This is a genomic window from Bifidobacterium pluvialisilvae, assembly GCF_019331695.1.
GTDB classification, from domain to species: domain Bacteria; phylum Actinomycetota; class Actinomycetes; order Actinomycetales; family Bifidobacteriaceae; genus Galliscardovia; species Galliscardovia pluvialisilvae.
Genome location: NZ_JAHBBI010000012.1, coordinates 1 through 57,671, shown reverse-complemented (window position 1 = coordinate 57,671; position 57,671 = coordinate 1). Strand labels below are relative to the sequence as shown.

Annotated in this window: 32 protein-coding genes and 3 tRNA genes; 7 read left to right on the top strand and 28 right to left on the bottom strand. The window is 63.4% G+C overall.

Annotation, left to right across the window (positions count from 1 at the left end):
* Positions 1–232: 232 nt before the first annotated feature.
* From KIH77_RS09360 to KIH77_RS09325, 8 genes are all read right to left on the bottom strand, one after another.
* The gene (locus tag KIH77_RS09360) at positions 233–889 is read right to left on the bottom strand and encodes a GntR family transcriptional regulator (protein WP_219101249.1); all 657 of its coding nucleotides are present in this window, start codon (positions 887–889) and stop codon (positions 233–235) included.
* Between the two features lie 511 nt (positions 890–1,400).
* A complete protein-coding gene (locus KIH77_RS09355; protein WP_219101248.1) occupies positions 1,401–2,870 on the bottom strand; it encodes an MFS transporter in 1,470 nt (489 codons plus the stop codon).
* A gap of 305 nt (positions 2,871–3,175) precedes the next feature.
* Positions 3,176–4,198 carry a zinc-binding alcohol dehydrogenase family protein gene (locus KIH77_RS09350; RefSeq protein ID WP_219101247.1) on the bottom strand — a complete coding sequence of 341 codons (1,023 nt, stop codon included), beginning with the start codon at positions 4,196–4,198 and terminating at the stop codon, positions 3,176–3,178.
* Between the two features lie 729 nt (positions 4,199–4,927).
* Positions 4,928–6,211 carry an enolase C-terminal domain-like protein gene (locus KIH77_RS09345; protein ID WP_219101246.1) on the bottom strand — a complete coding sequence of 428 codons (1,284 nt, stop codon included), beginning with the start codon at positions 6,209–6,211 and terminating at the stop codon, positions 4,928–4,930.
* A 64-nt stretch (positions 6,212–6,275) separates the two neighbouring features.
* Positions 6,276–6,938, bottom strand: a complete 663-nt coding sequence (locus KIH77_RS09340; protein WP_219101245.1) for a GntR family transcriptional regulator — start codon at positions 6,936–6,938, stop codon at positions 6,276–6,278.
* Between the two features lie 231 nt (positions 6,939–7,169).
* Positions 7,170–8,048: an SMP-30/gluconolactonase/LRE family protein gene (locus KIH77_RS09335; RefSeq protein ID WP_219101244.1), complete on the bottom strand. Its 879-nt coding sequence runs from the start codon at positions 8,046–8,048 to the stop codon at positions 7,170–7,172.
* A gap of 112 nt (positions 8,049–8,160) precedes the next feature.
* The gene (locus KIH77_RS09330; protein WP_219101243.1) at positions 8,161–9,477 is read right to left on the bottom strand and encodes an MFS transporter; all 1,317 of its coding nucleotides are present in this window, start codon (positions 9,475–9,477) and stop codon (positions 8,161–8,163) included.
* Between the two features lie 181 nt (positions 9,478–9,658).
* Positions 9,659–10,681 (bottom strand): zinc-binding alcohol dehydrogenase family protein, encoded by a 1,023-nt coding sequence (locus KIH77_RS09325; RefSeq protein WP_219101242.1) that lies wholly within the window; start codon positions 10,679–10,681, stop codon positions 9,659–9,661.
* A 534-nt stretch (positions 10,682–11,215) separates the two neighbouring features.
* Here KIH77_RS09325 and KIH77_RS09320 point away from each other — a divergent pair.
* Positions 11,216–12,124 carry a dihydrodipicolinate synthase family protein gene (locus KIH77_RS09320; RefSeq protein ID WP_219101240.1) on the top strand — a complete coding sequence of 303 codons (909 nt, stop codon included), beginning with the start codon at positions 11,216–11,218 and terminating at the stop codon, positions 12,122–12,124.
* A 901-nt stretch (positions 12,125–13,025) separates the two neighbouring features.
* On the opposite strand, the gene KIH77_RS09315 is transcribed toward KIH77_RS09320, so the two are convergent.
* The 6 genes from KIH77_RS09315 to KIH77_RS09290 form a co-directional block, all read right to left on the bottom strand.
* Positions 13,026–13,484, bottom strand: a complete 459-nt coding sequence (locus tag KIH77_RS09315) for a NanQ anomerase/TabA/YiaL family protein (RefSeq protein ID WP_219101238.1) — start codon at positions 13,482–13,484, stop codon at positions 13,026–13,028.
* A 107-nt stretch (positions 13,485–13,591) separates the two neighbouring features.
* Entirely contained in the window at positions 13,592–14,641 is a 1,050-nt protein-coding gene (yiaK, locus tag KIH77_RS09310; RefSeq protein WP_219101236.1) for a 3-dehydro-L-gulonate 2-dehydrogenase, read from the bottom strand.
* 699 nt (positions 14,642–15,340) lie between these two features.
* Positions 15,341–18,049, bottom strand: coding sequence for a polyribonucleotide nucleotidyltransferase (locus KIH77_RS09305; protein WP_219101234.1), 2,709 nt, complete (start codon positions 18,047–18,049; stop codon positions 15,341–15,343).
* A 291-nt stretch (positions 18,050–18,340) separates the two neighbouring features.
* Positions 18,341–18,610, bottom strand: a complete 270-nt coding sequence (rpsO, locus tag KIH77_RS09300; protein WP_219101232.1) for a 30S ribosomal protein S15 — start codon at positions 18,608–18,610, stop codon at positions 18,341–18,343.
* Between the two features lie 171 nt (positions 18,611–18,781).
* A complete protein-coding gene (locus tag KIH77_RS09295; RefSeq protein WP_219101230.1) occupies positions 18,782–19,423 on the bottom strand; it encodes a hypothetical protein in 642 nt (213 codons plus the stop codon).
* A gap of 131 nt (positions 19,424–19,554) precedes the next feature.
* A tRNA-Gly gene (locus KIH77_RS09290) sits at positions 19,555–19,628 on the bottom strand.
* 181 nt (positions 19,629–19,809) lie between these two features.
* On the opposite strand from KIH77_RS09290, the gene KIH77_RS09285 reads away from it, so the two are divergent.
* Positions 19,810–21,021, top strand: a complete 1,212-nt coding sequence (locus KIH77_RS09285) for a MalY/PatB family protein (RefSeq protein WP_219101229.1) — start codon at positions 19,810–19,812, stop codon at positions 21,019–21,021.
* Positions 21,022–21,111: 90 nt separating this feature from the next.
* Here KIH77_RS09285 and KIH77_RS09280 read toward each other — a convergent pair whose 3' ends face one another.
* The 6 genes from KIH77_RS09280 to KIH77_RS09255 all read right to left on the bottom strand — a co-directional run bounded on the left by KIH77_RS09280 (position 21,112) and on the right by KIH77_RS09255 (position 32,179).
* Positions 21,112–21,810, bottom strand: a complete 699-nt coding sequence (locus tag KIH77_RS09280) for an HdeD family acid-resistance protein (protein ID WP_219101227.1) — start codon at positions 21,808–21,810, stop codon at positions 21,112–21,114.
* Positions 21,811–22,074: 264 nt separating this feature from the next.
* Positions 22,075–22,425 (bottom strand): hypothetical protein, encoded by a 351-nt coding sequence (locus KIH77_RS09275; RefSeq protein WP_219101225.1) that lies wholly within the window; start codon positions 22,423–22,425, stop codon positions 22,075–22,077.
* A gap of 36 nt (positions 22,426–22,461) precedes the next feature.
* Positions 22,462–24,126 carry a sodium:solute symporter family protein gene (locus KIH77_RS09270; RefSeq protein ID WP_236024609.1) on the bottom strand — a complete coding sequence of 555 codons (1,665 nt, stop codon included), beginning with the start codon at positions 24,124–24,126 and terminating at the stop codon, positions 22,462–22,464.
* 558 nt (positions 24,127–24,684) lie between these two features.
* Entirely contained in the window at positions 24,685–25,131 is a 447-nt protein-coding gene (locus tag KIH77_RS09265) for a holo-ACP synthase (RefSeq protein WP_219101221.1), read from the bottom strand.
* A 982-nt stretch (positions 25,132–26,113) separates the two neighbouring features.
* Positions 26,114–28,018: an alpha-amylase family protein gene (locus tag KIH77_RS09260; RefSeq protein ID WP_236024608.1), complete on the bottom strand. Its 1,905-nt coding sequence runs from the start codon at positions 28,016–28,018 to the stop codon at positions 26,114–26,116.
* A gap of 351 nt (positions 28,019–28,369) precedes the next feature.
* Entirely contained in the window at positions 28,370–32,179 is a 3,810-nt protein-coding gene (locus KIH77_RS09255) for a DEAD/DEAH box helicase family protein (protein ID WP_219101217.1), read from the bottom strand.
* Between the two features lie 276 nt (positions 32,180–32,455).
* Between KIH77_RS09255 and KIH77_RS09250 the strand changes: the two genes are divergently transcribed.
* On the top strand, positions 32,456–33,619 hold the full coding sequence (locus tag KIH77_RS09250; RefSeq protein WP_236024607.1) for a DUF8462 domain-containing protein: 1,164 nt from the start codon (positions 32,456–32,458) through the stop codon (positions 33,617–33,619).
* 541 nt (positions 33,620–34,160) lie between these two features.
* Here the strand turns inward: KIH77_RS09250 and KIH77_RS09245 are convergent.
* Entirely contained in the window at positions 34,161–35,420 is a 1,260-nt protein-coding gene (locus tag KIH77_RS09245) for a restriction endonuclease subunit S (RefSeq protein WP_219101215.1), read from the bottom strand.
* Positions 35,421–35,719: 299 nt separating this feature from the next.
* Here KIH77_RS09245 and KIH77_RS09240 point away from each other — a divergent pair, with 299 nt between their 5' ends.
* Positions 35,720–37,144, top strand: a complete 1,425-nt coding sequence (locus KIH77_RS09240; protein WP_219101213.1) for an ATP-binding protein — start codon at positions 35,720–35,722, stop codon at positions 37,142–37,144.
* 64 nt (positions 37,145–37,208) lie between these two features.
* On the opposite strand, the gene KIH77_RS09235 is transcribed toward KIH77_RS09240, so the two are convergent.
* The 7 genes from KIH77_RS09235 to KIH77_RS09205 all read right to left on the bottom strand — a co-directional run bounded on the left by KIH77_RS09235 (position 37,209) and on the right by KIH77_RS09205 (position 53,690).
* A complete protein-coding gene (locus KIH77_RS09235; RefSeq protein WP_219101211.1) occupies positions 37,209–38,672 on the bottom strand; it encodes a type I restriction-modification system subunit M in 1,464 nt (487 codons plus the stop codon).
* A 305-nt stretch (positions 38,673–38,977) separates the two neighbouring features.
* A tRNA-Thr gene (locus KIH77_RS09230) sits at positions 38,978–39,049 on the bottom strand.
* A gap of 1 nt (position 39,050) precedes the next feature.
* Positions 39,051–39,132, bottom strand: a tRNA-Tyr gene (locus tag KIH77_RS09225).
* A 355-nt stretch (positions 39,133–39,487) separates the two neighbouring features.
* On the bottom strand, positions 39,488–48,964 hold the full coding sequence (locus KIH77_RS09220; protein WP_219101209.1) for a type I polyketide synthase: 9,477 nt from the start codon (positions 48,962–48,964) through the stop codon (positions 39,488–39,490).
* Positions 48,965–49,166: 202 nt separating this feature from the next.
* Positions 49,167–50,765 (bottom strand): acyl-CoA carboxylase subunit beta, encoded by a 1,599-nt coding sequence (locus KIH77_RS09215; protein WP_219101207.1) that lies wholly within the window; start codon positions 50,763–50,765, stop codon positions 49,167–49,169.
* A 1-nt stretch (position 50,766) separates the two neighbouring features.
* Positions 50,767–52,659, bottom strand: a complete 1,893-nt coding sequence (locus KIH77_RS09210) for an ATP-binding protein (RefSeq protein WP_219101205.1) — start codon at positions 52,657–52,659, stop codon at positions 50,767–50,769.
* 62 nt (positions 52,660–52,721) lie between these two features.
* Positions 52,722–53,690: a biotin--[acetyl-CoA-carboxylase] ligase gene (locus tag KIH77_RS09205; RefSeq protein WP_219101203.1), complete on the bottom strand. Its 969-nt coding sequence runs from the start codon at positions 53,688–53,690 to the stop codon at positions 52,722–52,724.
* A 233-nt stretch (positions 53,691–53,923) separates the two neighbouring features.
* Here KIH77_RS09205 and KIH77_RS09200 point away from each other — a divergent pair, with 233 nt between their 5' ends.
* From KIH77_RS09200 to KIH77_RS09190, 3 genes are all read left to right on the top strand, one after another.
* The gene (locus tag KIH77_RS09200; RefSeq protein WP_219101201.1) at positions 53,924–54,538 is read left to right on the top strand and encodes a biotin transporter BioY; all 615 of its coding nucleotides are present in this window, start codon (positions 53,924–53,926) and stop codon (positions 54,536–54,538) included.
* 124 nt (positions 54,539–54,662) lie between these two features.
* Entirely contained in the window at positions 54,663–56,672 is a 2,010-nt protein-coding gene (locus KIH77_RS09195; RefSeq protein WP_219101199.1) for a DUF6020 family protein, read from the top strand.
* Positions 56,673–57,348: 676 nt separating this feature from the next.
* Positions 57,349–57,671 (top strand): hypothetical protein (locus KIH77_RS09190; protein WP_219101197.1); only part of this gene is annotated, 323 nt, incomplete at its 3' end.

The following is a 57,671-nucleotide window of genomic DNA, read 5'->3' as shown; positions in this document are numbered from 1 at the left end:
CGCGACCGGACGGACCCACAAAACCAACTCCGACGATCGTATGGACCCACAAAACCAACGCGGCAGACCCACAAAGCCAATAACGCCATGCCATATACCCGGCACTATCCTGACGCAATGCCATATACCTGGCGCCATGCCATACACCTGACGCCAACCTGACGCCAACCTGACGCCAACCTGACGCCAACCTGACGCCATGCCATATACCCGACGCCATGTGATGCGCCGTCTACATGAAGAACGCCTGCCGGCTGCGGTAATGCTGCTGGAAGTCCTCGAGGGCGCTGCGCTGATGCGCACGCATTGCCTCGACCGCGGCGTCCACGTCGCCGTCAAGGATGGCGTTGAGAATCACCAGATGCTCCCTGCACGCGTCGCGCACGCGTTCGGCGCGGATCGACGCCATGACCGACCGTACGCGCTGGTTCTGCGTCATCAGCATCTTCATGATGTCGACGAGGCAGGAGTTGCCGGTCCGCTCCGCGAAATACATATGGAGTTCGAAATCGAAGTCCTGACTGACCTCCTCGGTGGTGTCGTCGGATTCGATCTTGGCGACCACATAGTCGCGGTATTTGACCACCGACGTCCTGTCGAGGTTCGGAAACGCCTTGCGCAGCATTTCCGGTTCGATCATCAGTCTGGCTTCAAGCATGTCGAAGGCGTCTTTGACGGACAACTGGCTGACGATCACGCCCTTGCGTGGCATAAGCTGCAGCAGCTTCTCCTCCGCGAGCCGGTTGACGGCCTCGCGGACGGGGGTACGACTGATGCCCAGTGCCTGAGCGACCTCCTGCTCGTCGAGATAATCACCGGGTTTCAGTTCGCACGCTATGATCCGCTGACGCAGATAATCGTAGGCGATATCCTTCTTGCTCCGTGTCATAGTTACGCATAATACCTGTGGTAAAGAGGCCGAAAAACCGATAGTTCCAACTTTTTCCCGATAATGTTATGCGTTCGCCGAACGTGTAACGTTATTCCTGCGGTTGAACGGCGGGTTCATCGTCATCGATGACGCCGAATACGAGGAAATGGGGAGAAAACGATTGCCTATGGCATCGGTCTTCGATTTCGGCCATGGGTCGGGGCCGATGCCTTCGGACGACGTGCCGCAGGCGAGGATGCCCCCCCCCCACGACGTGCCGGGAATAATGATTGCGCCCGGTCTCGGGGGCGTTCCCCGAAGCCGGGCGCAATCGGCGTCATCGAGGTTCCGTTGGCCGCTGGCAGCGCGGGCGGTCAGGCCTCCGGCGGATCGTCCGCTTCGGCCGCGGGAACCGGTTGATGAACAGTTGTCGGATGGCGACCGCCCTGCGGAGGCCGCCATCGGATGCGATCACATTGCGGTAATCGCACTGTGGCAGATCACACTGTGGCAATCGCACTGTGGCAGATCACATCGCGTCCTCTCGGACGGTCAGGTCGCGTCCGGAGACCTCGGGCATGACCACCGCGGCGATGAGGGTGCAGATGGTGTAGAAGGCCATGAGCACGGCGAGGGCGATCCAGGAGTTGAACACGGCGACCAAGGCGGCGGCGACCAGCGGGCCGAAGCCTCCGGTGATGAGGTTCGGGATCTCCTTGGCGAGGGCGAGCTGCTCGTAGCGGTGGGCGGAGCCGAAGCATTCCGCCATGGTGATGTTCTCCAGCGAGAAGAAGGAGAGCACGGTGACGTTGTGCATCACGATGTAGCCGATGAAGAACAGCAGCGTCGGGTTGGAGAAGTGCGGGACCATGCCGGTGGCGGTCTGCTCGAGCGTGGTGTCGGTGCCGAGGTTGTTGACCATGAGCAGGAAGCACGGCACGATGAGGATCAGACCGATGATGGTGACGACCTTGTACATGTGCTCGCGGCCGAACCTGTCGCCGAGCCAGCCGATGAACGGTACGGTCAGGAAGCCGACGAGCGACGAGTACACGACCACGTTCGAGGCGACGGACTTGGAGACGAGCAGGTTGGCGGTGAGGAAGGTGATGAGGTAGGTCTGCACCATGCCGGAGTTGCCGCACTGGCCGAAGCGCAGCACGCAGGCGACCAGGAACGCCTTGAGGGAGCGCGGGGTCTTGGCGATCTCGGCGGCGGCCTTCTTCTCGGCCTCCTTGCGGGCCTTCTCGGCGTCCTTGTCGAGCGGCTTGTCGTAGCCGGCGATGGTCTCCTCGACGGAGGTCTCGTAGACCGGGGTCTCCTTGAGGTGGATTCGGATGAACACGGCCACGGCCATCACGATGACGGAGCCGAGGAACGGGATGCGCCAGCCCCAGTTGACGACCGCGTCGTTGCCGAGCCAGCCGAGCAGGATGGCCCAGATCAGGCCGGCGAACAGGGTGCCGGAGTTGGTGCCGAGTGCGGTGAAGGCGGAGACGATGCCGCGGTGCTTCTTCGGTGCGTATTCGGCGAGGAGCACCGAGGAGCCGGCGATCTCGGCGCCGGCGCCGAAGCCCTGGGCCAGACGCAGCAGCACGAGCAGGGCCGGGGCGAGCAGACCCACCTGGTCATACGTAGGTAGTGCGCCGATCAGCGTGGTGGCGCAGCCCATGATGGCGATGGTGATGAACAGCACCTTGGTGCGGCCGATGCGGTCGCCGAGGCGACCGAAGTACCATGCGCCGATCGGGCGGGCCACGTAGCCCACGCCGTAGACGGCCATGGCCGACATGATGGCGATGGCCTGCGAACCGTGCCCGAAGAAGATGTCCTTGAACACAAGGGCCGCTGCCAGCGAGTAGAGCTGGAAGTCCATGAACTCGAGTGCGGTGCCCAGCCAGCCGGAGACGGCGGCCTTGATGAGATCGGCGGTGGTGCGCTGGGCCAGCGTCGGCTCGGCACCTTTCGCCTCGGTGGTGGTGACGGTGGAGTCAGACATTTTCGTCTCTCTTTCATACTGCATGCGACGATGGCGGACATCGTCGCCGCGGGCAACGTCGTCCGCGGAAAATCTGGACAATATCACAATCGGCAATCGTGACGATGATTGCCGTCCCGGCGATATCGGCGGGGAGCAGAACGCGGATGGCCATGCCGGAATAAGGGGAAGGGCGGACCGGGGGCGGGAAATCCCTAGGACGGAAGACAACATCCCGCCCCGGAGCATGGCCATGGGCGTTCATCGATCGGCGGCGGCGCGGAATACGTCCGCCGCCGAAATCCTATGCGGCGATTCGACGAACGTCAGTCGCCGAAGGTCAGGACGAGCTTCTTGACCTCCTCGGGATGCTCATCGAGGAGCTTGAAGGCCTGTTCGGCGTCGTTGAAGTCGAAGACGTGCGTGACCATGCCGTCGTCACCCAGCGTGCCGGCCTCCATCATGCGGATGATCGGGTCGAACTGGAACGCCTGCAGACGCGTGCCCACCACGGTGAGCTGCTTGGCCATGATCGGCTTCTGCGGAATCGGCACGGGTTCGGGGCTCATGCCGAGCACCACGATGGTGCCGGCCACCGAAGCCAGGTCGAAGCAGGCCTGGAAGGTCTGCGGCAGGCAGGCGGCGTCGAGCACGACGTTCGCCATCTCGCCGTGCGTCCACTCGGCGACGGCCTCCTTGAGGTCCTGGGTCCTGGTGTTGACGACCACGTCGGCGCCGTTGGCCTTGGCGAACTCGAGCTTCTCGTCGACGATGTCGGAGACCATCACGGTCGCGCCCTTGGCCTTGGCCACGCGCAGGATGGCGATGCCGATCGGGCCGGCGCCCTGCACCAGCACGCGGTCACCGGCGCGCACGTCGCCGCGGGTGGTGGAGTTGCCGGCGATGGTGTACGGCTCGGCGAGCACGGCCGTGGTCCACGGGATGTCCTTGCGGATCTTGTGGGCCTGGATGTTCTTGATGACGAGGTATTCCTGTTCGCCGCCGTCCACGTGGACGCCGTTGACCTTGAGGTCCTCGCTCACGTTCGGCATGCCGCGACGCACCGCATAGCTCTTGCCGCTGTAGGTGATCGGCTCGATGACGATGTGATCGCCCGGCTCGAGGTCGTCGACGCCGGCGCCGACCTCCTCGACCTCGCCCACCATCTCGTGGCCCATCACGCGGGGGTAGGTGACGAACGGGTTCTCGCCATGGAGAATATGCACATCGGAGCCGCATACGCCCACGGCCTTGATCTTGACGAGCACGTCGTCGCGTTCCTCGATCTGCGGCTTGGCCACCTCTTCGATGCTGAGCTCGTGGGGTCCCTTGACTACAATGGCCTTCATTGGTCGTCCTTTCCTTGGTGCGGCGCTGCCCTCGTGACGTCGGTCTGTCGACCGTCGTCGGCTGGCATCGGGTTCATCGCTGAACACGTCGCTGTTTCCTCTTCGTCGTCGAGGAGTCCGGGTTGTGGTGCTGTCGGCGGCCGAACGCAACCCGATGTCGTTCGACGCCCCGCGAATCCGATTCGATGTGCTTCCTTGGTCGTACTGGTCGTACAACCGTTGGAATCATAAGGAATCCTCTTCGTTATCCCTTGATTATTATTTAGTTATAATTGATTTATAACAAGATAATAACATAAAAAATCCCTTCGTCAACCAGACCGGAAAACGATGCATCAAAAAAGGTTTTCGCAATAATGGATGGTTCCGCGGTCACATTGCGACAGCTTGCGACACGCTGTCCCAACCCTCACGGATGGCTCGGATTTCGATTACCTGTGGTTTTCCCCTGGCTCCATCGAAGACGCCCGACTCCGCGGTTTTGCCCATCGGCCGTATCCGGCGATTGTTATCGCTTCCCACGACTGCTCCCCCGATGCCCCGGATGCCTCTCGGAGCATGTTCTCGCGCAAATCCACCACAACCGACTTTCGCGGATTCACCCGCCAGCTCCCCCATTCGTCCCGATAATTGGTCACAAAACAGAAATTTGGTCGATTCATATCGTGAGGACATCACAATCCTCATCCTTATGATGAATCGACCAAATTCCCGATATTTATTGTTGGCTCAGCCCTTGTATAGGTATTTCTCGGCGGTTTCGAGGGTCATCTCGGTGCCGTTGCCGGGCGCGGTCGGGGCCACGTAGTTGCCGTTCCTAATCTCGGTGGGGTGGACGAAGTGCTCGTGCTGGTTGTCGACGTACTCGATCATGCGGCCCTCGGTCGTGCCGGAGACGGCCACGTAGTCGAACATCGCGAAATGGCACACCGCCTCGCACAGGCCCACGCCGCCGGCGTGCGGGCACACCGGCTTGTTGAACTTCCTGGCGAGCAGGTACTCCAGCACGATCTCCTGCGGACCGGCCACACGCGTGGCGTCGACCTGCATGATGCCGAACGCGTTCGCCTGCAGATACTGCTTGAACATGATCCGGCTCTGCATCTGCTCGCCGGTCGCGACCGGAATCGGGTTGATCGCCCGCGCGATCGTCGCGTGGCCGATCACGTCGTCCGGGCTCGTGGGCTCCTCCACCCACGCCAGATCGAACTCGTGGAACCGGTTGATCCACTCGATCGCCTCGGGCACATCCCACACCTGGTTCGCGTCCACCGCCAGTCGCACGTCCGGGCCGATCGCCTCGCGCGCCAGGGCCAGGCGGCGCAGGTCGTCGTCCACGTCCTGCCCGACCTTGAGCTTGATCTGCCTGAACCCCTTGACCCGGGACTCCTCCCTGGCAAGGGCGACCATCTTCTCGTCGGAGTAACCGAGCCAGCCGGCAGCGGTGGAATAACCAGGATAGCCGGTCTCAAGCAGGTGCCGGATGCGAGCCTCCTTGCCCTTCCGCCCGGCCCTGAGGATCTCGACGGCCTCCTCCGGGCGCAGCGCGTCCGACAGATAGCGGAAGTCGAGCGTGGAGACCAGCTCCTCCGGCTCCATCTCCGCCAGCAGCCGCCACAGCGGCTTGCCCGCACGCCTGGCCTTGACGTCCCACAGGGCCGAGAGCACCGCGCCGATGGCCATGTGCTCCACGCCCTTCTCCGGGCCGAGCCAACGCAGCTGCGAATCATGGACGAACAGGTCCCACGCCTTCTTCATGTCGTCCAGCAGCGGCTCGACCTCCATGCCGACCAGACGCCCGCCCATCGACTCGATGGCCCTGCACACCACGTCGTTGCCGCGGCCGATCGTGAACACGAAGCCCACGCCCTTGATCCCGTCGTCCGCATCCGTGTGCACCTCCACATACGCCGACGAATAATCCGGATCCGGATTCATCGCATCCGAACCCGACAACGTACTCGACGTCGGAAAACGAAAATCAAACACCCTCACCGCAGTAAAACGACTCATAACAGGCTCCTTTGCCTTTGTATGTTCATGGAGCCGGATGCGTGAGCATGCCTATGGCTCCGTATTACAGACTGAAATATTCGTGATTGAAGTCCCCAAGCCGATCGTAGCTTTCGCGGGAACGCCGCAGGTGCGTTCGCAACGCTTCTACGGCCCCGTCAAGGTCATCATCGATGGCCTTATCGAGTATCGCCACATGTTCGTGGCATGATTCGAGCACTCGTTCGCTACTCAGGGATGAAGTGATGGCACGCATGCGCTGGTTCTGCGTCATGAGACGACGCATGGTGTCATTCAGATAGTCGTTATCCCCCGCGCCGGTGAGATACAGGTGCAACGTGGTGTCGAAATCCTCGACGGACTGCTCCACCCGTGCATCCCCGGTCACGATCTTCGACTGTTCATGATCACGGAATTCGGCCAGCCGTCCGGCATTCAGCAAGTGGAATCCCTTGCGCAGCAGGAACGGTTCAATCAGGTACCTGGCCTCCATCATGTCATTGATGCTTTTCAGAGAGATACGACTGACCAGTATGCCCCGGCGCGGCAGCACCTGCACCAGACCTTCTTCCACAAGACGTCGCGTCGCCTCCCGAATCGGAGTGCGGCTTACGCCGTTCTCACGGGCCAACGTCTGCTCATCCAGCAGGTCGCCGGGACGATATTGCCCCATGACAATCCGTTCGCGGATGAACTCGTATGCCGTGTCCCTCTTGCTTTGCGTCATAGTAGCACTATAGGTTACGCGTACTCCTTTCTTCATGAATGGCTCCGGCACCAAGAAAACGTCTGCGCCACCCATTCTGGGAATCGATGAGTGGCGCCGACGCCGTGCGGGAAGACTGCCATCGTTCCCGCGGGCATCGGCACCGTAACCGGACAGGCGGAAGGGGAGACCTGTCCGGCCGGGATGAGATGCATCGGAATCATGTGGCCCGGCGTCCACCGGACCATACGTCTACAGTGCGTAGAAGTTGGTCTTGAAACCCTTGACACCGGCATCAACGATGAACACATTGCCGGCGCCCGGCCCCTCGGCCAGCTCCTCGTCGGAGAGTCCATGCGACGCCGTGGTCACAATCATCTTGGAGTAGTCCTTGCCGGCGAACACCGGGCAGGTCACGCGCTTGGCGGGGAACATAATCTCACGCATCTTCTCTCCGGTTTCGCCATTCCACTGGGAGACCTTGAATCCTCCCCAGTTGGCAATCCACAGGTTGCCGTCGGCATCGACGGTCATACCGTCCGGATTGGCGTTCTGGTCCTTGAAGTCGATGAGGACCCGCTTGTTGGACAGCGCACCGGTCTCAAGATCGAAATCGAACTTGTAGACCGTGTATTTGCCGGAGTCGATGTAGAAGAGGTGCTTGTTGTCGGGGCTCCACCCGAGTCCGTTGGAGACGTTCACACCGGAGAGCATCGGAGTGAACTCACCGTTCTCCACACGGTAGAAGGAGGCATCGAACCGCTCCTCGAACCAGGAGGCGGTACCGGCCCAGATGCGGCCCTTGGCATCGCACTTGCCATCATTGAAGCGGTACGTCAGCGGATCATGGCCCACGGGACCTCCGACGAATTCCAGCGTCGCGTCGCTGTAGTCATACAGATAGGCGCCGTCCTGCAGTCCGACAAGCACGACTCCCTTCTTTTCCGTGGGGACGATGTATCCGACGTACTTGGGGAGGGTCCTCTTTTCGACTTCGCCGGTCGCGAAGTCGTACCGGAAGATCTCCTTTTCGAAGATGTTCACCCAGTAGAGCAAATCGTTGACGTCGTCGTAGGACGGTCCCTCACCGAGTCGGTTGTGGCATTCCACCAGCGTCTGTACTTCAGTCATGATTGTGGCCTTTCGATTGGTTGTTGATATTTGGTTGGTTGTCCGACAGTTATGGATTGATGTTCGAGGGCGGTACCGGCCGATTGAAGAGGAACCGGCCGTTGCCGCATGATCAGCCCTGGAGCTGGCGCTCCTTGAGCTTGCGACCGGCGGTCTCCTTGGCCATGAGCAGCGGGATGAATACCAGCAGGCAGGAGATGGCGAGGATGACGTAGCTGGTGGAGTAGCCCCACTGGTCGATGACCCAGCCGATGACCGGGGAGACCAGAGTTCCGGAGAGGCCGTAGCCGATGCCGACGAGGAAGCCGAGCGAGGAGGCCGCCTCCTTCGGGGCGGAGTCGACGGTCAGGGAGTTGATAACGGCGAACGGCGCATTGCGGAAGAGTCCCCAGACGATGAGCATGGCCCAAGCGGTCGGCACGCTGTTGATGAAGGTGAGGCAGAACACAGTGGCGGCGAAGCCCACAGTGACGATACCGAGGGCGGGACGACGACCGATGTGGTCGGAGACCGTGCCCCACAGAATCAGACCGAACCATCCGGTGATACCGGAGGCGCCGGAGATCAGCGCGGCCTGTGCCAGACCGATGCCGAGATGGTCCATGAGATACAGGGTGAGGAAGGTGGCGACGCCCATCTCCGTCCACAGGAACAGGAAGTCCATGGTGATGGCCAGACGGATGTTGCGGTTCTTCAACGAGTTGACGGCATTCATGAACGACTGCTTGACGCCAAGCTTGTTCTCCACGTCTTCCTTGGAGTACGGCTGGGTCATGTTGTGTTCGTCGATCCATCCGCGGACCTTCATTTCGTTCTTCTTGCTGCCTACGAGCCACTGGGCGAGAATCAGCAGGATGCCGATGGCGGGAATCCACAGGAAGGCGTCACGCCAGCCGCCATAGAGCAGCACAACCGACAGCAGCGCCGGTCCGATGAACTGGCCCAGCGGCATGCCGGTGTGGTTCACGCCGAGCGCGAATCCTCGGTTCTCCTTCTGCCAGAAGTCGCTGACCAACGCAACGTTCGCCGGCTCCATGGCACCGGTACCAAGGCCCATGACCACTCGCCACAGCTGAAGGTTGAACACGCCCTTGGTGAAGAACGTGGCCAGACCGGAGATGATGGCGAGGAAGCAGCTTCCCCACCAAGCCCATGTACGCTTGTAGCCACGGCCGATGCTGTCGGCGACGACGCCGATGATCGCGGCGCCGAGCAAGGTGCCGATGAAGTTCAGCGAGCTGATGAAGCCACCCTGCGTGGAGTTCATGCCGAACTCCTTCATGATGGCCGGCAGTACGGTGGGCAGAATCTGACGGTCGATGGAAATCAGCAGCATGGAGCTGGTACCGATCGCCAGCATGCCCCAGGAGACCGGGTGTGCCTTGGGAAGCCAGGATCTTTTGGCTTGCACGTCTTGGCTATTGCTCATATTCGTTCCTTTTTTCTCTGCATCATTGGGGAGACACCCGCTCCGGTGGCAAGGCGTGCTAGCGCCTTGCCACACACCGGAACAGGGAATGTTTCATGTGGAACGCAGGGAGGGAAACCCCTTATCCTGCCGTGACACCGCCACAACGTCGAGGGGCGTCACAAATCGGTCATGATATGGCTCAGTCCTCGAAAGTGAGCACGAGCTTCTTGACCTGTTCGGGATGCTCATGCATCAGATCGATGCCCTCCTGCACCTTCTCGAACGGAATCACGTGGGTGACCAGCCCATCGTCGCCGATTACACCGGCCTCCAGCAGACGGATGATCGGATCGAACTGGAACGCCTGGAGGCGGGATCCTACCACGGTGAGCTGCTTCGCCATGAACGGCTTCTGGGCAATGGGCACCGGGGTTTCGTTCATGCCGAGCACGACGATCGTGCCGGCCACCGACACCAGATCGAAACTTTTCTGGAAGGTCTGCGGCAGACATGCCGCATCGATGACGATATTCGCCATCTCCCCACCGGTCCAGTCGGAGACGGCCTGCACAAGGTCGTCCTTCGTGGGGTTGACGACCACGTCGGCGCCATTGGCCTTGGCGAACTCGAGCTTGTCATCGACCACGTCGGAGACCATGACCGTCGCGCCCTTGACCTTGCATATGCGGGTCAACGCGATACCAATCGGTCCGGCACCGTGGATGAACACACGGTCGGCGGCACCGACCTGTCCGCGGGTGGACGACTGCCCGGCAATGGTGTACGGTTCGGCGAGCACGGCCGTGGTCCACGGGATGTCCTTGCGGATCTTGTGGGCCTGGATGTTCTTAATGACGAGATACTCCTGCTGCCCACCGTCCACATGAACGCCGTTGACCTTGAGGTCCTCGCTCACGTTCGGCATGCCGCGACGCACCGCATAGCTCTTACCGCTGTAGGTAATCGGCTCGATGACGATGTGGTCGCCCGGCTCGAGATCATGGACGTCCTCACCGAACTCCACCACCTCACCGACCATCTCATGCCCCATGACCCTGGGGAATTTCGCGAACGGATTCTCGCCCGCGAGCATATGGATGTCGGAACCACATACGCCGACGGCGCGAATCTTGACAAGAACATCATCAGCCGCCGTGATTTTCGGCATCGGACGTTCTTCGATCCTCAAATCGTTGGGACCATAGACTACTGCTGCTTTCATTGATTGCTTTCCTTACGCTTGACTTGTCTGGTTATCCAATCGGGCCCACTTCCGGACCCCATGGGCACGGTCATCCAAGGCAGGCGGAGGAAAGCTGGTAATCAGGCATGTTGCGCCTGATCTCGGCTTCGCTGTCGATCATGCGCACTCCTTTCACTTCTTCGTTGAAGCCACACGCGTAATGCATGCATATGGAAATTGACTATTGACTGTTATGGTGATGCGCGAAAACCTTCGACGTAAGCCCCCCCCCCCGAACAACTTCGTTCGGAAGGCATCGCCGACGGCGTTTCCGTGTTATACGTACAGCCCGTATATTCGATGCGTTTTTTGAATACATCTTGTATACAAGTTGTGTAATTACGATATCATGGAGAGTGCACGACGCAAAGCGCACGTCACATCGAAATCGACAATGCCACTGTTTTCAACGACGACAACGGCGTGTCGGCCCCATCGAAGCCGATGGAACCAGCGATTCCGACGACGGCCCACCACCGGCGACGTCCATACGCCGCCATTAAGGAGCACATCATGACCGCACAATCCACCAGACGATTCACAGGGATATATTGCCCCTCCATCACCATCACCGACGATGACGGTGACCTCGAACTCGAACTCTGGGGACGCCATCTCGACCATCTGGTCGAGGCCGGCATCGACGGTGTACTGATCTTCGGCAGCATCGGTGAGTTCTTCGCCTTCCCTCTGGAGACAAAGAAACGCGCCGTCGAATTCGTGGTACGGCATGTAGCGGGACGCATAAGCGTCCTCGTCGGTATCGGGGATACAAACATCGACAACGTCGTCGACTTCGCAAAGTTCTGCGAGCACGCAGGTGTTGACGCACTGGTGGCGGTAAGCCCCTATTATTTCGGCCCCGACGATGCCGCTGCCGAACGGTATTTCGCCACGGTGTCCGAAGCCACCGACCTACCGGTCATCCTCTACAACTTCCCCGCCCGTACCGGCAATGACCTCAATCCGGAACTGGTGGCACGACTACGGCAACGACACCCGACCATCGTCGGCATCAAGGACACGGTCGACACCATCAGCCATACGCGTAAAGTCATCACCGCCGTCAGACCCGTCACCCATGATTTCTCGGTACTGTCCGGATACGACGAATACTATCTGGTCAACCGAGTCTCCGGCGGCGACGGAGTGCTGTGCGGCTTGACCAACGTGGAACCGGAGACGTTCGTCACCATGCACCGGGCGTACGAATCCGGAGACTATGCCACGGCCATCACCGCGGCCCAACGAATCAGCCGGCTCATGGCGATCTACGACCAGGCCGATTTGTTCATCTCCGCCATCAAAGGCGCGGTCAAGGCCAAAGGCCTGCCGATTTCCACCCTTGTCAGAGAACCGGCCGTGCAACTCACTGACGAACAGTTTAAGACAATCCATCAACTGTGCCAGCAGGATGACTGACCACCAATTGCCGAATCGATAGATCGTCGAATCAACATAGTGACGGAATTCGCAACAATCAGACATCACCGATGGACCATGACGCAGTGTTGGTGGAATGTGTTGTGGTCCATGGGAATCAGCTGGATTCCGATGGACTACGACGCATATCGGGCGTTTTGTCACGCCGTCCATCGCACCATCACGGCCTGAAATCCAGAACCGTTGCAATCATGCGGTTTCTCGATGACCGATATCCTCCAGCCGATGGATTGCGCCACATTTTCAACAAAATTCGCCATAATCCATGAAAAACAGGCCAAAATTGATGGACCACGACGCAAAACCGAGCATATGCAGCATGCTCCATCATCGACCAAGCCAAAGGAAAGATTAGTGGGTCCAGCCTGCCGCAATCGCAGACCAACCAGCCATGTCATAGGTCAAATCGGCCGCAATCGCAGGCCAAGCCGACCGCAATCGTCAATCCGACCAACCACAAGACGGATTAGCAGGCTCAGCCAATCACAAACGAGGAGGATTGTGGGTCCCGGCCAACTATACAGCAGATTAGTGGGTCCAGACCATTCACGAAGAGTGGGCCAAACCGTTCATAAACGGGTTTGTGGGTCTACCGTATACACGAGGACGCCGAAAACACTGTCCTCGTGTATGCGGTAGACCCACTTTCATTTTTTGGCAAACGGATAGACCCACAAACCCCGAAACCTACGGACGGATAGACCCACTTTCCATGTTTTCAGGAGTGGATAGACCCACAAACCGAACCCGGCGGGCGGGCAGACCCACAAACCCCGGACCCTACAAACGGACAGACCCACAAACCCCGAAACCGGCGAACGGATAGGCCCACTTTTCCACGCGGGAACAGATAGACCCACAAACCCAGTCCCGCGAGAGGTCAGACGGGGACCTTGACGACGACCTTGCGCACGTGCTCGCGATTGCCCGGCCGGGCGGAGCAGCGCGGCTTGTGCGCGTCCTCGGGAGCGACCACGACGAACGAGCCGGCCTCGAGCAGCAGGCCGCCGTCGATGGCCGGATCGTCGTACAACGACAGGTCGGTGTCGTCGTCACGCTCATGCAGCACAAGGCCGTCGCGCTTGCACAGGTAGACGCGTTCGCGCCCGGAGATGACGTAGTGGACGTCGAAGAAATGGTCGTGTGTCTCGAAACGCCCCTCGTCGGCCTCGCGCGTGTCGTACTCCTGCACGTAGGCCACGCTGTGCGAGCCTTCGATGGGGTATGTGCCCGGTTCGAGCGTTGCGAGGGCCGGATCGCGCAGCCAGGCGTAGACGGTCTTGAATTCGTCGTCGCGGTAGTCGTAGCGTTCCGCGGCGTCGATGCCAGCAGCGAACATGTGGATTCCTTTCGTTCGATATTCGATGGAGGAATTATCCTGACGGAATTACCCGATGCTCACCTTACTCGGGAACAACCCAAAGATGGAATCGGTTTCATGAACACTCACCTGCTGGCGATGTCCACGACGTCGAGGTTGCCGTCGGCGATCGAGCGCACCTGATCCCATATGGTCTCGTCCACGACGACACCCTCCCTGCGGCTGCGTTCGAGGTTGGCGAGCGCGTGCTCACCGGGGTATGCGACCGGACGGTCGGGGTTTTCGGGGCGGGCGTTGTGCACGGCGTCGATGCGACGGTCGAGCTTGGCCTGGTTCTCGTCGTGGCCGCCGAACAGGTCGGGGTCGAAGGCGATGAACACCTGGCTGCAGCCGCCGCAGCTGCCGTGTCCGCCCTGGTCGATGTCGGAGCCGGTCATGCCGTTCGACATCAGTGCGGCGGCAAGGTCCATGGCGATGGCCATGCTGCTGCCTTTCCAGTAGCCGGTGGGCAGGATGCGCATGCTTTCCTCGATTTTGCCCGGGTCGTCGGTAAGGTTGCCGTCGACGTCGAATCCGCCGGGGAACGGCAGCTTCTTGCCGGCGAGACGGTAGACGCCGAGCTTGCCGTACGCGTACTGGCTCATGGCCATGTCGACCACGACAGGCCCGTTCTCGCGCGGGATGGCCATGCAGAACGGGTTGTTGCCCACGCTTGGTTCGACGCTGCCCCACATCGGCATGCAGCTTTCGGTGTTAATCCAGTTCATGCCCACGTATCCGGCTTCGGCCATACGCCACGCGTAGGTGCCGCCGCGCATCCAGTGGGTCGTGTTGCGCAGGGTCACGCAGCCGATGCCGTGCTCCTTAGCGAGCTGCATGGCACGGTCGGTGCAGAACAGGGCGTTGAGCACGCCGACGCCGAGCTGGCCGTCGTAGTTCTCCACGGCGCCCACGGCCTTGACCAGCTGCGGTTCGCCGTCGAGGTTGATCCAGCCCTTGCGCACGTATTCCACGAAGCGCGGCACGCGGTTCAGGCCGTGGCTTTCGACGCCGGCGGCGCTGGATTCCGTGTGCACGGCGGCGCATGTCGCCGCCTTGTCCTCGTCCATGCCGATGGCGATGAACGCCTTGCGGATGGTTTCCTCGACCTGCTCGTAGGGGATTCGCTTGCTCATGGGGCTGCTCCTTGGCTTGGCGGCGTGGCCGCCGATGCGGTTATGGGACGTCGGTTACGACCATGCGCGGGGACGCCGTCGCCGGCCGTGGTCCCGCAGCCGCCCCGCATCGGGCCTTCGTCTGGCATCCGGCCCTGCGCGATGCTGCCACAGGCAGGGTCCTGACCGCTTCGCCACTGATGCGAACCGTTGAAACCACAAGGAATCGTCGTCGGCATCCCCTGGTTATTCCGTGGTTATAACTGATGTATTACCCGATAATAACACCAATGGTTGGTTTATCGATTCATCTGAACAGATGATGGGCGACGACGCGGGAATCGTGGGGCGCCAACAAAGCCATGCGACACTGCAGCGGCTTGCGATGAGGCGGGTACGAATGTCGGGAGAAAACGCGGGAATAGGAATAAGCAGGGGCCGTGACATCACAGGATGTCACGGCCCCTTGGATTATCGGTCGTCAGACGGAAATCGCGCGCGGAGGGAGTGCGGCGGCTCCCCTGTCGGCTCGCATTCTGCCTGCAAACGCCTCTGCCGTTTGCTTCACGGCAGAATCCTCAAAGAGAGGAGCCAGGAAACCGGAATCAGTCCTCGAATGCCGAGCCGTCAAGCGGAGACATTCCACACACAAGGTGTGCAACTCCCCTCAGTCGGCTCCGCCGACAGCTCCCCTCAAAGAGGGGAGCCAGAAAACCGGAATCAGTCCTCGAACGGATCGAAGTCACGACGGACGCGGCGGCGCGGGCGCTCGGAACGCTCCTCGCGGTCGGCGCGGTACTCGTCGTAGGAGTCGTCGACGGCGTAACGCGGGTTGCGGTCGTCGCGGCGGCCACCACGACGATCGTCACGGTAGTCGCGGTCACGACGGTCATCACGGTCACGACGTCCGCCACGGCGGCCGCCTCGGCGGTCGTCACGGTCACGACGGTCGTCACGGTAGTCGCGGTCATCGCGGTCGAAGTCACGGTCGGAACGACGATCGTCGTCATCGTAACGGTCGTTGTCGTAGCGGTCGTCATCGTAACGGCGACGACGCGGACGATCGTCGCGGTCACGACGGTCATCACGGTCACGACGGTCGTCACGACGGCCACGTCCGCGGAAGCCGCGGTCGTCACGGTCGCGGTCGCGTCCGCCACGGCGGTCGTCACGGTCGCCGCGGCCACGTCCGCCACGGTCGCCGCCGCGGGAGGCGCCGGACTCCTGGTCCTCGAAGCCGGGGATGGCCAGCGAGATCTTGCCGCGGTCGTCCACGCCCTGCACGACGACCTCGACGGTGTCGCCTTCCTTGAGCACGTCCTCGACGGCGTCGATGCGCTCGCCATTGGCGAGGTTGCGGATCTGGCTGATGTGCAGCAGACCGTCGGTGCCCGGCGTGAGGTTGACGAACGCGCCGAACGACGTGGTCTTGACGACCTTGCCGTTGTACTGCTCGCCGGCCTCCGGCACATGCGGGTTGGCGATCTGGTCGATGATGGCCTTGGCCTTCTCGGCGCCTTCGCCGCCCTCGGAGGAGATGAACACGGTGCCGTCGTCCTCGATGGCGATCTCGGCGCCGGTGTCCTCCTGGATCTGGTTGATCATCTTGCCCTTCGGGCCGATGACCTCGCCGATCTTGTCGACCGGGACGGTGGTGGTGATGATGCGCGGGGCGTACTCGCTCATCTCGGCCGGGCCGTCGATGCACTCGTTGATGAGGTCGAGGATCGTGGCGCGGGCCTCGTGGGCCTGCTGCAGGGCGGCGGCCAGGATGTCGGCGGGGATGCCGTCGAGCTTGGTGTCGAGCTGCAGGGCGGTGATGAACTCGCTGGTGCCGGCCACCTTGAAGTCCATGTCGCCGAACGCGTCCTCGGCGCCCAGGATGTCGGTGAGGGTCTTGTAGACGTGCTGGCCGTCCACATCGCCGGAGACGAGACCCATGGCGATGCCCGCGACCGGGGCCTTCAGCGGCACGCCGGCGGCGAGCAGCGACAGGGTGGAGGCGCACACGGAGCCCATGGAGGTGGAGCCGTTGGAGCCGATGGCCTCGGAGACCTGGCGGATGGCGTAGGGGAACTCCTCGCGGCTCGGCAGCACCGGCACGATGGCCTTCTCGGCGAGGGCGCCGTGGCCGATCTCGCGGCGCTTCGGGGAGCCGACGCGGCCGGTCTCGCCGGTGGAGTACGGCGGCATCTCGTAGTTGTGCATGTAACGCTTGGTGTTCGGGCCGGACAGCGCGTCGATCTGCTGCTCCATCTTGAGCATGTTCAGCGTGGTGACGCCCAGGATCTGGGTCTCGCCGCGCTGGAACAGGGCGGAGCCGTGCACGCGCGGCACGATGTCGACCTCGGCGGAGAGGGTGCGGATGTCGCGCAGGCCGCGGCCGTCGATGCGGTAGTCCTGCGTGAGGATGCGGCGGCGCACGATCTGGCGCTGCAGCTCCTTGAACGCGTTGCCGATCTCCTTCTCCTTCTCGGCGTCGTCCATGTCGGTGAACTCGCCGGCGAGGGTGTCCTTCACCTGCTGCTTGATCTCGGCGATGCGGTCCTGGCGCGGCAGCTTCTCCGCGATGGACAGGGCCTCGTCGAGCTGGCCGTGGGCGATCTCGTCGATGCGGTTGTACAGGTCGTCGGTGTACTCCGGGAACAGCTGGAACTCGCGGGTCTCCTTGGCGGCCTTGGCCTTGAGCTCGTTCTGGGCCTCGCAAATGACCTTGATGAACGGCTTGGCGGCCTCGAGGCCACCGGCCACGACGGTCTCGTCGGGCTTGGTCTGGCCATCCTCGTAGATGAGCTTCCAGGCGTTCTTGCCGGCACCGGCCTCGATCATGGCGATGGCGACGTCGCCGTTCTCGATCACGCGGCCGGCGACCACGATCTCGAACACGGCGCGCTCGCGCTCGCTCCAGCGCGGGAAGGCGACCCACTGTCCGTCGATGAGCGCCAGACGCACGCCGGAGACCGGGCCTTCGAACGGCAGGCCGGAAATCAGCGTGGAGGCGGAGGCGGCGTTCAGCGCGATGACGTCGTAGGCGTCATCAGGGTTGATGGAAAGAATGGTCTCGACGACCTGCACCTCGTTGCGCAGCGTGTGCGGGAACAGCGGACGCAGCGGGCGGTCGATGATGCGGCAGGCCAGGATGGCCTCGGAGCTCGGACGGCCCTCGCGGCGGAAGAAGGATCCGGGGATCTTGCCCGCGGCGTACATCTTCTCCTCGACGTCGACGGTCAGCGGGAAGAAGTCGTAGTTCTCCTTCGGGCTGGAGCCGGCGGTGGTGGTGCTCAGCACCATGGAATCATCATCAAGATAGGCGGCTACTGCCCCATCCGCCTGCTGGGCGAGACGACCCGTCTCGAAGCGCAGCGTACGCTTGCCGAATGAACCATTGTCGATAACGGCCTCAACGGCCTTGATCTCGGGACCCTCCAAGGGTTCCTCCTTTTGTTGTTCCTGTTATCTGTCTATTCAGCCTCTTCATTTTCCCGGCCGTCCCGCTGGGGGACGCCGGGGGAAGAACGGTACTCCGTCCTCCCTGCGCATGGTCCCATGAACGTGGGCCACACGTCTTTCGCACATCGGATTCATGGCCGGACGCGGCGTACCTGACCGCGCACGTCCTCTTACATCATTCCCCGGATTCCTTCACCGGCCATGGATCCCGTGATCCTTCCCGACATGCAAAAGCGCCCGAGCAGGTTATGCCCGGGCGGAAGAATTCAATTATCGGCGCAGACCGAGGCGTTCGATCAGGGAACGGTAACGTTCGATGTCGTTACGCTTGAGGTAGTCCAGCAGACGACGACGATCACCGATCATCAGCTGCATGCCACGACGGGAGTGGTGATCGTGAGCGTGCATCTTCAGGTGCTCGGTCAGGTCGGAGATACGCTTGGACAGCAGCGCCACCTGAACCTCGGGCGAGCCGGTGTCGCCCTCGTGCGTCGCGTACTCGGAAATGATTGCCTGCTTTTCAGCGTTGCTAAGAGCCACAGCTCCTCCTTATATTCAGTGTCGTTGCGCGGTGCCATGACCATGACGGCCACAGCGCTCTCTATCCGCGGGCGAAACACGCCAAAATTTAAGTATACACGCAGGCCGGACCGGAGTGTTGGGCCACGGACCACGACGCGAGCGGACACGACGGATACCGCAGGCCGTCCCTCACACGATGGTGGACAGGCCGCTGAGCAGCACCACCGCCAGCGTGATCACCTCGAGTATGAAGAACATCGCAAGCGCCGACCAGCTGCGTGTCAGCACGTTGAGCCGCGAATCCTTGCGGATCACGACCAGCAGGCCGACGTAGACCACCGCGAACACGGCCAGTCCGAGCGCGGCGGCGATGATGCCGAGGTTCGACGCGTTGATCGGCGCCGCGGAATCCCCGTACACCACATACGTGGAATACCAGAAGTTCAGCCGCAGCATGCCGATGCCGGCGAGCAGCTGCTCCAAGGCCAGACCGATGATGAACAGCACGCGCCACAACGCGCGCCGCGTCTCCATGACCGCCATGCCCAGCGAGGCGAACATCGCCACGGTGATGGCCCACGAGACCAGCGCCATGCCGTTGGGGTCGAACGGTTCGACGATGTCGACGATGGCCTGCGTGTCGTTCATGGCCAGCATGCGTCCGACGCCGTACGGCACGATGATGGCCACGATCAGCGCGACGATGAACACGATCCAACGTCCCTTGTGCCACTGACGGCGTTCCACCTCGGCCATCGACGGCACACGGGGATGCGATTCGCTCGGGTCGGTCTGCCGCTTCTGCTGCTTCGGCTCTGGTCCGGTCGTCATGCTCGCTCCAATCGTCCGATCGTCGACACATAGGAAACCGATGCGGCATCCCCGATAATCCGATGGTCGGATATATTTCGACATCTCCATCCTAGATACAAGAAAACCGTTGCTATGGCAACGGTTCGACGTGGAGCGGATGACGGGAATCGAACCCGCGTAATCAGTTTGGAAGACTGAGGCTCTACCATTGAGCTACATCCGCAGCGGAAGCGCAAAACTTCCGAGTCACGATTATTACATACGTTCCCGATTTTGCAAAATCGGGTGTAGCCGGCCCACGGTTCCATGCCACAATCATCGGTATTCGACATTGCCATAACCCGATAAGCAGCGTTATATCCCCGACCGGCGCGTATCGCCGCGCGTGTCGATACCTTACTTATATGCCCTACGATTTCACTTCGATCATCGACCGCCGCGGCAAGGACGCGATCGCCGTGGACGGCGTCGGCGCCATGCCCGGATTCGCGCCCGAGAAGCCCAAGCCCGGATTCGACGAGATCCCCATGTGGATCGCCGACATGAACTTCCCCACCGCACCGGCCATCACCCGGCAGATAATGGAACGCACGTCGCATCCGCTGTTCGGATACTTCGATCCGTCCGACGAGTACTTCGACGCCATCATCGACTGGCAGGCCAGACGCAACGGCGTCACCGGCCTTGAGGCCAGGCACATCGGCTACGAGAACGGCGTGCTCGGCGGCGTGGTCAGCGCGATGAAGGCGTTCGCCACGCCCGGCGACGCGGTGCTGCTGCACTCCCCCACATACGTCGGGTTCACGATGTCGATCGGCGGCAACGGCTACCGCATCGTGCACAGTCCGCTCAAACGCGACGAAGCGGGCGTGTGGCGCATGGACTTCGACGACATGGACCGCAAGATCAAGGAGAACAACATCCACGTGGCCGTGTTCTGCTCGCCGCACAACCCATGCGGGCGCGTGTGGGAGCGCTGGGAGATCGAACGCGCGATGGAGGTCTACGCGGCCAACGACTGCGTGGTCGTCTCCGACGAGATCTGGTCCGACATCATCCTGCGCGGCAACCACCACATCCCCACGCAGACGGTGAGCGACGACGCACGCCGGCGGACCATCGCGTTCTACGCGCCGAGCAAGACGTTCTCGCTGGCCGGGCTCGTCGGCAGCTACCACATCGTGTACGACGACTATCTGCGCGACCGGCTCGTGGCGGTCAGCGAGAAGACGCACTACAACGCCATGAACGTGCTGTCGATGCACGCGCTCGTCGGCGCCTACAGTCCCGAGGGGCGGCAGTGGCTGGACGAGCTGCTCGACGTGCTCTCCGACAACGTGGCATACGCGACCGACTACATCAACGCGCATTTCGACGGCATCACGGTGGCGCGGCCGCAGGGCACGTACATGCTGTTCCTCGACTGTACGTCGTGGTGCGAGAAGCACGGGTTGGGCATCGCAGACCTGGAGAAGCGCGGCTGGGACGTGGGCGTCGGCTGGCAGGACGGCCGGCAGTTCCAGCATCCGTGCGCTATTCGCATGAACCTGGCGCTGCCGAAGTCGCGCGTCGAGGAGGCCATGCGGCGCCTCAGCGAATACGTGTTCGCGGAATAGGGGCGCGAAATCCGCGATTTTGCGGTGTCTTTCGGTCGTTTTTCCGGCTGAGAACGACCATTTGGCACCATGAATCGCGGATTTCGGGTGTTACCGCCCTCGTCCGAAGGTGAGCGCGCGCACGAGCGACATCACGCCGAGCACAATCAGCGCACAGGCGGTGAACATGACCAGCCACACCGTGGACTGCACCGGGCTCACGAGGATCACGACGCCGGCGAGGATGGAGAGGATCGCCGTGGCCACGGCCCAGCCGGAGCTCGGCAGCGCCCACGATTCCAGGAGCGTGAGCACGCCCTCGATGATCCATCCGATGCCGATGGTGATGGTGACGATCAGCGCCAGCGCCTCGGAGGAGAACGCCGTATCCTTCATGATGACCACGCCGCCGATGACCAGCAGCGTGCCGAAGAGGATGTCGAGCACGCGCCACCCGCCCGGCAGGAACGGTTCCACGATCGCGCCGATCGCGCGCGCCACCCCGGAGACGATGAAGTACAGGCCGAGCGCGACGGCGACGACGCGCATGGTCTTGCCGGGGATGAGCAACAACGCCAGACCGACGACCACGGCCACCGCGCCCACGACGCCGTAGATGGAGCGCACGATGTTCCGGGCGCGGCGGGGCAGGTCGTCCACGATGAGGCGGAACGGGTCGACCGGCTCGTAGATGTCGTCCGGGGTGAGCGGCCCCTCCCCGCGCCCGGGGTTCCGGCCGAAGCCGTTGCCGGTGTTGCGGTCGCGTTCGTTGCGGTCATCGCCGTCGCGGTCATCGTGATATCCAGTCATCGCCATCACGTTCCTTTCACCATGGGGTTTTCGGTACCTCACAGTCTAGGAATCCGGCGCCGCCGACGGTATCGACACCTTTCGCGGGACTGTCGTCCCGCCCTTTCGACCGCCCGCGGGACCTCCCCACCCGTAAACCTCGAGTTGGGCGTGGACCGCACGCAAAAGGGGCCTTCCGGACCGGCGGAAACCGGCTCGGAAGGCCCCTTTTGCAGTGAATCAGTGATTCAGCGCGAACCCACGCGGGCAATCAGCGCCCGGCAATCAGTCCTTGCGGCCCTCATGCTGGATCTGCGCCTTGGCCGCGGACGCCTCGGCGGAGGCGATGATGTCCTCGGCGGCGAGCGGACGGGCGAAGTTCCACACGAGGAACAGCACGCCGACGATCAGCATGCCGATGCCGGTCCACAGGTTGATGGCGATGCCGCCGGTCTTGGCGACGTCGGCGGCCGGGTCGACGATGCCGACGATGGTCACGATGACGCCGTAGATCGCGAACAGCACGCCGATCAGCAGCCGCAGGTCGTTGCGGCGGGCGGCCTTGACGGCCTGGTCCTTTTCGGCCTGAGTCAACAGGCCCTTGCCGGCAGTGCCGGCCTTGGTATCTTCTGCCATTGCAAACTCCTTAGAAAATTATGCTCAAACCGATGTTTAGAAGAACGGGATGTAGAACACGAGACCAAGGATGAAGATGACGGTACCGAGAACGGCCGGCTTCTTGAACCACGGAACCTTGACCAGTGCGGTATCCTTGACGCCCTTGGCGGCGCGCTTGGCGTCCTCGAGCTCCTCGTCCTTGGCGGCCTTGAAGTACTTCATGCCACCGGTGGAGAAGGTGAGGCCCTCAAGCTCCTTCTCGGTCTTGGCCTTGGTGAACGGCGTGAGGATGGCCGCCACAATCCAGGTCGCGAACAGGGAGATGATGGCGCCGTACCAGGTCTCGGCGGTCGCGGAGCCGAAGATCGGATGACCGGCGGCCACGGAGTTCAGGTACAGGATGTACGTGATGAGCGGGGCGATGATACCTGCCACGTAGGCGACGGTGCCGGCCACGTTGCTCACGCGCTTCCACACGAGGCCGAGGATGAACACGGCGAACAGCGGGGCGTTGAAGAAGCTGAACAGCGTTTGCAGGTACGTCATGATGTTGCCGAACTGGCTGGCGATCCATGCGGTGCCGACGGAGATGACGATGCCGGCGAAGGTGATCCAGCGGCCGAGCTTGAGGTAGTAGGAGTCCTTCTCGCCGGGCTTGATGTAGTCCTGCACGAGATCGTAGACGACGACGGTGTTGAACGAGGAGACGTTCGCGGCCATGCCGGCCATGAAGGAGGCCATCATACCGGTGATGGCGACGCCGAGCACGCCGTTCGGCAGGTACATCTTGAACAGGTACGGAATGGCTTCGTTGTACTGGAGCACCGGGTGGTCACCGGCGAACAGGTTGCCGACGGTGGCGGCGGCCACAAGACCAGGGATGATGATGATGAGCCAGATGAGCATCTTCGGGATGGCGCCGATGATAGGCGTCATACGGGCGGCGGTCATGCTCTTCGCGGCGAAGGCGCGTTGCACCTCGGTGAAGTTCGTGGTCCAGTAGCCGAAGCCGAGCACGAAGCCGAGGCCCATGAGGATGGAGAACCAGTCGCCGCCGACCGGGTTGGTCACGTTGCCGAGGCCGGTGCCGGCCCAGGCGTGGATGGAGCCGGACCAGTCCTGCATGGAGGACAGCTTGGCGGTCAGGCCGCTCCAGCCGCCGACCTGGTGCAGACCGACGATGGTCACAGGGATCAGGGCTGCGACGATGACGAAGAACTGCATGACCTCGTTGTAGATTGCGGAGGTCAGGCCACCCAGCGTGATGTAGGCGAGCACGAAGATGGCGGACAGGATGATGGCGGTCCACTGGCTCCAGCCGAGCATGGCCTGCAGGATCAGGGCCATGGCGTACAGGTTGATGCCGGCCTGCAGAATCGTGGAGACGGCGAAGCAGAGCGACACGATGAGCTGCGCGCCCTTGCCGAAGCGCTTGCGCATGAACTCAGGAACCGAGCGCACGCCGGAACCGTAGTAGAACGGCATCATGAAGATGCCGAGGAACACCATGCCAGGGATGGCGCCGATGAGGTAGTAGTGGATGGTCGGCATACCGATCTGGGCGCCGTTGGCGGCCATACCCAGGATCTCGGTGGCGCCGAGGTTTGCGGCGCAGAACGCGAGGCCTGCGATCCATGCCGGCATCGAACGTCCCGCCAGCAGGAAGTCCTCACTGGACTTCTGCTGCTTGTGGATGGTGTAGCCAATCCACACGATCATTGCGAAATAAATAACGAGGATCAGCCAATCCACCCAGCTTAGCGACAGGCGAATCGCAGACTCCCCAACAGCACCAGTAATCATGCTGTCCGTCCTTCCTTCCAAGTGTCCGTCCCGGCTGCGGCGCCGGAATGCAATACCGTCATCGGTTTGCGTGAACATTTGCCATTCTTACGCTAAAAACGCAATAAGTCAAACACGGATGCAACAAAGAGGAACAGGAACAGCACAATATGGAGCCAAGTAAACAATGGTTCCTGTTTGCTTTCGATGATTATTGTTGATATTTTGCCGTTTTGGCCAAGTTTATATAACAAATGTGAAGTATTTCACATTACCGGAATCGTTGACTTCGTTTGCCCCCGACGGCCCATGCTAACAAAAATGAACATAGCCGGCACCGATGTTCATAATGTTGCGTTTTCCATCGCCGCTTATCCCACGCGGAAACACCGGCAAACAGCGACGAGGCGGGGGTGACGGAGTCTCGCGAATGCCCGTGCAAGACCCGGCAACGGTGGCCGTAGCCAACCACGTCACAGTCCATCACGCCAACAGTCAACCGTGGACCAGCAGGACGACGGCGGAGGCGACGGGCCCGTCATGGCTGAGCGAGACATGCCACGCTGGCGATGGATGGGACGGTGATGCGGCCTCGGCGAGCGACTCGTGCAGCGTTCGGTCGACATCGGCGCGGAGCGTCACGCTCGGCCGGCCGCGCGAATCATCGAGGATCTCGATGCCATTCCACGGGAAATCGTCGATTGTGTAGGGGGCCGGACGGTCGGCGAGCGCCTCGCCCCACGCCTTGAGCACGGCTTCCTTGCCGGCCCACCGCACGGCGAGATGCGCGGATTCGGCGTCGTGCTTGGTGCGGGCGCGCATGGCGGCCTGCCGCAGTTCGCGCGGTGAGAACAGCCGGCGCATACGGGAGCCGGGCTCGGCCAACTGCTCGGCGAATGCGGCTATGTCCACCACGTCGTGGCCCAGTCCCAGTATCGGCATGCACCGTCTCCTTTCTTGTGTGCTGCAGGCGAGGCTCGTCAATATCATATGACGGCAGGTGGCGCACCCAGTCGCCAGGCGTCGCACCAGCCGGAGGCCAACCATCGCCTTGCCGGCCCCTCTTGCGCTGTGCACGGCGGGAACCGTCCCATCCGTCGGGCCATCTCCATTTTCCGGGGTGATTCGAAGAGGCCGCGGACACCTATCTGCAACTTCTGGGGCAACAATCAGCGCAATCCGGAGTATGTCCGGCGGAATTGCAACGAGCATACTTCGGATTCCGCATGTACACACCCCAGAAGTCGAAGATAGGTACCGCCAAGGCACCCAATCACTCCAGAAGATGGAGATAGGTGAACATCGCGAAGCGAAATGACGGACGCCAGAGGCGACTACAGGGCTACGGTGATGTTCGGGGAGGCCACCACCAACTCAGCCCCCCAATCATGCGGAGCATGACAGCTCCCGACGTCTTATGCGACGCGCAGCCGACTGAGGGGAGGTGTGCGCCACACAGCCTTCAGATTCAACTCCCCTCAGACCGCCTACGGCGGTCAGCTCCCCTCAATTATGAGGGGAGCCCATTGGGATGGAGCGGGAGCAGACATCAGACCCCTCGCCCACTGTCATCCTGAGCGAAGGACGGTGCACATCACCTGCTCATGTCATCCTGAGCGGAGGGCGAAGCCCGGAGTCGAAGGATCTCAGGACGTCAGGAGATCCTTCGACTCATTAGATCCTTCGACTCGCTTCGCTCGCTCAGGATGACAGAAGGAAAGGGACAGCCACTCAGGATGACAGAAGGAAAGGGACAGCCACTCAAGATGACAGAAGGAAAGGGACAGCCACTCAAGATGACAGAAGGAAAGGGACGGCCACTCAAGATGACGAAAGGAAAGGGACGACCACTCAAGATGACGAAAAGGGGCCGCCCGGCTCCTGAGGAGCCTGGCGGCCATCGGAAATGAGTGAACCTAACAACCTACAGTCTGATGAGCTTGGCCTCGTAGGGCTTGAGGTCGGCGGAGACCTGGGCGATCACACCGTCGTAGCCGTCGAGGTAGGCGGTCTGCTCGAATCCGGAGAAGTTGAACAGGCCGATGAGCACCTTGTCCTCATGCTTGCGAATCACGGCGAGCACGGCGTTGTTATGCGTGTCCCATGTGCTCGTCCAGGCGTCGGGCGCGAAGCACGGGTCGTCGCGCATCTCGCGCAGGCCCTCCATGCCTTCCCACAGGCGGTTCTGCAACGTGCCGGGTTCCTTGCGCAACGCGGCCTTCTCCCAATTGAACCTGCTGCGGTGCAGGTTGCGGCTGTCCTCCACGCGGGCGGAGTCCTCCTTGTAGTCCCAGCCGTTGAGCTGGCCGATCTCGTCGCCGCAGTTGAGCATGGGGAAGCCGCGCAGGAACGCCATGGCGCGATGCATGAGCAGGTCGCGTTCGAGGGCGCGCTCGTACGACGGCCGGTCGTGGGTGATGAGCGCCTTCTCCACGCCGCACAGGCTGGCGGTGGTGCCGCAGCTGCGCGCGTCCTTGGTGGCGGGGTCGTAGTTGTAGAGCTCGCCCATGGCCCAGCTGCCGGGCACGCAGCCCTCGTAGAAGTGGTAGAGGAATTCCTTGTGCTTGAGCGGGTCGATGCCGAGCTCCTCCTCCACGTCCTCGTCGAGCCCCCAGCCGATGTCGTCGTGGCAGCGCAGGTAGTTGACGAACCAGCAGTTCTCGGGCAGGGCGTTGAGCTTGTCGATCTGGGTCTTGAGCAGGCGCGTGTCCTGGCTGGCGAGCGCGCTCCACAGGTTCACCATGATCGACACGTTGTACAGCATGTGGCATTCGGGGGCCTCTTCGGTGCCGAAGTAGGCGGCGAGCTCCTTGGGCGCCATGACCACCTCGCCCTTGAGCACGACGGCCGGGCACACGCATTCGAGGGCGATGCGCAGCATGCGCACGATGGTGTGTACCTGCGGCAAATTACGACAGTTGGTGCCGAGCACCTTCCAGATGTAGGGCACGGCGTCTATGCGCAGCACCTCCACGCCGAGGTTGGCGAGATGCAGCGCGCTGGAGAGCATGGCGACAAGCACCTTGGGGTTGCGGTAGTTGAGGTCCCACTGGAACGGGTAGAACTGGGTCATGACCCACTTGCCCATCTGCGCGTTCCAGCTGAAGTTGCCGGGCGCGGTGCCGGGGAACACCTGCGGCACGACGGCGTCGTACTGGTCGGGGATGGTGCGGTCGTCGTAGCAGAAGTAGTAGTCCTGGTATTCGGGGTCGCCGGCCTGTGCCGCCTTGGCCCAGCGGTGGCTCGACGCGGTGTGGTTCATCACGAAGTCGAGGCAGAGGCTGATGCCGGCCTTGCGCAGCTTGGCGGTGAGTGCGGCGAGGTCCTCGTTGGTGCCGAGCGTGGGGTCGACGTTGTCGAAGTCCTCGACCGCGTAGCCGCCGTCGTTCTGTGGGTGCGGCATCTGCAGCAGCGGCATGAGGTGCAGATAGGTGAGCTTCTGCTCTTCGAGGTAGGGCACGCGGTCGGCGAGCTTCTTCAGGTCGCCGGCGAACAGGTCCGTGTAGAGGGTCATGCCGAACATGTTGCCGCGCTTGTACCAGTCGGGGTCGGCCTCGCGTCTGGCGTCGAGCTCCTTGAGGTCGTCAGGGCGGGCGGCGTATGCCTCGGCCATGGCGTTCTTGAGGTCGTCGATGGCGGGACTGTCGCCGTAGAGTTCGCGGAACAGGCGTTCGAGTTCGGCGGCATGACCGGCGAGACGCTTGCGGAAGACGGCATCGGAGGCCGTCGTGGCGGGTTTTGCCGGTGTCGTCGTTGCGGTGGTATTGGTCGGTGTGACGCGCGTGGTCCGTGCGACGGTCCTCTTCCCTGTCTTCTTCTCCTTCGGCATGGGAAACTCCTTCGTTTCATCAGGTGCCTGGGTCATGATGCCCGCGATTCAACGTGAATGCATTCACCATCGTATCGCACCCATGCCGTATCGCACCGATTCGCAACCGTGTCGCATAAGGGGTAACGCTCACATCGGATAGGGAATTGATAACGCAACGATGGACGACGCCGATTTTCGACGAAAACACGGCGCAATCCACGGAAAATTCATATCCCCAACATCAGAAACCGCATGATTCCAACGTTCCCAAGAAGACGAACGATTAATGATGATGGACGACGCCGCACAATCGTATTTTTGCAACGTCGTCCATAGCGACGTCGTCCATCGCGACGCCATCCGTCACGATCACGCGGCCTTACGCAGCGGAATGGCCGACTGCGTCACGCCGTCGAGGATCGCGAACATGTCGTCGAGGTCGCTTTCCACGAACAGGTCGTCGGGTCCGCCCGCCGCGAGGTCGACGAACGGCTGCTCGTAGAGTCTCGACCCGTCCATCACGCCCTTGGCGGTGAGCTCGCGCACGATGGCGTTCACGAACTCGATCTGCCGCGCACTGTACCGCTTGCCGTCGAGGAACCTTGCGAACACCTGCTGCACGGCGGCCGGGTCGAGTCCGACCAGCGAGCGCAGGAACAGTCCGAAGCCGTCGATCTCGGTGCCATGGTCGCCGTCGTCGTCAACATGGCAGTCCTCCTTGGCCTTGCTGCCGGCGGCGGCGATGTCGTCCTCGCTGCCGACGCCATGCTCCACGAACATCCTGCCGAGATCGTCCAGGTCATGTTGCGTCAGCTGGGCGCCGGAACGTACGCGTCGCAATACGTCGGCGGCGCCGGACTCCCCTTCCTCCGAACGCAGGAACGCCAGGGCGCGTTCGCGGAATCGCCGGTAGTCCACGTCGGCGACGTCGCCGCCGCGCACAATCTCCACTTCACGCACTTCATCCAACGTGTCTTCGAAATCCGTGTGCACGATGTTGCGTTTCGACGCCGCCGCATAGTGGGCGATGCCGCGCAACGATTTGCGCGCGTGTTCGAGCATGGGCACGGTGACGTCCTGCCACCAGTCCTCACCGGCCACGGCCTCCAGCAGTTCGGACTGTGCCTGAACCGACGGAATGGCGCGGTTCTTCGGCGACATGAGTTCGGTGACGATGTCTCGCACCGCGTTCTTGACCGAAAGGAGGTTGTGTTGCGGCAGTCCGATGCCGAGGTCGTCGCCATCGGCGCCGGGAGCTGCGTCGGGGGACGTTCCGATGCCGCGTTTCTGGTTTTCGGCCAGCAGCACGCCCAGTTCGTAGCGCAGCATGAGTTCGTCGAATCGTTTCGCCGGCAGTTTGGCGACCGACGACAACGCCATGCCGCCCCCGTCGACGCCCGCGCCCTCATCGTCGAGTCGGAAACTCGACGGCAGCCCGGCCAGGGTGACGACCTTGGCGGCCTTGGCAGGCGTGACGTCGTCCCACCAGGAGCCATCCGCGCCGCCAGCCATACCACCAGCCGCGCCGCGAGCGCCATCCGCGCCGCCACCGTCCGTAGCAGCACCACCGCCGCCGTTGATTTCTTCGACGACCTGCCGATGCGGCCGCACCAGCACGTTGGATCGCGCGTCCATGCCGGCGACGTATCCGCCGAGCGACCTCGCCAATGCGGCGCGATACTCGCGGATGTCGTCGTCGAGGTCCGCCACGGCAGCGTCACCCGCACCGCCATCATCGGCATCGCCGCCACCAGCACCAGCGTCACCCGCACCGCCAGCACCCGCAGTACCGCCCGCACCCCGCCGGGCCGCGTCCATCGTCTCCACGAGCCCGACCCGCAGTCGGAACAGCCGTTCGTTGAGCGACATGCTCTGCCGTGTCGAGGCTTCGGGTGGGTTCTCGTTGAAGAATTCGAAGTTCCCGCAGCAGTCGAACACGCGGAACTCGGTTTTGTCGGAGCCCGGCTCCCCCGCCGGCCCGAACAGTCCCGGGCACAGTCTGGTGCCGCGGCCGATCATCTGCCAGTATTTGGTTTTGCTCATCACCGGTTTGAAGAACACGAGGTTCACGACTTCGGGCACGTCGATGCCGGTGTCGAGCATGTCGACGCTGATGGCGATCTGCGGTTCCCTTTTGTCCGCCTCGGAGAAGTCGTCGATGAGTTGCTGCGCGTTGCGCGTCTGGTGGGTGATGATCTGCGCGAATGTGCCGCCGTATTCCGGCCAGTTCGCGTCGAACCGCGCCTTGATGACTTCGGCGTGACGTTGGTTGCGCGCGAAGATGATGGTCTTGCCGAGCGCATTGCCGTCGTCGACCTTGATGCCGTTCTCCATGACCGTCTTGAGCACCTTGTCGATGGTGTCGTCGTTGAACAGGAACCGGTTGATGTCGCCGGCGCTCACCGAGTCGGGCACGTCACCGTCCTCGTTCCAGTCCTGCTCCTCCCATTCGAGTTTCTCCTCGTCGGAAAGCAATTCATATGATATTCCATCATGTATGAATCCGGTGCTGACCTGGACGCCGCGGGCCGGTACGAGATAGCCGTCGCGTACGGCCTCGTCGAGCGAATATGCGGCGGTGGGCACGCCGCCTTTGCGCTCGTCGTATTCGAGATTGAACAGCCGATACGTGTTGCGATCCACTTCGTTTTTCGGCGTGGCGGTGAGTCCCACCAGCAGCGAGTCGAAGTAGTCGAACAGGAATCCGTATTTTGCGTAGACGGAACGGTGCGCCTCGTCGATGACGATGAGGTCGAAGAATCCGGGACCGAATTTCAGTTCGCCGAAGTCGTCGTCGACGCCGTCCCCCGCGCCGCCGCTTCCCCGCCGCCGTGCGTTGACGAGGTTCATCATGGTCGGATATGTGCTCAGGTAGATGCGTCCGGTCGCGTCGGGATCGTTCAACAGGTTGACGATGGGCGTGGAGGCGCCAAGACCGCTTTTCGGGTCGCGGAACGCCTTCGCCGCCTGATTGACCAGCGCCCGGCGGTCGGCGAGGAACAACACGTTTTTCACCCATCCGGCCTTCATCAGTTGGTCGATGAGCGCGATGGTCACGCGGGTTTTGCCGGTGCCGGTGGCCATGACCAGCAGTGCGGCACGATGGCGTTCGTCGAACGCCTCGTCCACCTTAGCGATGGCTTCGAGCTGGTATGGTCGGCCGGCAATGGCGGTGTTGGGCGATTCGTCGATGAGTCGTCGGGCGTCGGTACGCCGTTGGATGAGCCGCCGCAGTTCGTTCTTCCGGTAGAATCCGGCCACGCTGCGTTCGGGGTATCCGGCGGCGTCGTCCCAGATCTTCGTTTCGTAGCCGTTGGATGCGAAGATCACCGGACGCTGGCCGGTCATCTTCTCCAGTCCGTCGGCGTATTCGCGCGCCTGACGCAGGCCGACCTCCACACTGGTCGCCGACTTCTTGGCTTCCACGACGGCGAGTGGCAGTCCGTCGTCGTCCCACAGCACGTAGTCGGCGTAGCCGATGCCGGAGGGCCGTTGCGGCGTCTTCGGCAGACCGGTGATCTTGAATTCGCGATTGTTGTCGCCAAGCCGCCAGCCTTGTTCGGCGAGCAGTTCGTCGATGAGCAGCGCCCGCGTCGCCGCTTCGTTATACGTGTAGTCGTGCGTGTCGGCGGGGGCGGCGGCCTGTGCCTGTTTGATCTGCTCGCGCAGCCGTTTGAGCTCGGCCAGTTGCTCGGCGATGGCCTCGTCCTTGGCCTCGATGAGTCGTTCGCGCTCCTCGATGGCCTTGCGATGCTCATTGAATTTCTTTTGCGTGTTGACCAGCAGGGTTTTGAATTGATCGGGATTCAGCGCCATTGCCTGTTTGGCAAGCTTCACATCGAACCGGGTGCCCATCGGCACCTTGTCGTAATGCGCGGTCATGTTATAACCGGCCCAGATCATTACGAGATAGAGGTCTTCGATGACGTCCTGCGCCTTCTTCGCGCTGATATTCGGTTTGCCGTCGTGTGCGGCCCTGTTGCCGACGCGCCTGACGGTATCGAATTTCTCCCAAATGGAGGGGTCGACGCGACATTTGAAACCCGACTCGTTGAGTAGCGCGTTGAGATTGTCGCTACCATACGGACGGCGCAAGCCGAGCACATCGTAATACAGGTATTCCACCAGGGCCTCGATGGCACGGCGATCGTAGAAGCAGGAGGTCACCGGATCGGACATAAGATATGATTCTGCACTCTCACAGTTGTTGATGATGTCCGTGCCTGGAAACACTTCCCGTACGAAATCGAAGTTCCCCATTGCCTTCCTCCCTCGCTGGAGCCGTTACGTCGCACTATACCCACGTTCGATGACGAATCTCCCCCATATGCACGTTGTTCTATTTGTTCTATACAGTCATCGCGAATACCATTATTTTCCTTGCAATATATGGGATTATCGGACATTTCCGACAGCAAATATGTTTTTCTATAGATTTTCTATTTGTTCTATTTGATGGATATCATCAAGGGAAAAATCTTCTGCTCGGATTGCATAGCAAAGAGGTGGCCCATGATTTTCCCTGCGAATCCATTCAAACCCACCGCCGGAGTCATGCCGCCGGTGTTAATCGGAAGGGAATCGGTCGTTGCCGATTTCGATGAGGGGCTCAGTGACGGCCCCGGAGCCCCTGACCGGCTTATGCTAATCACCGGGCCGCGAGGCAGCGGTAAGACGGTGATGCTTACCGAGCTCGGCAAAATGGCGTCGAAGCATCGCTGGATGGTCATTGACGAAACAGCATCCGAGGGGCTGACGGATCGGCTTATCTCACGTATCGCCCCGGAGCCGAGTCGGATTTCCGGGGTTTCTTTCAAACCATCGGTCATGGGGGCGAGTCTCGGCGAATTCAGCATCGCTCCGGCTCTGCGGCCTTCCACACTGCGCGACGCCATGACGGCCAGACTGCATGCTCTCGGCAAGGGGAAGGGGCTGCTGATCACGCTTGATGAGACGCAGGACGCTTCAATCGAAGACATGACCGCATTGGCAACGGCGGCCCAGCATATGCTGCGGGAGAATGCCGAGGTCGCTTTTGTGTTCGCGGGGCTTCCCTCACTGATTTCCGACCTGTTGAACGCCAAGGTATTGACGTTCCTGCGCCGCGCCTCCATCAAGGAGCTGGGCGATGTGCCGTTGCAGGAGGTACGGGAGGCGTTCTCCTCGACGATTCATGGAGCCGGAATCGGCATTGACGATGAGGCATTGGATATCGCCACCGAAGCGACTGGCGGGTACCCGTATATGATTCAGTTGGTCGGCTATCACATGTGGCGTCATGCACGCAGAAGACAGGATGGCCCGAGCAACGTCATTACGGTGGACGATGTACATAGCGGAGTGGAGCAGGCCCGGGCCAAGCTCGGCGAAGGAGCGTGCGCACCCGTCGTCAAGCAGCTTTCCGAACGCGCCCTCGATTATCTGAATGCCATGGCGGTCGACGATGGGCCATCCGCCACATCAGATGTCGCGCAGCGTATGGGAGAAAGCATGGATTATGCGAACATCTACCGCCAGCGTCTGATTGGCGAACACATCATCACATCGCCGGCGCGGGGACAGGTGGACTTTGCGATTCCGTTCCTACGCGAATACCTGCGCAGCCAAAAGCATGGGTAGAACGGGAGAGACGACACCGCCTCAGCAACCACCCCGAAACACGCTCGACTGCCTCACCCACTTGCCTCCCTCTGGCGAGGGAGGTGGCACGGCGAAGCCGTGACGGAGGGAGAGACACCACCGCCTCAGATTCCACCCCGAAACACGCTCGACTGCCTCACCCACTTGCCTCCCTCTGACGAGGGAGGTGGCACGGCGAAGCCGTGACGGAGGGAGAGACACCACCACCTCAGATTCCACCCCGAAACACACGCGACCGCCTCACCCACTTGCCTCCCTCTGACGAGGGAGGTGTCACGGCGAAGCCGTGACGGAGGGAGAGACACCACCACCTCAGATTCCACCCCGAAACACACGCGACCGCCTCACCCACTTGCCTCCCTCTGACGAGGGAGGTGGCACGGCGAAGCCGTGACGGAGGGAGAGACACCACCACCTCAGCAACCACCCCGAAACACACGCGACCGCCTCATCCACTTGCCTCCCTCTGACGAGGGAGGTGGCACGGCGAAGCCGTGACGGAGGGAGAGACACCACCGCCTCAGATTCCACCCCGAAACACGCGCGACTGCAAGGAGCCAAACAACTCCTCATCCAGCTCCAGCGCCCGCTCGACCTTCCTGCGCGCATCCTCGATGGCGGCAACCTTCTCCGCGAACTCATGCTGAAGGGAGAGGGGCGGAAGAGGGATGCGTACCGGCTGCAACATTTTTTGATTCAGATTCGCAATATTCGATCCTCGACCGCGACCGAGCACGTGTTGCCGAACAGACTTCGACTGCAACACAGCATTCAAGTACAACGGCAACAGCCTATCTTCGCTATTCAAACGGAACCTAATACAGAAACCACCATACGACACACGTTCCTCGCCCGGATATACTAAAAGACTTCTTCCAACAAGTGCTTTATTACCGTTGGAACGAACAAACAGAATATCGCCGTCCTTCAACAGATATTCCTGACTAGGCATGGCATTCATCGAAACCAAGGCAATATCATCGAAGGTATTCAGACTAAAACGGGAGCCAAAATCCCCGACTCCGATAACTTTCAATTCGCAACCGGTTTCCCCTTTGCCGAAGTTCAACCCGTTCTTGAACGCACCTAAGTTCGACAGAGGGCTGCAATTCCATCCTTTCGGATTCAAAACCGGATCCCCGAACATCTCGGCGAACAGCGAGCGCGGCAGCTCATCCAACGCATCCAGCACCTGACGACGCTTGGTGCGGATGGCGTCGGCGCGGTCGAGGATGGCGACGATACGCCTCTGCTCAGAAAGCGGCGGGAGGGGAACGGGAATCTGGAGCAGGGTCTTTGGACTAATTCTCGGCAGATTCGCCCCACTCGTTCGGGAGGCAGCAAACGCAACCATCTTAGGCTGAGAAAGATAATATCCCAGAAAATCCCTATGCAGCGATTCTCCGGGAACAATCGGAAGAATATCAGTGCTGCAGATTCCGTCACGCTCAGGCTTCGCGATCTTGCCAAGATTCGGACGAAGCTTGCCGTATAGCAAATCGGTCTTGGAAAACGCGAACTTGGAACTGGTCAATCCTGAATCGACAACATGACGATATTGCAGTATACGACCACCGCGTTCGATATCCTCCAGCCCAAGATACGCAGTCGTCACATCGACTTCGCCCGGATCGACAACATCACGACGTATAGTCGCCACATCCCCCAGCTTCACCATAGGAATCCGGCCACCCTCAGTCTCGCTGCGCTCGACAGCTCCCTCGTTGGAGGGAGCCGGCTTCGTCGCCTGTGCCGCGTCAATTCCATCGTCGTGTGTCATGGTCCCCACTGTAGCGGGCGGGACGAATCAGCGAATCCACGGTTCCCATCCGCCATACACATCACGACGAACAGGAACCCAAACGACGGCACAGTTCCCATCCGTCATACGCGCCACAACAAACAGGAACCCAGCATCCCACACATTTCCCATCCGTCGCATCCTCCGCAACAAACAGGAACGGAACGCCGCCAACCCCCATCGCAAATAATATTGAAAACTCTATATTAGTAATTTCTAATATTGAAAAATCTATATTAATATTTTCACTGGTTGTTGTCGTCGCGGGAAAGGACATCATGTTCATCGGAAGACAGGAAGAACTCCAGTCGCTGGAAGCCATGTACGCCAGCACACGATTCGAGATGATGGTGCTCTACGGACGCCGCCGCGTAGGAAAGACATCACTCATCGACCGGTTCCTGAGCGGCAAGAAAGCCCTATACTTCACCGCGCGGCAGCAGAGCTCACGACTGGTGCTCCAGGCGTTCTGCACAGCGATATCCGAATACTACGGCTTCTCCACGCCACTGACCTTCGACAACTGGGACAATGCCATCAACTTCCTGGTGGAAAACGCCAAGAAAAACAGTGAAGCGGGAGATGGCAAAACCGTCATCGTCTTCGACGAGTTCCCCTATGCCGCGGAAGCGGAACCAGGACTCCCCTCGATGCTCCAAATCGCCATCGACCACGGATTCAACAGCACCAACACCATGATCATCCTCTCCGGCAGCAACCAAGGATTCATGGAGCGCGAGGTCCTCGGCAGCAAAAGCCCACTGTACGGACGCCGGACCGGCCAACTCAACCTCCAACCATTCGACTGCTTCGACGCCGCACGATTCCTCGACGGCCACCCCGCCGAAGAGCTGGTGAAATACTACGCCACATTCGGAGGCACACCATATTACCTGGCCCAGCTACGTCCCGGACTCTCGTATGAGCAGAACATAGCCAACCTCTGCTTCTCCAAAACCGGCATCCTCTACGAAGAACCGCTGATGCTGCTGCGCGAGGAACTGAAAAGCCCGGCAATCTACGATTCCATACTGCAGGCGATCAGCAACGGATGCAATACGCCAAAAACCATCGCCGACAGAATCGGCATGGAAACGACCTCCCTGCCGTTCTATCTCAAAACACTGGAGGGCCTACGACTCGTGGAACGCATCATCCCCTTCGGTGACAAGCCCACGTCGCGAAAATCACGACTGCGCATCAAAGACCCGTTCTTCGCCTACTGGTACCGGTTCGTGGCCCCGAACGTCACCTTCATCGAAACCGGCAGCGGCGGCATGATAGCGAAACGCGTAGCAAACAGCGAGCCATTCACCACCTACGTCGGCCAGCAATTCGAGAACATCTGCCTGCAATGGGTGCTACGGGCAGGACGCGACGAACGCATACCACTGCTACCGGTGCAGACCGGCAAATGGTGGGGCAACAATCCCCTGAAACGCGAGGAGACCGACATCGACGTGGTGGCCGCGGACACCTTCGACCGAAAGCTGCTGCTCGGCGAATGCAAATGGCGCAACCACGTCAACGAAACCGACATGATCGAATCATTACGGGAACGCATCGGCCTGATTCGCGGATACAAGGAAACACTGCTCGCGTTCTTCACCAAGAACCCCGTGCACGAGGCAACCCGGGAAAAATACGCCAACGACCCCGGCACGATGTTCATCTCGGCGGATGAGATGTTCGACATCGAATAGTTCCGGGGACGTCGGTGTCGGGGACGGTTGGACGGTGGCGGCGGTTGGACGTCAGCGACGGACGCTACGCGAGCAGGTCGCGCAGGGCGGCGACGTCGTTCGTGATGCCGGCATTCAGGGCGTCGATGTCGGCGAGGATCTCGGCGGGGTCGCGATGCTCCTCCTCCTCGTATTCGATCTCCTTGTACCGGTTGAGACTCAGGTCGTAATCCTGTTCGGCGATCTCCTTCTTCGGCACGACGAACGACTGCGCGGTGCGCGGCCGCCCGGTCTCCGACTCCTCGGCACGATGCGGCCAGCGGGCCAGCACGTCCGGCAGATCATTCGCATCGACGGGATTGCGTTTGTCGTCCAACGAGAACCCATCGGCATGGACGTCGTAGAACCACACGTCATCGGTGCCGCCGGAATCGGTTTTCGTAAACACGAGAATCGCCGTGCTCACGCCGGCATACGGCTTGAACACGCCGCTGGGAAGCTTGACGACCGCGTCAAGCTTCTGCTCCTCCACCAACGCCTTACGCAACTTCTTATGCGCGGACGTGGAACCGAACAGCACACCCTCGGGCACAATCACGGCGGCGCGGCCACCCGGCCGGAGCATACGGAGGAAATGCGCGAGGAACAACAGCTCCGTCTTCTTCGTCTTCACCTGACGCAGCAGCTTCGCGCTCGTCGTCTCATAATCAAGACTGCCGGAGAACGGCGGATTCGCAAGAATCAACGAATACCGGCCCTCGTCCTCGTCGCCGGACTCACTCAACGAATCCTTGTAATGCACGTTCGGATTCTCGATGCCATGCAACATCAGATTCATACTGCCGATGCGCAGCATCGTATGGTCGAAATCGTAGCCGTGGAACATGTCGGTGCCATAGCGGGCACGCAGGTCGGGGTCGGACAGCACCTGCGGATGATGCTCGCGCATGTACTCGCTCGCCGCCACAAGGAACCCGGCCGTACCGCACGCCGGATCACAGATGCGGTCGTCGGGCGCGGGAGCCATCATCTCGACCATCAGATGGATGATATGCCGCGGCGTGCGGAACTGGCCGTTGACGCCGGAACTCGCCAACTTCGACAACAAGTATTCGTACAGGTCGCCGTTCGTATCGGTGTTGTCGAGCGGAATCTCATCGACCAGCTCCACGACCTTGGCCAGCAGCACGGGCGTGGGAATGGTGAAGCGCGCATCCTTCATCTGCTCGGCATACGACGAACGCTCGCCGCCCATCGACCTCAGGAACGGGAACACGCGTTCGGAAACCGTCTCGTACATGGTCTGCGGATCGGTTTCGATGAACACGTGCCAACGCAGGTCCTGCTGCGACTCCGTGTAGATGGGGTGGGCGATGGGCCGGCGAAGACGACGGGCCTTGTTCTCCTCGCGCTGCTGGTTCATGTCGAGACGACGAAGGAACAGCAGATACGTGATCTGTTCGATGACCTCCAGCGGATTCGAGATGCCGCCCGACCAGAACGCATCCCACACACGGTCGATCTTGTTACGCACTTCTCCTGCAAGCATGGTTCCCAGCATAGTGGATGGGCGGGTTGGTGGGTGGGGTGTGGGTTGGATGGGGTGAGTTGTGCGGGGTTGGAAGTGTGACCGGGTGCAAGTTCAGTGCGTAATACGTGACCGGGTGCGGGTTTGGTAGGTAAAACGTGACTGGGCGCGGGTGCACCGAGTCACGCAACTTCAAAAACGTTGCAATTTCAACGTTTATACAACAGCGTGACCGGGTGCGGGTGTGCCCTGTCACAGCCACACGCACCCAGTCACATACCGCAGGGCGCATAAACGGGAGATAAACGGGAAATAGAAATTAGGAGAGCCTCGAGCGAGAATCGGACTCGCGACCTCTTCCTTACCAAGGAAGTGCTCTACCACTGAGCTATCGAGGCGTGGCGGATAGTGGATTCGAACCACTGAAGCACGAAGCGGCTGATTTACAGTCAGCTCCCTTTGACCGCTTGGGAAATCCGCCGGTCTGTTTCCTTCGCGACCAGGAAGCCGAGTTCGTTCGCGTCTGGCCTGTTTGGCCTGCTCGGTCTGCTCGCTTCAGGCAACCTGAATATGATGGCACGGGAACGCGGCCCACGCAAGTCGACGCCCGCGAACGATTTCACAATCCAATATCCTTCCCGATATGCGCAACGCCCTCGGCTCCCTTCGGGGATGAAAGGAGCCATTGGGAATTCAGAGAAGGCTATTTGACGGGTCAGCCTCCCCTCAGTCGGCTACGCCGACAGCTCCCCTCCAGAGGGGAGCCAAGGGAGCCGGGGGTGTGACCGGGGCCGCCAAGGCCGCGCACGGAATCCGGACGCGACCCCGGTCAGGCATCACGCCTCGTAATAGCCGGACTTGCCGAGACGGGCGTCCGGATCGAGGAGCATGGCCTTTTCGACCTCGTGGCCGTTGTAGCGGCCGCCGTCGGCGAGCTTCGTGCCGTCCTCGCGGAAGCGGCGGTTGTCGATCGGCTCGTAGAGCGCGGCGCGGCCCATCATGCCTTCCTCGAGTCGGCGCTGGCCGGCGGCGAGGCGGGCGTTGGCGCGCTTGCGCCATTCGTCGAGCGCGGCGGCGCCGGCGGTGTTGGCCACGGCCGCCTCGAACGCGCCCGGGTTCACGATCGCCGCGAAGCCGGAGACGTGGCCGAAGCCGAGCGAGGTGGCGAGACCGGCCTTCACCTTGCCGATGTGCAGCGGCTTGGTGAGCCAGACCATGTGGTCGTCGCGACGCAGCTTCGGGTCCACGCAGTCGAGCGAGGCGTTGGCCGGGATCACGCCGCTGTTGAACAGCTGCGTGAGGCCGTTGACCTGGAAGATGCAGGCGCCGCCCTTCGCATGGCCGGTGAGGGTCTTCTGCGAGATCACGAACAGCGGGTTGCCATCGGTGCGGCCGATGGCGTGGGCCAGCGTGTTGTGCAGCTCGGACTCATTCGGATCGTTGGCGTTGGTGGACGTGTCGTGCTTGGAGACCACGGCGATGTCGTCGGGCGTGACGCCGAGCTTCGCCAGATCGTGCACGAGCTTGGAGTCCTTGCCGCCGAGACCCGCGGCGAGCGCGCCCAGGCCGGGTGCCGGGATGGACGTGTGCGCGCCGTCGGCGTAGCTGTGGATGAATCCGACCACGCCGGCGACGGGCAGGCCGAGCTTCAGCGCGATGTCGCCTCGGGTGAGGAGGATCGTGCCGCCGCCCTGGGATTCCAGGAAGCCGCCGCGGCGACGGTCGTTGGCGCGGCTGAAGAAGCGCGCGTCGATGCCCTTGTCGTACATCTCCTGCGAGTTGGCGGTGGCGTTCATGTTGCCGAAGCCGATGACCGATTCCACGCCGATGTCGTCGATGGCGCCGGTGACGACGAAGTCGGCCTTGCCGAGCGCGATCTTGTCGGCGCCCTCCTCCAACGACACCGCGGCGGTGGCGCAGGCGGAGACCGGCTGGATCATGTTGCCGTAGCCGCCGATGTAGGACTGCATGACGTGGGCTGCGACGACGTTCGGCAGGGCCTCCTGCAGGATGTCGGTCGGGATCTCGTGGTTGAGGAAGCGGTCGAGGTAGAGCTTGCGCATCGAGGCCATGCCGCCGAAGCCGGTGCCCTGCGTGCTGGCCACCTGCGACGGGTGGATGGACTGCAGGATCTCGGTGGGCGTGAAGCCGGCGGAGAGGTAGGCGTCGACCGTGGTGACGATGTTCCACAGCGCGATCTCGTCCACGTCGCCGACCATCGAGGCGGGGATGCCCCACTTGAGCGGGTCGAAGCCCTTGGGGAACTGGCCGCCGACGGTGCGGCTCATCGTGGCGCGACGCGGCACGCGGACCATGGAGCCGGCGTGGCGGGTGACGTTCCACTCGCCGGATTCGTCGTCGGGCGTGATGTCCGTGTGCTTCGGGTCGAGCTTGACGTATTCGTCGGCGATGTCTTTGGTGGGCACGGAGAAGGTGACGTCGTGGTCGAGGTAGACCTCGGCCTCCTCCTCGTCGGCGCCGTCCTTGTAGTCGCTGCCCATGCCTTCCTCGAACGGGCGGATGCCGGAGCGGGCCACGACCTCGTCGTGGTAGCGTTCGGCGATGTCCTCCTCGGGCACGAGGTTGCCGTCGGTGTCGTACCAGCCGGGCTTGGGGCTGTCGTTCCACGTGAGCAGGCCCATGTTCCAGGCGAGTTCAAGCACGGCACCGGCGGAGAGGTCGACCTCGCCGTCGGAGTGGATGCCGAGTTCGGCCTCGAAGCGCGTGCGGCCGGAGCCCCACGGTCCGAGTTCGCCGATGGAGACGATGACGATCTCGTCCTCGGGCCTGGCGGTGACGTTCGCCCAGTCGGCGAGGTCGACCGGGGCCTGATGCGGCACGTGCGGCGTGGGCAGGGCCTTGATGGCGGCGCCCTTGGCCGGTGTGTCGTTGCCACCCTCAGTCGCGGCGTTCGCCGCGCCAGCTCCCGCCAGCGGGAGCGAATCCGCGGCGGCGTCGGCGAGGGCCTCGGCGCGCAGGGCCTTGATGTCGATGGGCTCGTTGCCGAGTCCGCCGGTGAGGTCCACGTCGAGCGGGGCCTCGACGGCCTTGGCGCGGGCCTTGGCGTCGGCGAGGTCGAGCAGCTTCACGGCCATGTCGGCGGTGGAGTACGTGTGGATGCCGTGGCGTTCGACGACGGCGACCAGCGGGTCGTTGCCGCCCATGAGGCCGGTGCCGCGCACCCAGCCGATCTTCGGATGGGCGAACGTGACGCGGCCGGACCACGTCTTTTCGGCACGGGCGCGGTTGACGATGGCGTCGAAGGCGGACTTGACCTCGCCGTAGGCGCCGTCGCCGCCGAAGATGCCGCGGTTGGGCGAGCCGGGCAGCACCACGTGCAGCTTGTGCTGCACGTCGGTGTCGGCGCCGATCTTCGACAGCCCGGCGATGGCACGTTCGACGCCCCAGAGCATGAGGCGCGCCTGGGATTCGAACAGTTCGCCCGAGTCGGCCAGGGTGCCGTGCACCGGCGGGGCCGCGAACGGGAAGAACAGGCTCGGCTCGTAGGCGGGCTTGAGGATGGTCGTGGTGGCGCCGTTGACCTTCTTCTGCACGTTGCCGACCCATGCGACGAGCGCGTCGACGTCACGGTAGCTGGAGAGGTTCGCGGGCACGAGCCACAGCTTCGCGTCGCCGGCCGCGTGCTCACGGTAGGTCTGCTTGGCCCAGGCCTTCACGCTCGGCTTGAAGCTGTGCGAGGTGGCGATGACGGTGGCGCCGCCGGCGAGCAGGCCGTTGACCACCTGCGCGGCGATCGAACGCGGCGCCACACCGGTGACGACGGCCACGTCGCCCGCGAAGCGGGATGCGGTCTCGTCGTCGGAGGCCGGTTCGAGGGCCTCCTTGGCGATGCGGGCGAAGGCGGACTTGGCATCATTCCCGGCAGATCCTTCGACTTCGCCCTGACGGGCTTCGCTCAGGATGACAGCATGGTCGGCCAGTCTATCGGCGAACCATGTGGCCTCGTCGGCCACGGCCTGGCCGAGGCCGCGGAACGAGCCGTCGAGCGCGGAACCGTCGCCGTTGTAGAACGCGCGGGCGAGGTCCTCGCGGGCGGAGGCCCAGCGGTCGTCGAACAGGATGGCCTTGTTGGCGTCGAAGCGGGGTTCGACCTGCTTGGGCCAGTCGGAACCGAGTTCGGCGTCGACGGCCTCGACCACGGCGGCGTTCTCGTCCTCGCCGGGTTCGGCCACGGGGGCGGCCACACCGAGTTCGTTCAGCACGAAGCGGGCGGTGGAGGCGAGCACGCCGTTGGCGCCGGTCACCTTTTCGGCGAAGGCGTCGAGCGCGGCGGAATCGACCACGGCGCCGCCGGCGGAACCACCGGCGTTCGGCTTGGAGACGGCCACGCCCTTGGTCTGGCCGACGAGCACGACCGCGTCATCGATGAGCTTGTCGGCGGCGGCCGCATTGGCCACGGCGCCGGTGGGCAGCTTGGCCAGGTCGTCGCCGCGGGAGCTGGCGCCCTCGCGGGTGTCGAGCAGCAATGCGGCGGTGACGGCGGCAACCCAGCCCTCGCCAAGCTGCCAGACGCCGGTCACGCGCTCGCGGATGTGCGCGGGCTTGACGCCGGCGGCGCCGAACAGCGAGCGCATGCGGTCGCGGATGGCGTCGGAAAGCACCGGGCCGAACGGCTTGTAGTTCGGGGCCACCTTGTTCACGATCTGCGCGAGCTGCGGCAGCGTGGCTTCGGCGGCGCCGTCCACGCTGGCCACGCCCAGCTCGGAGCTGATGTCCATGAGCAGCTGGTTGCGGCGGGAGGAGACGCCGTTGGTGAGGGTGTCGGTGGTGTCGTTCTCGCCGATCTGGTCGAGACGGATCTTGGTGGAGTAGGCCATGAGCACGCCGATGGCGTCGGATGCCTTGAACGGCAGGTCCTCGACGGGGCCGGAGACGGCGGAGCCGAGCTGGTCGACGGCGGAATCGGGAGCGGCCGCGGCGGCGGGGGCCGGGGCAGTGGGTGCGGCGGCGGGCTGAGACGGTGCATTACCACCCTCAGTCGCGGCGTTCGCCGCGCCAGCTCCCGCCTGCGGGAGCGAAGCGGCGGGAGTCTCCACGGGTTCCTCCTCGGGAACCAGCGAATCAGAATCCGTCATATACACACGTCCCTCGTCGCGACCGACGTTGTAGACGGTGACCTTGCGGTTCTTGAAGTCGGGCAGACGCAGGGTCTTGGCACCGAGGTTCGCGAGCGTCGGGGCGTTGCCGAGACCGACCTCCACATACTCCTCCACGCCGAGGCCGCCCTTGGCCTGCTCGCCGAAGAGCAGCGCCTGGGTCTCGATCCACCGCACCGGGGAGGCGAACTGCCAGGAGAGCAGTTCGGTCAGCAGCAGTCGGCCGAGCTTCTGGTCATCCTCGGCATAGGACTGCCATACGGCGTCGTCGTCCAACGCGGCCTTGATGCGTTCGGACGGCACGACGTCGAGGATCTTCCGCGCGAACTCCTTGGTCATCTCGAACGGCGCGGCCACGAGGTTCGGAATGTACCGGCCGACGAGGCGTCCACGGTAGTCGATGTGCCGGGGCAGCAGGGCGTCGAGCTTGTCGCGGAACTCGGGAACGCCCTTGCGCAGCAGCGTGGAGTGGAACGGCACGTCGATGCCGGGCACGAGCATGAACGCCGGCTTGCCGCCGTATTCGGCGACGCGACGGGCGGCGTCGGCCTTCAGGGCCTTGAGTCCGGCGATCGTGCCGGCGATGGCGTACTGCTGGCCGGCGAGGTTGTAGTTCACGATCTGCAGGAACTCGCCGCTCTTCTCGGCCACGGACTCCACATACTGCTTGACGTGCGCGTCGTCCACGCCGAACTGGTTCGGACGCAGCGCGCCCATACGGTAGTTGGAGCGTCCCTGGGCGTCGCGCGGAATCAGGTGGTGCATGGTCGAGCCGCGGTGGAACACGAGCTCCAGCACGGTCTCAAGCGGAATCACCTGGGCGAACGCGGAAAGCGCGTTGTACTCGCCGAGCGAGTGGCCGGCGAAGTAGGAGGGCCAGATGTCGCTGCCGGTCTCACGCAGACGCGCGGTCTGGGCGAACGCCACGGTGGCGAGCGCCACCTGCGTGAACTGGGTGAGGTTGAGCAGGCCGTCGGGGTGGCGGTAGGTCACGCCGTTGGCGGTGAGCTCCTTCGGGTTGTCGCGCACGACGGCGAGGATCGAGAATCCGAGCTTGGCGCGGGTGAGCCTGTCGGCGCGCTCCCACACGTCGCGGGCGGCGGCGGACTTGGCGCGCTCGTCGAGCACCATGCCCTGCTTCTGGATGCCCTGGCCGGGGTAGACGAACGCGGACTTCGGCGCACGCACGATGGCCGTTCCACGTGAAACAATGTTGCCGTCAATGCGGCTGGTGACCTCGAGCACCATGCCGCCGTGGCTCACCTTGCCCACGCGTTCGACGGATATCTCCACCTCGTCGTTCAGCTGGACCATGCCGTACATGTTGTACGTCCAGCCGGCGATCTCGTAGTGGGCGCCCTTGTCGTCGACGGCCTGCACGGCGTGCTGGGCGGTGGCGGAGAGCCACATGCCGTGCACGAGTGGGGCGGCGAGGCCGCTGACGGCGGCGCCGCGCTTCGACGTGTGGATGGGGTTGAAGTCGCCGGAGGTGCGGGCGAACGCGGTCATCTCGCCGGGGGCGACGACCTTCACGCGACGCAGCAGACGGCGCGGGGTGTCGAGCGTCTCGGCGTCGATGCCGCCGAAGTCGGGCGCCTCGGCGGGCAGCGCGTCGGAGTAGGCGCGGCCGCGGATGGCGAAGCGCTCGGTCTCGTTGGCGAGCACGGTGCCGTCGGCGGCAGTGTGGGTCACGTGGATGGTGACGACGCGGCCGGACGCGGACTCGAAGTAGTCCTCGGCCCAGCTGGTCAGCGAGATGGTCTCGCCGGTGTGGGCGAGCAGCTCGTCCTCGGTGACCTCGAGACGGATGAGATGGTCGAGGTGCACGGCGTTGAGCAGGCCCTCGATGACCGGGAAGCCATGCACGTACACGGAGCCGAGCGCCGCGTAGATGGCCGGCCATGCGGGGCCGACAAGCGCGTCGGGCGCGATGCGCGACGGCACGAGGCTGGCCGGCAGCGCGCCGCCGGTGGCGGCCTCGTGGTCGAAGCCGAGGTTGGCGCTCAGCGTGTACGTCGCATGGGCCTGGCCGAACGGATACGTCGCGGTGTCGGCGACCTTCTCGATTTCGGGCATGGCGGTGAGCTTGTCGCCGGTGATGGCGGTGTTGCCGATGCCGGCGGTGTCGGCCAGCATGCGGTACACGTGCTCGGGCAGGCGCTCGCGGTCGACGACCGGGAACAGGCCGGTCTCGTCGCCGTTCACGTTGAGCGGGATGACGATGTCGCGCACGGCGTGCTTGCTCCTGCCGCCGTCGGGATCGTTGTCCCAGTACGTGTCGAGATGGATGTCGAGATCGAACTTCTCGACGGGGCCGTCCTCGCCGACCTTGCGGATCTCGTAGTATTCGTCGCCGACCTTGGTGCCGTAGGCGGGGTTGGCCATGAGATGGCCGACCCAGGAGATGTTCGGGCTCTTGCGAATGAACTCCTCGGCGGAGGTCGAGTCGCCGAGCGTGGAGAACGCGGCATCGGCATCGTCGGCAGCAGCGTCGTCGACGTCGGCGGAAGCCTCGTTGACGCGTTCGACCATGGCGGCCTCGAAACGGCCGAGGATGCTGGCGATCGGCTCGTCCACGGTGGTGATGGCGGCCACGGAGATCGGGCCGGGGATGATACGCACGGAGTCGGCGGAGTAGCGCGGGTCCTCGGACTGCCACAGCTGGTCCTGGCCCCACCAGCGCAGCAGGTCGTTGTCGATGACCGGCACGAACGGCATGGGCTTCGGGTATTCGCGCACGAGCACGGGGAACCATGCCACGTCGCTCGGCACCACGGTGATCTCGTCGGACTGCGGGTAGGCGTCCTTAAGCCTCTTCAGCGCGGCTGCCGGTTCGAGCACGTCGTCGCGGCCGGCGAACAGCGACTCGAACTCGCCGGACTCCTGATCGCGCACACGGGCCTCGATGCGCTGCAGCAGGTGCAGGAAGCGGTCGGCGTAGGTCTCGTCGGCCCACGGGTACGAAAGGTCGGCGAAGCGCTTGGCCCACGCGTAGTAGGTCATGGTCTCGAGGTCGCCGAAGTAGGGCTTGGCGGTCTTGTTCAGCGCGGCGATGATCTCGTCGCGGCGCTCGTCAAGCTCCTCGGGGTGCTTCATGACGCGCACGAGCAGGCGGCCGCACACGGCGGAGGAGTTCTCCACCTCGTAGATGTCGGCGTGCAGGTGGCTCAGGCCGGAGGCCACGCCGCCGACGGACTTGCCGGACGGCACCCACTTCTCGCCGAGCGGGGCGAACGGGTCGTCATCCTTGTCGGCGTCGGTGATGCCGGGGGTCTCGACGAGCAGCTGCTTGACCTGCGGGCTGGTGTGCGCCTCCTTGGCGGTCATGGCGGCGGTGCCGACGAGCACGCCGTCGACCGGCATGAGCGGCAGGTCGTAGGCGCGGGACCACTGGCCGGTGATGTAGTCGGCCGCGCGCTCGGGCGTGCCGGCGCCGCCGCCGACCACGAGCACGAGGTTCGTCTGCTCGCGCACTTCGGCGTAGGTGCTCATAAGCAGGTCGTCCAGGGACTCCCAGCTGTGGTGGCCGCCGGCCGCACCACCCTCGACCTCGATGAGGATCTTGGTGGGGGCCACGGCCTTGGCGATGCGCACGACCTGGCGGATCTGGTCGACGGTGCCGGGCTTGAAGCTCACGTAGGGGAAGCCGTCGGCGTTGAGCGTCTCGATGAGCTCCTTGGCCTCGTCGAGCTCGGGGATGCCGGCGGAGACGACCACGCCGTCGATCGGCGTGCCCGAGGCGCGCTTCTTCGGCACGATGCGCTGCGAGCCGAACTGGAGGTTCCACAGGTAGCGGTCCATGAACATGGCGTTGAACTCGACGGTGCGCCCCTCCTCGAGCTCCTCCTCGAGCTTGGCGACGTGACGGTCGAACACCTCGGCGGTCACCTGGCCGCCGCCGGCGAGCTCGGCCCAGTATCCGGCGTTCGCGGCCGCGGCCACGATCTCCGGCTCCACGGTGGTAGGGGTCATGCCGGCGAGCAGCACCGGGGGCTTGCCGGTCAGGTCGCTGAACGCGGTGCGCACCTTCGGGCCGGCCGGGGTGGCGACCACGCGCGGCGCATAGCGGGTCCAGTTCTGGGTGCGGGCGGGCTCGGACTCCAGAGTCGAAAGCGCGGCGCGGGCGTCCGCGGTGGAGGCGTCCACCACGCCGACGCCGGTGCCCTGGGCCACGGTGCTCAGCAGCTTGCCGACCACGGTGCCGGGGCCGAAGTCCACGACCCACAGTTTGCCCGGGTCGGTGGATTCCAAGGCCTCGCGCACGCGGGCCGCCCAGTCCACGTGGTTGAGCAGCACTTCGGCGGCGAGCAGACGGGCGCGGTCCGTATCCAGTCCGCACCGGCCGGCCCACTCCACGGCCTGCTCCACGCCCTCGGCCATGATCGGGCTGTGGAACGGCAGGGTCACATCAAGGTATTCGAGCACGGGCGCGAACACGCGGCCGCCGCGCACCTTCTCCTCGCGCAGCGCGGCCTGGTGGCGATGCTCCTTGCCCGCCTCGATCTCGAAGGAGGCGAGGTCCTCCGGGTAGCCGGAGAGCACGTAGTGGTTGCCGGAGTTGGTCACGGCCACGGCGATCGGGCCGCGCGGGTTGACCACGCGGGCCACGAGCGCGTCGATCTGCTCGCGCGTGGCGCCCTTGACGGAGAGCATCGGCGTGGCCTCGCCGCTGCGGCTGGCGAGCGCGCTGCTGCGGGCCTGGCGCGTGCCGGCCACGCCAATCAGCGTGGCGATGGCGAGGATCTCGTCGATGGCGTCGAACGCGGCGTCGATGGATCCGGCCTTCTGGATGGCCTTGACCATGTGCACGGCGAGGATGCCCTGCGAGTGGCCGAGCACGGCCACGGGCTTCGCTCCGGCCACGTCGTAGCCGAGGTCGGCGGCGTCGAGCAGCGCGCCGAGCTGGGCGAGCGCGATGCCGGGCACGCTGGCGGGCGCGGCGGCCGCGGCGCCGAGCCGCGCCGGGTTCGGTTCGAAGCCGAACAGGTCGACCGGACGGCCCGTGGTGGCGAGCAGTTCGGCGGATACGGGCGTGAGCAGCCGCTGGGCGGCGGCCGCGTGTCCGCGCAGCTTCTCGTCGAGGGCGGGGTTCTGCAGTTCGTCGGCGAGCGCGACCGGCCACGGCGTCGACTGGCCGGCGAAGGCCAGCGCATGCGGCTGGTCGGCAAGACGGCTGAGGAAGAATTCGTTGGTCATGATGTTCCTTGTGTTCCTGTGTTCCTTGTGATTCTTATCGGTCTGTTGGTTGGTTCGATGGTTGGTTGATTGAAGTCTGGGTTGTGTTGGCTGGGCCATGTCGACTGTGGTCTCTCCCTCCGTCACGCCTTCGGCGCGCCACCTCCCTCATCAGAGGGAGGCATGGGATTCCGCCTCCGCATGCCGCATACGTGGCCGGCGGTCACATCGGCTGGTTGCCGTGGTGTTTGCCGGTGCGGCGCACGCGCCGCTTGGTGGAGAGCAGCCTCAGCGATCGTTCGATGACGTCGCGCGTCTGCTCGGGGTCGATCATCGCGTCGATCTCGCCCATTTCGAGGGAGAGGTTGGCGTTCACCGTGGTCTTTTCGTATTCGTCGGCCAGGCGTCGCCGCAGCGCGTCGACGTCCTGCCCGGCCTCGCGCGCCTTCTGCAGGTCCTTGCGGTGGATGATGTTCACCGCGCCGGCCGCGCCGAGCACGGCGATCTGCGAGCTGGGCCACGCCACGTTCACGTCGGCGCCGATGGCCTTGGAACCCATCACGATGTATGAGCCGCCGAACGCCTTGCGCAGGATGATGGTGATCATCGGCACCTGCGCGTTGGCGTACGCGTAGATGACCTTGGCGCCGCGGCGGATGATGCCGTTGTGCTCCTGGTCGGCGCCGGGCTTGTATCCGGGCGTGTCGACGAGCGTGATGACGGGCAGGTTGAACGCGTCGCACAATCGTACGAATCTGGCGACCTTTTCGGACGCCTCGACGTCGAGGATGCCGGCCAGCACGTTCGGCTGGTTGGCGACGACGCCGACGGGCCGGCCGTCGATGCAGGCGAAGCCGACGACGGCGGACTGCGCGTAGAGCTCCTGCACCTGCACGAATTCGCCGTAGTCGACGATGCAGCGGATCACGTCGAGCACGTCGTACGGCTGGCGGTCGTTATCGGGCATGATGGTGCCGATGCGCTTGGCGGCCTCCTGCTCGGCGTGGCCGGACGCGTACGCGTAGGTCGGCGCCTGTTCGTCGCTGTTGGACGGCAGGTAGGCGAGCACGGTGCGCGCGTAGTCGATGGCGTCGGCCTCGTCCTCGCCGAGATAGTGGGCCACGCCGGACGTGGCGTTGTGCACGTAGCCGCCGCCGAGCTCGTCCATGCTGATCGTCTCGCCGGTCGCGGCCTTGACCACGTCGGGGCCGGTGACGAACATGTTCGAGTTCTCCTTGGTCATGATGATGAGGTCGGTCAGCGCCGGGCAGTAGACGGCGCCGCCGGCGCACGGGCCGAGGATCAGGGAGATCTGCGGGATGAAGCCGCTGGCCTCGCAGGTCCTGCGGAAGATGTGCCCGTACTGGGCGAGCGCGGCCACGCCGTCCTGGATGCGCGCGCCGCCGGAGTCGATCAACGCGACGACGGGGATCTTCAGATCGATGGCCATGTCCATGAGATGGCAGATCTTGCGGCCTTCGGCCAGTCCCATGGTGCCGCCGCGCACGGAGAAGTCCTGTGCGTAGACGGCCACCTTGCGGTCGTAGATCTTGCCGAAGCCGGTGATGACGGCGGAGCCGGCCTTGCCGGCGTTGATGTCGCCGCCGTTGAACCGGCCGATCTCCTCGAACGTGTCGGTGTCGAACAGCAGGTCGAGGCGTTCGCGCGCCGTGTACTTGCCTTTGGCGTGCTGCCGTTTGACGGCGTTCGCCTCGGCGTCGCGCGCGAGCTCGGCCGCGCGCGCGATGGCCTCGCGCACCGGCTGGTGCCGGGCGGCGGCCGCGTTCGTCGTGTCGACGGAGACTCCCAGCGTATCGGTCATCTCAGGCCTCCTTTCCGTCGGTCGTATCGTGTGCGGCCGCACTGGCCGCATCGTCATGGCGGTCGTTCGCATGTTCGTGCGTGGCGCCTTCGATGTCCATCGTCACGAGCGTCTGGCCGGGGTCGACGCCGTCGGCCACGCCCACGCCGATCTTCTTGATGACGCCCTTGGCGGGCGCGTACACGTAGTTCTCCATCTTCATGGATTCGAGCACGACGAGCAGGTCGCCCTTGTCGACGGTCTGTCCTTCGGCCACGTTGATGCGTGTGACGACGGCCTGCATGGTGGCGACGATGATGCCGGACCGCGCCGCGTCGTCCGTATGACGGCTGTTCTCGCCGACGTCGTGCAATCCGGTGCCGCGCAGCGGCTGGGTGGGGCGGCGCGGGCCGCTCGTGCCCCTGCCGGAGCCGATGCCGGCGAGCAGGTCGGACGGCACGGCGAGCTTCACACGCTTGTTGTCGACCTCCACGTTGAACGTCTCCATGGCGGGGCGGCGTTCGTCGCGGCCGCTCACCGAGGCGGGCTGGCCGGCCGAGACGGCCTGCGGCTTGGCGTTGAGGTAGTTGCGTTCCAGCCACTTGGTGGTCACCTCGAACGGGTGGCCGTTCTCGGCGGTGAAGTCGGGGTTGGTGAAGATCTTCTGGAAGAGGCTGGCCGGCGTGGGCACGCCCTCGATGCTCAGCTCGCGCAGGGCGCGGCGCACGCGGGCCACGGCGGCGAGACGGTCCTGGGCGGTGACGATGACCTTGCCCATCATGGAGTCGTCCTTCGGGGAGACGGTGTCGCCCACCTCCACGCCGGTGTCGATGCGGATGCCGGGGCCGGACGGCCAGGTGATGGATTCCAGCGTGCCGGAGCTCGGCGTGAGGTTCGTGGCCGGGTCCTCGCTGGTGATGCGCAGCTCGAACGCGTGGCCGCGCGGGGCGGGCGCCTTGGTGAGTTCGCCGCCGTCGGCGATGGTGAGCTGCTCGCGCACGAGGTCGAGGCCGCTGACCTGCTCGCTGACGGTGTGCTCCACCTGGAGCCTCGGGTTGACCTCCATGAAGTACACGCGGCCGGCGGGGGTGACGAGGAACTCGCAGGTGCCGAGGCCCACGTAGTCGACGGTGTCGAAGAGCCGTTCGGAGAAGCCTTCGAGCTGGGCGCGCACGTCGGCGGTGAGGAACGGCGCGGGCGCCTCCTCCACGAGCTTCTGGTTGCGGCGCTGCACGGAGCAGTCGCGCGTGGAGTAGACGGTGAAGTTGCCGTGGCTGTCGCGGCCGGACTGGGTCTCCACGTGGCGGGCCTTGTCGACGAACTTCTCGATGAAGTAGTCGCCGAGGTCGCCGCCCTGCAGGGCGTCGTGGTTGAGGTAGAACTGGCGCAGCTCGTCGTCGTTGTGGATGAGGGTGATGCCGCGTCCGCCGCCGCCGTCGGCCTTCTTCATCATCACCGGGTAGCCGTTCGCGTTGGCGAAGTCGAGCAGCGTGCGCATGTCGGTGACCGGTTCGGCCAGTCCCGGCACGACCGGCACCTTGGCGCGGGCCGCCACCTTGCAGGCGCTGATCTTGTCGCCGAGCTCGTCGAGCGCCTCGGGCTTCGGCCCGACCCACGTGATGCCGGCGTCCTGCACCTTGCGCGCGAACGACGAGAATTCGGAGAGGAAGCCGTATCCGGGATGCAGCGCGTCGGCGCCGGAGCGTTTGGCGATGTCGACGATGAGGTCCTCGTTGAGATACGTCTTGAGGTTCGTGTCGCCGGAGAGCAGATACGCCTCGTCGGCCATCTGCGCGTACATGGCGTCACGGTCCTGTTCGGCGTAGACGGCGACCGTGCCGATGCCCATCTCCTGGGCGGTTCGCACCACGCGCAGGGCGATCTCCCCGCGGTTGGCGATCAACAGTTTTCGCATAGGGTCCTTCGGTTCGTGGATTTTCGTTTCGTAGGTGGGTTTCGTAACGGGTTGTGCAACGATCAGGCGGATGCCGGCGCGGGTGGCATCGGCATGACGCCGACGTCGCCGGTCGTGACGACGTGGGTCGCTCCGGCGTCGTCGCGGATGGTCAGCGAGGCGTCGGGGTTGATGGCCGTCGCCGTGCCGCATACGCTGCCGCCGTCGGCGAGCCGCGCCTCGACGCGGCGGCCGAGCGTCCAGCTCACCGCCCCGACCTCGCGCAGCACGTCGGCCACGCCGGCCTTCGGGTCGGCGTAAAGCCGTTCGAGCCGTTCGCGCAGATGATGGACGATGCCGGCCATCAACGCGTCGCGCAGCGTCGCATAATCGGGAAGGTTCCCGTAATGCAGCTGCAACGACGTGGCGATCTCGGTCGGCAGGTCGGCCTGCGGCACGAACAGGTTGAGTCCGATGCCGATGACCACGGCCGAACAACGGTCGTCGACGGGCACGAATTCGCTGAGCACGCCGGCCAGCTTGCGCCCGTCGCAGAACACGTCGTTCGGCCATTTGATGGTGAGCTTCCCCCGATCGGCGCCCAGCGCCGAAATCCTGTATTCGTCCGCGACGTCCCTCATGGCGTCGAGCACGGCGAGGCCGGCGCTCATGGTGATCCAGCCACCCAACGATGCGGTGATGAGCGCGGTGGGCGCGGGCACGGCGAACGATGCGAGCAGCGACTGGCCCGGCCGGTTGTACCAGACGCGGCCGAGACGGCCGTGGCATTTGGTCTGCGTGTCCGAGACGGCCACGGCGACCGGCAGCGCATGCTTCCCGGCGGCCGCGGCATCCCCGGTGGCGGCATCGTCGTACAGGTGCGCGATGCGGTGCACGGCATCCCCACCGTGGTCCGCATCCGGCGCGCCGGCCGCGATGTCACGGGTCATCATCGTGTTGGTGGAATCGACCGTATCCAGAATCGTCAGCGAATCCGCCTCGGCGGCGGTGCGCGGGGCGGGCGCCCGCCAGACAAAGTCATGAATCGGCATATTCGTCACGCTATCAATCCGCGGCCTCGCAACGGAATCCCCAAAGCGACAAAATCCGGTGCCGGTTTTTGTACGTTCATACAAACGGTTCCGTAAGACCGGTATTTATGCTGAGATACCAGCGGCCTCCAGCCGTACGAAACACGTGATTTTCCAACGGTTACGACATATACGCGCATAGAACGTTTGACGTGTTGCCATTATTGCCGCCGCCGCATATCGAAGGGATTTGTATGATTTCACAACACCATGGTCCAGCCCTTGAGCGCATCCGCCAAGAGGCCGATGCCGCCACCGCACGCCGTCTGCTGGCCTCGGGGGCGAAGGCGCTGCTGTTCGCCGGCCTCATGTGGGCCGCGGCGGCCGCCGGCGAGATTCCGGTGCCGGGCACGCCGGTGCCCATCACGATGCAGACGTTCGTGCTGATGCTGGCCGGGCTCACGCTCAGCTGGCGCGAGGCCGCGAGCGCGGTGGCCACGTATCTGGCGGCCGGCGCGGCTGGTCTGCCGGTGTTCGCGGGCGGCGCGTCCACGCTGGCGCTGGTCGGGCCGAGCGCCGGATTCCTCATCGGGTTCCTCCCGGCCGTGGTCATCACGGCGCTGGTGCGCGGCAGGGCCCGCACCGATTCGGTGCGCGGTCGGCTGCTGACGGCGCTGCGGTATTTCGGCGCGATCGTGCTGGGCGTGATCGTGGTGCTCTACCCGTTCGGCGCATTCGTGCAGTCGGTGCTGACCGGCGTGCCGTTCGGAGCCGTGATGGCGGCGTCGCTCGGCTTCCTCGTCGGCGACCTGCCGAAGGCCGTCATCGTTTCCGCCGTCTGCGCCGGATTCTCCGTCAGCAAACGGTGAATATGCGAGCGGTGAGGCTTTGATTCGGGAAACATGCGGATGTGACCGAGCACATCCGCATGTTTCCTCTGTGACGGCCGATACGAACACCCACAACTCGCGTTTTCCCGATAGAATCGGGGCGATGACTACGGTTTGGAATGTTTTGCGATGGATGTTGGCGGCCCTGGCCTGCCTGTGGCTGGCCTTCTGCACGGCGGTCGGGCCGATCTACCGTGCGGACGGGTCGATAGCCGACTTCTCGCTCGGCAATGCGGCGATACTCGTCGCGGCGTTCGCCGTGTATCTCGGGCTGGTCATCGGTCTGGCGAGCATCGCACGCAGCGGATGGCGCATCCCCGGTATCCCCAGAGTTATGCGCGGAAACGGCGACGATGGTGGAAAACCCCGGGGATTCCTCGCGAGGTACGAAGACACAATCATACGCGCGACCGACCGCACATGGAAGCTCGCGGTGATACTGCTCATCGGATGGCTGTGGTGCTATGCGACGCTGCTCAGCGCGTTCGGCGCCGACCTGTTCTCGCAGATCCGCGAATTCACGTCGTTCTGGGAGCAGACCCACGGCAATCCCCAGACCTATCTCGACGGCACGGGCGTGGTGAACACCATCATGGACGTCTACCCGACCGCGCATTATCTCTGGCCCGCCGACCCGACGTTCCTCACCAACCAGCACAACATCCTGCTCACCCTGCTGTATGGCGGCGTCGCATTCGCCAGCCGCGCGCTCACCGGCGCGCCCGACGCCGGCGTCGTGCTGCTGTCAGGCGCACAGTTCGCCTTCGCCGCGTTCTGCTGCGCCGCCACCGCGAACCGCTTCCTCAACATGCCGTTCCTGCACGACGCAGGGACCGGCCGCCCTGCGGACGCCGGTCCGAAGGGGTCCGCCGCCACCCGCCTCATCGTGCTCGCGATGCTGCTCCTCAACCCCATCATCGTCACCAGCACCATCGCATTGACGAAGTCCCCTCTGTTCGCATTCGCATTCGTCTGGTGGTTCGGCGTGCTGTATGAGATTCACGCCACACGATTCTTCGACTCCGGCCTGTCGGCCTCCGCTCAGGATGACCGAGAAAACGGAAGTCCTGCCTCTCAGAACGGCAGCAGCAACGGAACGCCCGCCGTCCAGAACGAGAAGTCCGTTGCTCAGAACAGCAAGCCCGCCACCCGAGTTGGCGGAACCATCACCCACATCCCCGTGCCGCCGCGCACCGCCGTCGCGCTCGCCGTTTCCACGTTCGTCATGCTGGCCAGCGCCAAATACGCGGTCTACGTCGTCGCACTGCTGTTCGTCCTCGCCATGCTGGCCGACCGCCGCCGCTGGCGCACATGGGCCGTCGCCCTGCTCATCCCCCTCATCGCGTTCCAGGGCATGCTCACGGCGCTCACCGCGTCGAACACCATCATCAACGGCGACGCCATCGAAAGCAAAGGCATCCAACTCCAGCAGATCGGCCGCGTCGCCCAACGCAATCCCCAAGGCATCCCCCAAAGCGCCCGCGAGAAGCTCGCCCCCATCATCGACCTCGACGGCGCCGCGCAGGCCTACTTCCCCCAGGACGCCGACCGCATGAAATCGTCAGGCTCCGCTGAGGATAAGACCATCGTCTACCAGTGGAAGACCGTCACCGCCGACGACATGCGGCAGTTCAACGCCGCATGGGTGGAGATCGTCAAGGCGAACCCCGTCATCGCCATCGACGCCCTGCTCGCCGAAAGCTACGGCTACTTCGACGTGACCGACATCCCCTACGTCTCGGCCATCTACTACATCGACAACGGCGTCATCAAGACCAACGCCACGCATATCGCCGGCTGGATGGGCGGCTGGCGCGACGCCGTGGCCTGGGCATTCAACGGCTGGTCGCATATTCCGGTGCTCGGCTGGCCCATCCACGGCAACTTCTGGACGGTTCTCGTGCTCGTCGTCGGCGCGGCCGAAGTGGTGCTGCGGCGCTGGCGCGCCCTCGCGTTCCACCTGCCGATGCTGCTGCTCATGGGCGTGATGATCACCGCACCGGCCAACAACTTCGACCGCCACATGCTGCCGTTGGTCTTCGTGTTCGCGTTCCTCGCCCTCTGGTTCCGCCGCGATACGGATGCGATGCCGAAGATATCCACCGGTCAATAGTCCCACGGGTTTGTGGGTCTATCCGTTCTCCAAATTGGATTCGTGGGTCCGTCCCGTTCTCTAATCGGGTTTGTGGGTCCACCGGCTCGCCAAATCGAGTCCGTGGGTCCGCCCGTTCTCCAAATTAGGTTCGTGGGCCTATCCGCTCGCCAAATTAGATTTGTGGGTCTATCAGTTCACGAGGAGCCGATTTTCGCCGTCCTCGTGTATGCGATAGACCCACAAACCTCTTTATGAACGGATTAACCCACTATTAATGAATAGGACGGACCCACAAAACCGCTGTTGCGACTCGATAGACCCACAAATCTAAACACCGTTGCCACAGGACGCCCGCACATCCGATGCCGAGCCGTCCATCCGATGCCGAGCCGTTCATCCCGAGCCGACACCCGCACGTCCCACATCGAGCCGCCCGTCCCATGCCGACACCATCCGTCCCATGCCGATGCCGTCCATATGCCCCACACCGATACCGCCTTATCCGCCTCATCGCTCCCACGCCACTACCGTCCGCGCATTCCACGCCGTCCCATACTCCCACGCATCCCACGCCATCCCATGCCGTCCCGCCCATCCCATGCCGCCCCACGCGTCCTACGTGCGCCATACGTTCCACGCGTCCCACACCGATACCGTCCATCCGTCATAGGATGCGGCGACTATGCTGTTCGGTATGAAATTCTCGGTTCTGCATTCCCGCAAGACGCACGACGACGTCAAAGCCCACAAAGACGTCGCCGACGGTGCGGACTCCGCCGACGCCGGCGACGAACGCGAACGCACCGCCGAGGCGACGACGCCCGAGCCGAAATCCAAACGCGCCACGCGCCGGCAACCCGTCCGCAAGACGCCCCGTGCCCGGGCACGCACCGCGCGCAAGAACGCCGTCCCCGCCCCCAACACCGTGGCGGCGGCTCCAGAAACGAGCGGCTCTTCCCCCGCAATCGCGTCCGCAACGCCCTCCCCCACAGCCCCCACAGCCTCTACAGCCGCTCC

What these genes read in the sequence shown, in the direction of transcription:
- KIH77_RS09360 (WP_219101249.1), bottom strand. Translation starts at nt 889, where the DNA reads ATGACACGGAGCAAGAAGGATATCGCCTACGATTATCTGCGTCAGCGG.
- KIH77_RS09355 (WP_219101248.1), bottom strand. Translation starts at nt 2,870, where the DNA reads ATGTCTGACTCCACCGTCACCACCACCGAGGCGAAAGGTGCCGAGCCG.
- KIH77_RS09350 (WP_219101247.1), bottom strand. Translation starts at nt 4,198, where the DNA reads ATGAAGGCCATTGTAGTCAAGGGACCCCACGAGCTCAGCATCGAAGAG.
- KIH77_RS09345 (WP_219101246.1), bottom strand. Translation starts at nt 6,211, where the DNA reads ATGAGTCGTTTTACTGCGGTGAGGGTGTTTGATTTTCGTTTTCCGACG.
- KIH77_RS09340 (WP_219101245.1), bottom strand. Translation starts at nt 6,938, where the DNA reads ATGACGCAAAGCAAGAGGGACACGGCATACGAGTTCATCCGCGAACGG.
- KIH77_RS09335 (WP_219101244.1), bottom strand. Translation starts at nt 8,048, where the DNA reads ATGACTGAAGTACAGACGCTGGTGGAATGCCACAACCGACTCGGTGAG.
- KIH77_RS09330 (WP_219101243.1), bottom strand. Translation starts at nt 9,477, where the DNA reads ATGAGCAATAGCCAAGACGTGCAAGCCAAAAGATCCTGGCTTCCCAAG.
- KIH77_RS09325 (WP_219101242.1), bottom strand. Translation starts at nt 10,681, where the DNA reads ATGAAAGCAGCAGTAGTCTATGGTCCCAACGATTTGAGGATCGAAGAA.
- KIH77_RS09320 (WP_219101240.1), top strand. Translation starts at nt 11,216, where the DNA reads ATGACCGCACAATCCACCAGACGATTCACAGGGATATATTGCCCCTCC.
- KIH77_RS09315 (WP_219101238.1), bottom strand. Translation starts at nt 13,484, where the DNA reads ATGTTCGCTGCTGGCATCGACGCCGCGGAACGCTACGACTACCGCGAC.
- yiaK (WP_219101236.1), bottom strand. Translation starts at nt 14,641, where the DNA reads ATGAGCAAGCGAATCCCCTACGAGCAGGTCGAGGAAACCATCCGCAAG.
- KIH77_RS09295 (WP_219101230.1), bottom strand. Translation starts at nt 19,423, where the DNA reads ATGACGACCGGACCAGAGCCGAAGCAGCAGAAGCGGCAGACCGACCCG.
- KIH77_RS09285 (WP_219101229.1), top strand. Translation starts at nt 19,810, where the DNA reads ATGCCCTACGATTTCACTTCGATCATCGACCGCCGCGGCAAGGACGCG.
- KIH77_RS09280 (WP_219101227.1), bottom strand. Translation starts at nt 21,810, where the DNA reads ATGACTGGATATCACGATGACCGCGACGGCGATGACCGCAACGAACGC.
- KIH77_RS09275 (WP_219101225.1), bottom strand. Translation starts at nt 22,425, where the DNA reads ATGGCAGAAGATACCAAGGCCGGCACTGCCGGCAAGGGCCTGTTGACT.
- KIH77_RS09270 (WP_236024609.1), bottom strand. Translation starts at nt 24,126, where the DNA reads ATGATCGTGTGGATTGGCTACACCATCCACAAGCAGCAGAAGTCCAGT.
- KIH77_RS09265 (WP_219101221.1), bottom strand. Translation starts at nt 25,131, where the DNA reads ATGCCGATACTGGGACTGGGCCACGACGTGGTGGACATAGCCGCATTC.
- KIH77_RS09260 (WP_236024608.1), bottom strand. Translation starts at nt 28,018, where the DNA reads ATGCCGAAGGAGAAGAAGACAGGGAAGAGGACCGTCGCACGGACCACG.
- KIH77_RS09255 (WP_219101217.1), bottom strand. Translation starts at nt 32,179, where the DNA reads ATGTCCGATCCGGTGACCTCCTGCTTCTACGATCGCCGTGCCATCGAG.
- KIH77_RS09250 (WP_236024607.1), top strand. Translation starts at nt 32,456, where the DNA reads ATGGATATCATCAAGGGAAAAATCTTCTGCTCGGATTGCATAGCAAAG.
- KIH77_RS09245 (WP_219101215.1), bottom strand. Translation starts at nt 35,420, where the DNA reads ATGACACACGACGATGGAATTGACGCGGCACAGGCGACGAAGCCGGCT.
- KIH77_RS09240 (WP_219101213.1), top strand. Translation starts at nt 35,720, where the DNA reads ATGTTCATCGGAAGACAGGAAGAACTCCAGTCGCTGGAAGCCATGTAC.
- KIH77_RS09235 (WP_219101211.1), bottom strand. Translation starts at nt 38,672, where the DNA reads ATGCTTGCAGGAGAAGTGCGTAACAAGATCGACCGTGTGTGGGATGCG.
- KIH77_RS09220 (WP_219101209.1), bottom strand. Translation starts at nt 48,964, where the DNA reads ATGACCAACGAATTCTTCCTCAGCCGTCTTGCCGACCAGCCGCATGCG.
- KIH77_RS09215 (WP_219101207.1), bottom strand. Translation starts at nt 50,765, where the DNA reads ATGACCGATACGCTGGGAGTCTCCGTCGACACGACGAACGCGGCCGCC.
- KIH77_RS09210 (WP_219101205.1), bottom strand. Translation starts at nt 52,659, where the DNA reads ATGCGAAAACTGTTGATCGCCAACCGCGGGGAGATCGCCCTGCGCGTG.
- KIH77_RS09205 (WP_219101203.1), bottom strand. Translation starts at nt 53,690, where the DNA reads ATGCCGATTCATGACTTTGTCTGGCGGGCGCCCGCCCCGCGCACCGCC.
- KIH77_RS09200 (WP_219101201.1), top strand. Translation starts at nt 53,924, where the DNA reads ATGATTTCACAACACCATGGTCCAGCCCTTGAGCGCATCCGCCAAGAG.
- KIH77_RS09195 (WP_219101199.1), top strand. Translation starts at nt 54,663, where the DNA reads ATGACTACGGTTTGGAATGTTTTGCGATGGATGTTGGCGGCCCTGGCC.